At 58.7% G+C, this 55,029-nt stretch carries 57 protein-coding genes, 1 tRNA gene and 1 pseudogene (1 of these 59 only partly in view); 31 read left to right on the top strand and 28 right to left on the bottom strand.

The features are described 5' to 3' along the window. A protein-coding gene (locus TG4357_RS04540; RefSeq protein WP_058261696.1) for an ABC transporter ATP-binding protein crosses the window boundary here: on the bottom strand, positions 1-545 show its 5' portion. It extends 322 nt beyond the left edge of the window; the window shows 545 of its 867 coding nt (coding positions 1-545); it begins with the start codon at positions 543-545; its stop codon lies off the left edge, out of view. A gap of 416 nt (positions 546-961) precedes the next feature. On the opposite strand from TG4357_RS04540, the gene TG4357_RS04535 reads away from it, so the two are divergent. After that, positions 962-1,618, top strand: a complete 657-nt coding sequence (locus TG4357_RS04535; protein WP_058261695.1) for a TetR/AcrR family transcriptional regulator — start codon at positions 962-964, stop codon at positions 1,616-1,618. A gap of 305 nt (positions 1,619-1,923) precedes the next feature. After that, positions 1,924-5,016, top strand: coding sequence for a valine--tRNA ligase (locus TG4357_RS04530; protein ID WP_058261694.1), 3,093 nt, complete (start codon positions 1,924-1,926; stop codon positions 5,014-5,016). 155 nt (positions 5,017-5,171) lie between these two features. On the opposite strand, the gene TG4357_RS04525 is transcribed toward TG4357_RS04530, so the two are convergent. Then, complete coding sequence (locus TG4357_RS04525) at positions 5,172-5,960, bottom strand: crotonase/enoyl-CoA hydratase family protein (protein ID WP_058261693.1); 789 nt, start codon at positions 5,958-5,960, stop codon at positions 5,172-5,174. A gap of 118 nt (positions 5,961-6,078) precedes the next feature. Between TG4357_RS04525 and TG4357_RS04520 the strand changes: the two genes are divergently transcribed. Continuing rightward, positions 6,079-7,194: a pyridoxal phosphate-dependent aminotransferase gene (locus TG4357_RS04520; protein ID WP_058261692.1), complete on the top strand. Its 1,116-nt coding sequence runs from the start codon at positions 6,079-6,081 to the stop codon at positions 7,192-7,194. 278 nt (positions 7,195-7,472) lie between these two features. Then, positions 7,473-8,858 (top strand): KAP family P-loop NTPase fold protein, encoded by a 1,386-nt coding sequence (locus TG4357_RS04515; RefSeq protein ID WP_058261691.1) that lies wholly within the window; start codon positions 7,473-7,475, stop codon positions 8,856-8,858. Between the two features lie 394 nt (positions 8,859-9,252). On the opposite strand, the gene TG4357_RS04510 is transcribed toward TG4357_RS04515, so the two are convergent. After that, the gene (locus TG4357_RS04510) at positions 9,253-9,825 is read right to left on the bottom strand and encodes a TetR/AcrR family transcriptional regulator (protein WP_058261690.1); all 573 of its coding nucleotides are present in this window, start codon (positions 9,823-9,825) and stop codon (positions 9,253-9,255) included. Positions 9,826-9,927: 102 nt separating this feature from the next. On the opposite strand from TG4357_RS04510, the gene TG4357_RS04505 reads away from it, so the two are divergent. Continuing rightward, on the top strand, positions 9,928-10,497 hold the full coding sequence (locus TG4357_RS04505) for a carboxymuconolactone decarboxylase family protein (RefSeq protein WP_175473942.1): 570 nt from the start codon (positions 9,928-9,930) through the stop codon (positions 10,495-10,497). 213 nt (positions 10,498-10,710) lie between these two features. Here TG4357_RS04505 and TG4357_RS04500 read toward each other — a convergent pair whose 3' ends face one another. Continuing rightward, positions 10,711-11,664, bottom strand: a complete 954-nt coding sequence (locus TG4357_RS04500; protein ID WP_074647051.1) for a hypothetical protein — start codon at positions 11,662-11,664, stop codon at positions 10,711-10,713. Between the two features lie 186 nt (positions 11,665-11,850). Here TG4357_RS04500 and TG4357_RS04495 point away from each other — a divergent pair, with 186 nt between their 5' ends. After that, complete coding sequence (locus TG4357_RS04495) at positions 11,851-12,177, top strand: hypothetical protein (protein WP_058261688.1); 327 nt, start codon at positions 11,851-11,853, stop codon at positions 12,175-12,177. 414 nt (positions 12,178-12,591) lie between these two features. Continuing rightward, positions 12,592-13,326, top strand: a complete 735-nt coding sequence (locus TG4357_RS04490) for a c-type cytochrome (RefSeq protein ID WP_139193669.1) — start codon at positions 12,592-12,594, stop codon at positions 13,324-13,326. Between the two features lie 103 nt (positions 13,327-13,429). Here TG4357_RS04490 and hppD read toward each other — a convergent pair whose 3' ends face one another. Then, positions 13,430-14,527 (bottom strand): 4-hydroxyphenylpyruvate dioxygenase, encoded by a 1,098-nt coding sequence (gene hppD, locus TG4357_RS04485; protein WP_058261686.1) that lies wholly within the window; start codon positions 14,525-14,527, stop codon positions 13,430-13,432. A gap of 140 nt (positions 14,528-14,667) precedes the next feature. On the opposite strand from hppD, the gene TG4357_RS04480 reads away from it, so the two are divergent. Both TG4357_RS04480 and TG4357_RS04475 read left to right on the top strand, forming a co-directional pair. Continuing rightward, complete coding sequence (locus tag TG4357_RS04480) at positions 14,668-15,123, top strand: Lrp/AsnC family transcriptional regulator (RefSeq protein WP_058261685.1); 456 nt, start codon at positions 14,668-14,670, stop codon at positions 15,121-15,123. Positions 15,124-15,140: 17 nt separating this feature from the next. After that, complete coding sequence (locus TG4357_RS04475) at positions 15,141-17,015, top strand: monovalent cation:proton antiporter-2 (CPA2) family protein (protein ID WP_058261684.1); 1,875 nt, start codon at positions 15,141-15,143, stop codon at positions 17,013-17,015. Positions 17,016-17,130: 115 nt separating this feature from the next. Here TG4357_RS04475 and cobT read toward each other — a convergent pair whose 3' ends face one another. Further along, positions 17,131-18,144: a nicotinate-nucleotide--dimethylbenzimidazole phosphoribosyltransferase gene (gene cobT, locus TG4357_RS04470; protein ID WP_058261683.1), complete on the bottom strand. Its 1,014-nt coding sequence runs from the start codon at positions 18,142-18,144 to the stop codon at positions 17,131-17,133. A 77-nt stretch (positions 18,145-18,221) separates the two neighbouring features. Between cobT and cobS the strand changes: the two genes are divergently transcribed. Beyond that, positions 18,222-18,983: an adenosylcobinamide-GDP ribazoletransferase gene (cobS, locus tag TG4357_RS04465; RefSeq protein WP_058261727.1), complete on the top strand. Its 762-nt coding sequence runs from the start codon at positions 18,222-18,224 to the stop codon at positions 18,981-18,983. A 171-nt stretch (positions 18,984-19,154) separates the two neighbouring features. Here the strand turns inward: cobS and TG4357_RS04460 are convergent, their stop codons facing one another. From TG4357_RS04460 to TG4357_RS04440, 5 genes are all read right to left on the bottom strand, one after another. Next, positions 19,155-19,664 carry a CarD family transcriptional regulator gene (locus TG4357_RS04460; RefSeq protein WP_058261682.1) on the bottom strand — a complete coding sequence of 170 codons (510 nt, stop codon included), beginning with the start codon at positions 19,662-19,664 and terminating at the stop codon, positions 19,155-19,157. Positions 19,665-19,955: 291 nt separating this feature from the next. Beyond that, positions 19,956-20,294, bottom strand: a complete 339-nt coding sequence (gene fdxA, locus TG4357_RS04455; RefSeq protein ID WP_058261681.1) for a ferredoxin FdxA — start codon at positions 20,292-20,294, stop codon at positions 19,956-19,958. A 52-nt stretch (positions 20,295-20,346) separates the two neighbouring features. Then, entirely contained in the window at positions 20,347-20,721 is a 375-nt protein-coding gene (locus TG4357_RS04450) for an RNA-binding S4 domain-containing protein (RefSeq protein ID WP_058261680.1), read from the bottom strand. A gap of 20 nt (positions 20,722-20,741) precedes the next feature. Further along, positions 20,742-23,642, bottom strand: a complete 2,901-nt coding sequence (locus TG4357_RS04445; protein ID WP_058261679.1) for a helicase-related protein — start codon at positions 23,640-23,642, stop codon at positions 20,742-20,744. Positions 23,643-23,659: 17 nt separating this feature from the next. Further along, complete coding sequence (locus TG4357_RS04440) at positions 23,660-24,229, bottom strand: tetratricopeptide repeat protein (RefSeq protein ID WP_058261678.1); 570 nt, start codon at positions 24,227-24,229, stop codon at positions 23,660-23,662. Positions 24,230-24,300: 71 nt separating this feature from the next. Here TG4357_RS04440 and TG4357_RS04435 point away from each other — a divergent pair, with 71 nt between their 5' ends. Then, positions 24,301-24,591, top strand: coding sequence for an SCP2 sterol-binding domain-containing protein (locus TG4357_RS04435; RefSeq protein ID WP_058261677.1), 291 nt, complete (start codon positions 24,301-24,303; stop codon positions 24,589-24,591). Between the two features lie 9 nt (positions 24,592-24,600). Continuing rightward, the gene (locus TG4357_RS04430) at positions 24,601-25,587 is read left to right on the top strand and encodes an alpha/beta fold hydrolase (protein WP_058261676.1); all 987 of its coding nucleotides are present in this window, start codon (positions 24,601-24,603) and stop codon (positions 25,585-25,587) included. Positions 25,588-25,680: 93 nt separating this feature from the next. On the opposite strand, the gene TG4357_RS04425 is transcribed toward TG4357_RS04430, so the two are convergent. Then, entirely contained in the window at positions 25,681-26,511 is an 831-nt protein-coding gene (locus tag TG4357_RS04425; protein ID WP_058261675.1) for a fumarylacetoacetate hydrolase family protein, read from the bottom strand. A gap of 122 nt (positions 26,512-26,633) precedes the next feature. Between TG4357_RS04425 and TG4357_RS04420 the strand changes: the two genes are divergently transcribed. Together TG4357_RS04420 and TG4357_RS04415 are read left to right on the top strand one after the other, a co-directional pair. Continuing rightward, positions 26,634-28,454: a M3 family oligoendopeptidase gene (locus TG4357_RS04420; protein WP_058261674.1), complete on the top strand. Its 1,821-nt coding sequence runs from the start codon at positions 26,634-26,636 to the stop codon at positions 28,452-28,454. A gap of 303 nt (positions 28,455-28,757) precedes the next feature. Beyond that, positions 28,758-28,964 (top strand): cold-shock protein, encoded by a 207-nt coding sequence (locus tag TG4357_RS04415; protein WP_058261673.1) that lies wholly within the window; start codon positions 28,758-28,760, stop codon positions 28,962-28,964. 83 nt (positions 28,965-29,047) lie between these two features. On the opposite strand, the gene TG4357_RS04410 is transcribed toward TG4357_RS04415, so the two are convergent. From TG4357_RS04410 to rpoH, 3 genes are all read right to left on the bottom strand, one after another. Then, positions 29,048-29,317 carry a DksA/TraR family C4-type zinc finger protein gene (locus tag TG4357_RS04410; protein WP_058261672.1) on the bottom strand — a complete coding sequence of 90 codons (270 nt, stop codon included), beginning with the start codon at positions 29,315-29,317 and terminating at the stop codon, positions 29,048-29,050. 238 nt (positions 29,318-29,555) lie between these two features. Beyond that, positions 29,556-29,879, bottom strand: coding sequence for a DUF4389 domain-containing protein (locus TG4357_RS04405; RefSeq protein ID WP_082644071.1), 324 nt, complete (start codon positions 29,877-29,879; stop codon positions 29,556-29,558). 107 nt (positions 29,880-29,986) lie between these two features. After that, positions 29,987-30,886 carry an RNA polymerase sigma factor RpoH gene (gene rpoH / locus TG4357_RS04400; protein ID WP_058261671.1) on the bottom strand — a complete coding sequence of 300 codons (900 nt, stop codon included), beginning with the start codon at positions 30,884-30,886 and terminating at the stop codon, positions 29,987-29,989. 328 nt (positions 30,887-31,214) lie between these two features. Here rpoH and TG4357_RS04395 point away from each other — a divergent pair, with 328 nt between their 5' ends. Then, the gene (locus TG4357_RS04395) at positions 31,215-31,889 is read left to right on the top strand and encodes a DUF4386 domain-containing protein (RefSeq protein ID WP_058261670.1); all 675 of its coding nucleotides are present in this window, start codon (positions 31,215-31,217) and stop codon (positions 31,887-31,889) included. 4 nt (positions 31,890-31,893) lie between these two features. Here TG4357_RS04395 and TG4357_RS04390 read toward each other — a convergent pair whose 3' ends face one another. Further along, positions 31,894-32,949 carry an RluA family pseudouridine synthase gene (locus TG4357_RS04390; RefSeq protein WP_058261669.1) on the bottom strand — a complete coding sequence of 352 codons (1,056 nt, stop codon included), beginning with the start codon at positions 32,947-32,949 and terminating at the stop codon, positions 31,894-31,896. Here TG4357_RS04390 and TG4357_RS04385 point away from each other — a divergent pair. Continuing rightward, entirely contained in the window at positions 32,948-33,247 is a 300-nt protein-coding gene (locus TG4357_RS04385) for a DUF6476 family protein (protein WP_058261668.1), read from the top strand. The two genes, TG4357_RS04390 and TG4357_RS04385, sit on opposite strands and share 2 nt — an antisense overlap. A 445-nt stretch (positions 33,248-33,692) precedes the next feature. Then, on the top strand, positions 33,693-34,274 hold the full coding sequence (locus TG4357_RS04380; RefSeq protein WP_058261667.1) for a hypothetical protein: 582 nt from the start codon (positions 33,693-33,695) through the stop codon (positions 34,272-34,274). On the opposite strand, the gene TG4357_RS04375 is transcribed toward TG4357_RS04380, so the two are convergent. Beyond that, positions 34,262-34,534 (bottom strand): transposase, encoded by a 273-nt coding sequence (locus TG4357_RS04375; protein WP_058261666.1) that lies wholly within the window; start codon positions 34,532-34,534, stop codon positions 34,262-34,264. The two genes, TG4357_RS04380 and TG4357_RS04375, sit on opposite strands and share 13 nt — an antisense overlap. A 78-nt stretch (positions 34,535-34,612) precedes the next feature. Between TG4357_RS04375 and TG4357_RS04370 the strand changes: the two genes are divergently transcribed. Continuing rightward, complete coding sequence (locus TG4357_RS04370) at positions 34,613-35,365, top strand: CPBP family glutamic-type intramembrane protease (protein ID WP_058261665.1); 753 nt, start codon at positions 34,613-34,615, stop codon at positions 35,363-35,365. Positions 35,366-35,456: 91 nt separating this feature from the next. Here the strand turns inward: TG4357_RS04370 and TG4357_RS04365 are convergent, their stop codons facing one another. The 5 genes from TG4357_RS04365 to TG4357_RS04340 form a co-directional block, all read right to left on the bottom strand. After that, on the bottom strand, positions 35,457-36,479 hold the full coding sequence (locus TG4357_RS04365; RefSeq protein WP_058261664.1) for a helix-turn-helix domain-containing protein: 1,023 nt from the start codon (positions 36,477-36,479) through the stop codon (positions 35,457-35,459). A 147-nt stretch (positions 36,480-36,626) separates the two neighbouring features. After that, positions 36,627-37,055 (bottom strand): GNAT family N-acetyltransferase, encoded by a 429-nt coding sequence (locus TG4357_RS04360; protein WP_058261663.1) that lies wholly within the window; start codon positions 37,053-37,055, stop codon positions 36,627-36,629. 4 nt (positions 37,056-37,059) lie between these two features. After that, entirely contained in the window at positions 37,060-38,136 is a 1,077-nt protein-coding gene (gene rsgA / locus TG4357_RS04355) for a ribosome small subunit-dependent GTPase A (RefSeq protein WP_058261662.1), read from the bottom strand. A gap of 459 nt (positions 38,137-38,595) precedes the next feature. Further along, entirely contained in the window at positions 38,596-39,054 is a 459-nt protein-coding gene (locus TG4357_RS04345) for an SRPBCC family protein (protein ID WP_058261660.1), read from the bottom strand. After that, positions 39,051-39,701: a TetR/AcrR family transcriptional regulator gene (locus TG4357_RS04340; RefSeq protein ID WP_058261659.1), complete on the bottom strand. Its 651-nt coding sequence runs from the start codon at positions 39,699-39,701 to the stop codon at positions 39,051-39,053. The genes TG4357_RS04345 and TG4357_RS04340 overlap by 4 nt, the downstream gene beginning before the upstream one ends. 87 nt (positions 39,702-39,788) lie before the next feature. Here TG4357_RS04340 and TG4357_RS04335 point away from each other — a divergent pair, with 87 nt between their 5' ends. The 3 genes from TG4357_RS04335 (at position 39,789) to TG4357_RS04325 (ending at position 41,757) form a co-directional block, all read left to right on the top strand. Next, a complete protein-coding gene (locus tag TG4357_RS04335) occupies positions 39,789-40,424 on the top strand; it encodes a hypothetical protein (protein WP_139193670.1) in 636 nt (211 codons plus the stop codon). A 122-nt stretch (positions 40,425-40,546) separates the two neighbouring features. After that, complete coding sequence (locus TG4357_RS04330) at positions 40,547-41,020, top strand: DUF4188 domain-containing protein (protein ID WP_058261657.1); 474 nt, start codon at positions 40,547-40,549, stop codon at positions 41,018-41,020. A gap of 341 nt (positions 41,021-41,361) precedes the next feature. Next, the gene (locus TG4357_RS04325) at positions 41,362-41,757 is read left to right on the top strand and encodes a DUF6858 family protein (protein ID WP_058261656.1); all 396 of its coding nucleotides are present in this window, start codon (positions 41,362-41,364) and stop codon (positions 41,755-41,757) included. Between the two features lie 32 nt (positions 41,758-41,789). Here the strand turns inward: TG4357_RS04325 and TG4357_RS04320 are convergent, their stop codons facing one another. Further along, on the bottom strand, positions 41,790-42,986 hold the full coding sequence (locus TG4357_RS04320) for a pyridoxal-phosphate-dependent aminotransferase family protein (RefSeq protein WP_058261655.1): 1,197 nt from the start codon (positions 42,984-42,986) through the stop codon (positions 41,790-41,792). Between the two features lie 130 nt (positions 42,987-43,116). Here TG4357_RS04320 and TG4357_RS19915 point away from each other — a divergent pair, with 130 nt between their 5' ends. From TG4357_RS19915 to TG4357_RS04310, 3 genes are read left to right on the top strand one after another with little or no spacing between them, the layout of a single operon-like run. Then, complete coding sequence (locus TG4357_RS19915) at positions 43,117-43,245, top strand: hypothetical protein (RefSeq protein WP_267886189.1); 129 nt, start codon at positions 43,117-43,119, stop codon at positions 43,243-43,245. 11 nt (positions 43,246-43,256) lie between these two features. Then, the gene (locus tag TG4357_RS04315) at positions 43,257-43,949 is read left to right on the top strand and encodes a fused DSP-PTPase phosphatase/NAD kinase-like protein (RefSeq protein ID WP_306345476.1); all 693 of its coding nucleotides are present in this window, start codon (positions 43,257-43,259) and stop codon (positions 43,947-43,949) included. Further along, positions 43,946-45,832 carry an ABC transporter ATP-binding protein gene (locus TG4357_RS04310; protein ID WP_058261653.1) on the top strand — a complete coding sequence of 629 codons (1,887 nt, stop codon included), beginning with the start codon at positions 43,946-43,948 and terminating at the stop codon, positions 45,830-45,832. The genes TG4357_RS04315 and TG4357_RS04310 overlap by 4 nt, the downstream gene beginning before the upstream one ends. On the opposite strand, the pseudogene TG4357_RS19010 reads toward TG4357_RS04310, so the two are convergent. Then, positions 45,768-46,382: pseudogene (locus tag TG4357_RS19010) on the bottom strand (glycosyltransferase); the annotation flags it as partial. The gene TG4357_RS04310 and the pseudogene TG4357_RS19010 sit on opposite strands and share 65 nt — an antisense overlap. Positions 46,383-46,450: 68 nt before the next feature. Here TG4357_RS19010 and ygfZ point away from each other — a divergent pair. Further along, positions 46,451-47,182: a CAF17-like 4Fe-4S cluster assembly/insertion protein YgfZ gene (ygfZ, locus tag TG4357_RS04305; protein ID WP_058261652.1), complete on the top strand. Its 732-nt coding sequence runs from the start codon at positions 46,451-46,453 to the stop codon at positions 47,180-47,182. 101 nt (positions 47,183-47,283) lie between these two features. Here ygfZ and efp read toward each other — a convergent pair whose 3' ends face one another. Next, on the bottom strand, positions 47,284-47,847 hold the full coding sequence (gene efp, locus TG4357_RS04300) for an elongation factor P (RefSeq protein ID WP_058261651.1): 564 nt from the start codon (positions 47,845-47,847) through the stop codon (positions 47,284-47,286). Positions 47,848-48,061: 214 nt separating this feature from the next. On the opposite strand from efp, the gene TG4357_RS04295 reads away from it, so the two are divergent. From TG4357_RS04295 to TG4357_RS04285, 3 genes are all read left to right on the top strand, one after another. Further along, positions 48,062-48,382, top strand: coding sequence for a DUF6280 family protein (locus TG4357_RS04295; protein WP_058261650.1), 321 nt, complete (start codon positions 48,062-48,064; stop codon positions 48,380-48,382). Between the two features lie 156 nt (positions 48,383-48,538). Beyond that, entirely contained in the window at positions 48,539-49,030 is a 492-nt protein-coding gene (locus TG4357_RS04290; RefSeq protein ID WP_058261649.1) for a cupin domain-containing protein, read from the top strand. A 74-nt stretch (positions 49,031-49,104) separates the two neighbouring features. After that, a complete protein-coding gene (locus tag TG4357_RS04285; protein ID WP_058261648.1) occupies positions 49,105-50,568 on the top strand; it encodes a cobyric acid synthase in 1,464 nt (487 codons plus the stop codon). Here TG4357_RS04285 and TG4357_RS04280 read toward each other — a convergent pair. The 3 genes from TG4357_RS04280 to TG4357_RS04270 form a co-directional block, all read right to left on the bottom strand. Continuing rightward, positions 50,553-51,335 (bottom strand): DUF2497 domain-containing protein, encoded by a 783-nt coding sequence (locus tag TG4357_RS04280; RefSeq protein ID WP_058261647.1) that lies wholly within the window; start codon positions 51,333-51,335, stop codon positions 50,553-50,555. The genes TG4357_RS04285 and TG4357_RS04280 overlap by 16 nt on opposite strands. Positions 51,336-51,404: 69 nt before the next feature. Further along, positions 51,405-52,826: a TolC family outer membrane protein gene (locus TG4357_RS04275; protein WP_082644070.1), complete on the bottom strand. Its 1,422-nt coding sequence runs from the start codon at positions 52,824-52,826 to the stop codon at positions 51,405-51,407. 63 nt (positions 52,827-52,889) lie between these two features. Then, on the bottom strand, positions 52,890-53,543 hold the full coding sequence (locus tag TG4357_RS04270; protein WP_058261645.1) for a protein-L-isoaspartate O-methyltransferase family protein: 654 nt from the start codon (positions 53,541-53,543) through the stop codon (positions 52,890-52,892). Positions 53,544-53,689: 146 nt separating this feature from the next. Here TG4357_RS04270 and TG4357_RS04265 point away from each other — a divergent pair. The 3 genes from TG4357_RS04265 to TG4357_RS04255 all read left to right on the top strand — a co-directional run. Further along, a tRNA-Cys gene (locus TG4357_RS04265) sits at positions 53,690-53,763 on the top strand. Positions 53,764-54,282: 519 nt separating this feature from the next. Continuing rightward, entirely contained in the window at positions 54,283-54,816 is a 534-nt protein-coding gene (locus TG4357_RS04260; protein ID WP_058261644.1) for a HipA family kinase, read from the top strand. A gap of 30 nt (positions 54,817-54,846) precedes the next feature. Beyond that, on the top strand, positions 54,847-55,029 hold a 183-nt coding region (locus TG4357_RS04255), incomplete at its 3' end, for a transposase (protein WP_058261643.1).

The raw sequence follows: 55,029 nt of genomic DNA, 5'->3' as shown, positions 1-55,029 counted from the left end.
AGAAGCAGCATTTCCGGGCTCGGGGCGAGCGATCGGGCCAGGGCTACGCGCTGTTGCTGGCCACCGGACAATTCCTGCGCATTACGATCTGCAAAACTGGCAAGATCGACCAGTCCAAGCACTTCTGGGACGCGCTGAGCGATTTCATCGCTGCGCCGCGAAAATCGCAGGCCAAGTGCCGCGTTCTGGGCCACCGTCATCCAAGGATAAAGCGACGGGGCCTGAAACATCATGACCCATTTCGGCGACGGGGCCCGCAAGGTGTTACCATTGATCACGACCTCGCCCTGACTGGGCAAGGTCAGCCCCGCCATCATGTGCAACAGCGTTGACTTGCCACATCCTGATCGGCCGAGAAGTGCGACAACCTCGCCTTGTTGGATTTCGAAATCCATGTCTTTCAGGACAAGCCCATCTGAACGCCGGTAAGCATGTGAAAGCGCACGAATGGCGACATGCGAGCCCCGGATGGGTTTCACGATGCGCTCTGCGGGGGCAATTGCCGCAGGATCTGCGGCCGTCTCGTTTAATCGCGTCACGATCATTTCGTCCCCTTTCACTCACGTCAATCAAGCAGCACTGAACATACCGTTCTGTCTAATTACGGCGAATCCATTTGCCCCCGTCAATCTTTCGACCTGCCAAATGGGCGACAAACTTGGTTTGAGTAATATTTTGGCGAAAATTGAGCTAGACCGCCCGTATTCGGGCGTAAAATGACTCATTTTCGCGTTTCCACCTCTCACCCGACCGAAAATTCCCGGAAGACACAAGGGAGAGTCGGTAGATTCACCAGCAGCCCGATTCCTAAAAAGGACCTTCAAGAAGAAGACCAATCTGTCTTGATTTATCGCCTTATATATGGAAAACATTTTACAAGAGGCGCCTTGTTACAGCGCAGGCTGTTAGTTTTCCGGGTGCCTTTTGAGATTTGCGTGGTGTTTCACGAAGGGCCGCCGAAATGGATGATGGACTGAACGACATTTGCCTGCGGGACACTTCCGGCTGGAGCTTTGCCGCCCTGCCAGCGACATCCGCGCGCGACAAGATCATGAGCGCGGCGTCCCACCTGTTCTGCAATCACGGCTTTGCCGCCACTGGGATCGATTCCATCCTGTCGCGGGCGGGCACTGCAAAGGCGACGCTTTATAATCACTTTCGTTCGAAAGAAGACTTGATCTCGGCTGTCCTCGAAGCTGAAGGGGAAACTTGGCGCAGTTGGTTCTTCGGCCGACTGGCCGAAATCGACGGTCCGGCGCAAACCCGCCTGTTGGCGGTGTTTGACGTGCTGGAAGAATGGTTTTCCGATCCGGGATTCTATGGCTGCCCGTTCATCAATGCCGTCGCCGAATTCGATACCGGCAATGACGCGGTCCGCCGCGCGGCCGATCTGCACAAGGAATACCTTCTTACCTGGCTCAAGGCACAAGCCATGGAAATGAAGATACCCGATGTTACTGAAACCGCGCGCAGTCTTGCCGTCCTTGTTGACGGTGCCATCGTTGCCGCCCAGCATTCGCGGGACCCCAGCTTTGCCAGAACCGCCAGACGATTGGCCGAATGCCATCTGGCTTCGGTACATGGCAAGACGGGGGACAGCAGAGATGGGCAGCGGTAGTAAAGAGGCCGGAACCGTCTTGAGGGCATATTAAGGACAATCTGTTTGCACAGGCCCCTTGGCAATGTTGGCAAACGGATTGTGTTAGCCTGCTCAAGGGCTGTTTCATCCCCTTGCCCCTGCTGCGGGCTGGCGCGCGGATGACATCTCAAGAATGACGGCAAGAAGACAATTGGCGCAGGCAAAGGCCGGAGACGAGACAAACCCGCCCACACCGCAAATGCGCCCTGTCTGATAACGGCTTTTCCTTTCCGGTCCAGTTCGGTAGACGGGAGAGAACGATATTTTACGCGAGTTCTGGGATCATGGCGATGGAAAAAACCTTCAATGCGGCCGAAGCAGAAAGCCGCCTTTACGCGGCTTGGGAAAAGGCGGGCTGCTTTAGCGCCGGGGCCAATGCAAAACCGGGGGCGTCGAGCTTCTGCATCATGATCCCGCCACCCAATGTCACCGGCGTTTTGCATATGGGGCATGCCTTCAATAACACGCTGCAGGACATTTTGATCCGATGGAAGCGGATGCAGGGGTACGATACGCTGTGGCAACCGGGTCAGGACCATGCCGGCATCGCCACCCAGATGGTTGTCGAACGCGAACTGGCCAAGGCACAACTGCCGTCGCGTGCCGAACTTGGGCGCGACGCCTTCCTCGAAAAAGTCTGGGAATGGAAAGCGCAATCGGGCGGCACAATCGTCGAGCAATTGAAGCGCCTTGGCGCGTCTTGTGATTGGTCGCGCAACGCTTTCACCATGTCCGGTGCCGAAGGCGCACCGGCAGGGGAAGATGGCAATTTCCACGACGCCGTGATCAAGGTCTTCGTCGAAATGTACCGCAAGGGGTTGATCTATCGCGGCAAGCGTCTGGTCAACTGGGACCCGCATTTCGAAACCGCGATTTCCGATCTGGAAGTCGAAAATGTCGAAGTGAACGGCCATATGTGGCATTTCAAATACCGTCTGGCCGATGGTGAAACCTATGACTATGTCGAAAAGGACGAAGACGGCAAAGTGGTGCTGCGCGAAACCCGCGATTACATCTCGATCGCCACCACCCGGCCTGAAACCATGTTGGGCGACGGTGCCGTCGCGGTACACCCCGATGACGAACGCTATGCCCCGATCGTCGGCAAGATGGTGCATCTGCCGCTGTGTGACCGGTTGATCCCGATCATCACCGATAGCTATCCCGATCCCGATTTCGGATCCGGTGCGGTGAAGATCACCGGCGCGCATGATTTCAACGACTATCAGGTCGCCAAGCGCGGCAAGCTGCCGATGTACCGACTGATGGATACCAAGGGCGCGATGCGCGATGATGGCCTGCCCTATGAGGAAGCCGTCAAGCGAGCCCGCGAGATCGCGGCCGGGTCGGAGACCAGCGAAATCGAAGTGGATACGCTAAACCTGGTGCCGGAAAAATACCGAGGCATGGATCGCTTTGACGCCCGCAAGGCGGTGATCGAGGATATCAACGACGCGGATCTTGCCGTGACAGTGCTGGACGAGGAAGGTCAGGAAGTGCCCTTTGTCGAAAGCAAGCCGATCATGCAGCCCTTTGGCGATAGGTCCAAGGTTGTGATCGAACCAATGCTGACCGATCAGTGGTTCGTGGAGACCGACAAGATCGTCGGACCGGCGCTGGACAAGGTGCGCGATGGCAGCGTCAAGATCCTGCCCGAAAGCGGTGAAAAGACCTATTATCACTGGTTGGAAAACATCGAACCTTGGTGCATTTCGCGGCAATTGTGGTGGGGCCACCAGATCCCGGTCTGGTACGGGCTGGACCTGAGCGCGCCGGATTTCAAAGACGATGAAGGTGATGGCGATCTGGACCTGGTCGAAATGGGCCGTCTGCTGAACGCGGGGGGGATGCTGCATGCGGGCGACGTGCATCACTGCGCCGCAGATTTCGCCGGTGTGGTGGAGAAGTTCAACGACGACAATGCCGATATTCCGGCCCCGCTGAACCATGCCTCCGTGATCGAGGTCGCAGACAAGAATGCCGCCGTTCACGCGCTGGCCGAAAGCCTGGCGCAGTATGCGGTAGATCAGGACCCGACCAAGCTGGTCTATCCGGTCTGGCGCGACCCGGACGTTCTGGACACTTGGTTCAGTTCCGGCCTGTGGCCGATTGGCACGCTGGGTTGGCCGGAACAGACCGAAGCGTTGCAGCGCTATTTCCCTACCAATGTGTTGATCACCGGGCAGGACATCCTGTTTTTCTGGGTCGCCCGAATGATGATGATGCAGTTGGCGGTGGTCGATGAGATCCCGTTCGATACCGTGTATCTGCACGGGCTGGTACGCGACGCCAAGGGCAAGAAGATGTCGAAATCGACCGGCAACGTGGTCGATCCGTTGGACATCATCGATGAGTACGGTGCTGACGCGCTGCGGTTTACCAATGCCACGATGGCGTCCTTGGGCGGTGTGCTGAAGCTCGATATGCAGCGGATCGCGGGTTACCGAAATTTCGGCACTAAGATCTGGAACGCCACCCGGTTCGCAGAAATGAACGGCGTTTACGAGGCCGGCGCCCCGGTAGCAGAGGTGCCAGCCGCAACGGCCACGGTGAACAAATGGATCATCGGCGAAGTTGCCAAGGTCCGCGAAGAGGTCGATGCGGCGCTGGAGGCTTACCGTTTCAACGACGCCGCACAGGCGCTTTACGCCTTTGTCTGGGGCAAGGTCTGTGACTGGTATGTGGAATTTTCCAAACCGCTGTTGCAGGGCGAAGAAAATGCCGACAAAGCCGAAACGCAAAAGGTGATGGGCTGGGTGCTAGATCAGTGCCTGATCCTGCTGCACCCGATCATGCCCTTCATCACCGAGGAACTATGGGGCGCCACCGGGGATCGGGCTAAGATGCTGGTCCATGCTGATTGGCCGGGCTACAAATCCGCCGATCTGGTCGACGCGGCGGCCGACCGGGAAATGAACTGGGTGATTTCGCTGATCGAGGAAGTCCGATCAGCCCGGGCCCAGATGCATGTGCCAGCCGGTCTGCATGTTCCGATGCTGGTGTCGGCGCTTGACGACGCAGGCAAGGCGGCATGGGCGCGCAACGAGGTTCTGATCAAGCGGTTGGCGCGGATCGACAGCCTGACCGAAGTGGCGGAGTTCCCCAAAGGTTGCATCACCGTGGCAGTCGAAGGCGGTTCCTTTGGGCTGCCATTGGCCGACATCATCGATATCGGTGAGGAAAAGGCGCGGTTGGAAAAGACGCTGGGCAAGCTGGGCAAGGAATTGGGCGGGCTGCGCGGACGGCTGAACAACCCGAATTTTGCCGCAAGCGCACCGGAAGATGTGGTCGAAGAAACCCGCGCCAACCTGGCTGCGCGGGAAGAGGAAGAAGCCAAGCTGAAGGCGGCTTTGGCACGGCTGGCCGAACTGGGCTGATCGCAACCGACCCTCTGTCAGGTATCAGGAAGGCACGTTTAAAACGTGCCTTCTTTTTTATGTTATGAGCATCGCCAACTTGCAGGCCACAGCCCCATCCTACGATACGCCACCATTTGACCGACACGGAGCGGCTGACATCAATCCGCCTGAGGTTAGTCGAAAACCGGGGCGCGTTTTTGCATATTGGCAGCGATCACTTCCATCTGATGCGGCTTGCCAATCAGATCGGTTTGTTCGCGGCTTTCGGCCAGCAGGATTTCGGCCTCGGAGGTCCCGCTTTCGGCCACTGCGATCAACCGTTTGGCTGCGCGGATGGCAGAGGGGCTTTTGCCAGCGATCTGTTCGGCCAAAGCAAGAGCAGCGGCTTTGGGATCCGCGTTCAATTCCGTCACCAGCCCCAGCATTTGCGCTTCGGCGGCCGGGACCTGATCGTTTGTATAAGTCAGCCGACGCAGCACGTCTGAACGCATCAACTGTGGCAACAGCACCATACCGCCCATATCGGGCACCAGCCCCCATTTCATTTCCATGATCGACAACCGGGTGTCGGGATGGGCAATGCGGATATCCGCCCCCAGCGCAATCTGCATACCGCCACCGAAGGTGACGCCATGCAACGCCGCAATCACCGGCACAGGCACGTCGCGCCAGACCAGAGAAACCCGCTGATATTGATTGGCAAGCCCATGGGTGCGGGTCATCACCCGTTCTTCCACGTCGCCACCTGCAAGCGCTCCGAAGCTGGCCACATCAAGCCCGGCGCAGAACGCGGCCCCTTCGCCCGACAGCACCACAGCGCGGATGTCGTCATTGCCGATCAGTGCCTCGCCCGCGGCGATCAGCGCTTCGACCATGGCGGGATCAAGGGCATTCATCTTGTCACCACGGGTCAGGGTCACCCGGGCAATGTGGTTTTCGATTTCAACGCTGACGCGGCTCATCTGAAGGTCTCCTCTGGCTTTGTGGCCAGTATCGGGGTTCCGGCGCTGAAATCCACAAAGACGTTGGGGCACGCACGGCGTGCTTGCCCCGCCGGGATGCTTTGGTTTATCTGGCAGCATGACAAAACCATGCTACACCAAACTGACGAACAGTCTGCCCGCAACCGTTCCCTTTGTCGGCCCCGAAGCGCAGGAACGCGCGATGGGGCGGCCTTTTCTGGCACGGCTGGGGGCGAATGAAAACGTCTTTGGTCCTTCGCCCAAGGCGGTCGAGGCGATCCGATCCGCTGCGGCGGATTTGTGGATGTATGGCGATCCGGAAAGTCATGATCTGCGCGGGGCGTTGGCGGCGGGGCGTGGGATTGGGGTGGAAAACATCGTCGTGGGTGAAGGCATCGATGGGTTGCTGGGGTATCTGGCGCGGATGCTGGTGGAGGTCGGCGACACGGTGGTGACGTCGGACGGTGCCTATCCGACCTTCAATTACCATGTCGCGGGCTTTGGCGGGGTGCTGCACAAGGTGGCTTACAAAGGCGACAACGAAGACCCCGACGCCCTGTTTGCCAAGGCGGCGGAGGTCGGGGCCAAGATCGTTTACCTGGCCAATCCCGACAACCCGATGGGCAGCTGGCACAAAGGCGCGGACATCGTCAAGGCGATGGACAAATTGCCCGCAGGGTGCCTGTTGGTGCTGGACGAGGCCTATGTCGAATTCGCCCCCGAAGGCACCGCTGTCGAGCTGGATATAGAAGACCCGCGCCTGATCAGGATGCGCACCTTTTCAAAGGCTTACGGGCTGGCCGGGGCGCGTGTCGGCTATGCTTTGGGGGCGGCGGACCTGATCACCAGCTTCAACAAGATCCGCAATCATTTCGGGATGAATCGCAGCGCCCAGATCGGCGCTTTGGCGGCGTTGAACGACCCCGATTGGTTGGCGCAGACCTGTGCCAACGTGGCGGCCGGACGGACGGAAATCGCCCGGATCGCGGCGCAAAACGGATTGGTTGCGCTGTCTTCGGCGACCAATTTCGTGGCGGTGGATTGCGGCGCTGACGGGGCGTTTGCCAAGGCGGTGCTGGACGGGCTGGTGACGCGGGGGGTGTTCGTGCGGATGCCGTTCGTGGCCCCGCAAAACCGCTGTATCCGGGTCAGCGCCGGACGTCCCGAAGACCTGAAACGGTTCGCCGCCGCGCTGCCCGAGGCGCTGACAGAGGCCCGATCCCAACCGGCCTGACGCATAGAAGTTTGAGGGCATTTGTACAATTTGCAGCGGGAAAGAGTACAGATTGCCCCGTTGGGGGAGAACGGGGACTTGGGGACTTAAAGCTGCTGCTTATAGGGCAAGCCGCGAATGACTGCTGTCAGCCCCAAACTAGCCATTCAATGCGAACTATCATCGAGGTAACAGCAGACCTTCAGCTAATTGATGGCTTGCTTCTCTTCCACTAGTCACCCTTTCATGATTCTCTCGTAGTTGCTACTGTGCTTGACGGATTATTGAGGGGTCTTGTTTTGAAGGACACATCTGCGGAAGACGCTTGGGAAAACGACCGACTAGGTTATGAAGAGATAGGCCATGCCTTCACGAATCTCGTTCAGTCGATTGACACGGAAAAGGTGATTTCGATCGAAGCCGGGTTCGGTCGTGGCAAGACCTTCTTCCGCAAAGCTTGGGCAAAACAGCTCAAGAGCGCGGGCGAAGTTGTCGTTGAAGTCGACGTGCAGCAGTCTGATCACTCCGGCGACCCTGTCATTACGCTGCTCGGCGCGCTCGTGGACGCGCTGCCGAAAGGCGAAAAAGGCAAGGGTAAGAAAGCGCTGGAATCCGCTAGGAAAGTTGGAGCCATCGGCGCACGGGCACTCACCCGCGCCATGCTTAAGTCTGGCGCAGACGAAGTCTTTGAAGCGATAACCGACAGCGCCATCGACCAGCTAGAAGATTTTGACGCGCTAGATGGTGTCATCAAGGACGTTGGCAGCGAGATGTCGAAAGTAGCGGGGCAACTCATCGCTTCGCAGATGGCCGCTGAAAGAGTTCGAAAAACTGAACTTCCCGAACAGCTTGAAGTTCTACGGGCAGCGCTCGTCGAAGGCGCCGAGAATGAGCGCGTTGTGGTGATCATCGACGAGCTTGATCGCTGCCACCCTGAATATGCGATTTCCTTCTTGGAAGCGACGAAACTCATCTTCGGCCAGTCCGGCTTCGTCTTCTGCTTGATGGTGAATGCGGACTACTTGGAGAGCCTTGCGAGGCACCGGTTCGGGGTTGCGAAGGAAGACGAAAAATACCTCGACAAGTTCGTCGACATCCGACTGAAACTTGATCCAGAACCTGAGGCGTTCAAGACGGCTGTTTACGAGTTGGCCTGTGATTTACCCTTGAAGATTCCGTACGGCGAGAATGAAGCGTTTTCGGTGGATCGTGCCGCGGAATTGGCGAGCATACTCGCGGTCGAGTGTGGCTTATCTATGCGCAAGACGAAGCGAATACTGCTGAAGGTCGAGGTCGCTCTGCGCTGCTACGCGGACCGCCCGCTGGATGCGCCTTTGCTCGTATTCATGGCATTCAAAGATGAAAGCCCCTCAAAAGTAAAACAAGCCCACCTGCCACGCAGTTTTCTCACGCCAGAGGAAGGTGAAGCGCAATCAGGGCAGAAGGAAAATGACATTTCCCGCTTTGAAGATGAGAGACTAGCCGACGGCCGCAAGAACTCGGTGGTGCGGGAGAAGGCGCCTGAGCTATTGGATCTGCCCGCGGATCGCTACTTCAACCCTGAAGGCAACAACTACAAACCTTGGGCTTTGGCCTTCATTGCCTTGGCGCCCCACTACATCCCCTCCCATCGGAGCGTTCTAGACGGAGTAGCTTCTGTGCTTGTTTCGGAAGACTTGAGCTGACCCCGGCGAGTGATCCAGATTAGATGCCAATGCGGGGTCGGATTTGATCTACCGAAATGAATGTCTCCGGCGCTTGTCCTGCTGGCGGTTCCGCGGATACTAGATTAGGTTTCGGTAGCTCGGGCCTCGAGTGCCACCGGGCTTAGATAGCCCAGCTTCGAATGTCGACGCTTCGGGATATAGAAGCGTTCGATGCAGTCGAAGACATCGGAATGAACGACCGCTTTCGGTAGATGACACGACTTTGCAAAGTTCACTCCCTGCGCAAAGCCGCCGTCAGAACAGACCACCGCCAATGTCCAGATCGCGCCACCATGATCTGAACCGCGCCAGGGCACGTATGGGCGGCAGCGCCCCGGTCCTCCCCTGCCCGGTCGCCCGAGCGCATGGGGGGTCAAAGTCTGGTCAAACCCTCCGCGAGCTCTGCGGCGATTGCCATTGCGTCGACGCCTTCGCGTTCCGCAGAGACGCGCAGCCCCAAAAGGTCGGATTGATACCGGCGGGCAAGCCGCTTGGGGTCGTGGGCGCTGTCAATGTCGCCGCTGGATTGCGCCTGTTCAAACAAGTCTGCAAAACGGCTTTCCATTTTCAGAAGATGCAGGTTTGCTTTTTGCGCCAACGGGTGGTTGTGCGCCTGAAGTTCGAGCAGGGTCTTGGAGAGCATGCACGCCTTGGCCGGGGCGTCTTCGTTTTCGATCGCCATCCGGGGAAAGCGTTGCAGCGCCTTGATCGGGCCATGGTCGCGCGCCAGTTTGCCGAGCCGTTCAAGGCCATCGATGGCATATTTTTCCATCGCGAGTTCGAACAAGGCATCCTTTGATCCAAAGGCCGCGTAGAAGCTGCCCGGTTTCATCTGCAAAACGGATTCGAGGTCTTTCAAAGACGTACCCGCCCAACCCTGCCGCCAAAACAGGTCGCGCGAGCGGTCAATCAATTCATTACGGTCATAGTTCGGCTTGCGGGACATTGGGTCACCATCTTTCTTGAGTGATTGCTCAACTATATACTTGAGTGATCGCTCAAGAAAGCCTAAAGAGTGAATATACGCAGTTTATGAAAGACACCCAAAATGCTGAACTTCCCCTCACACGATCTGGACACATCCCCGGAAGCGTCGAAACCCCTGTTGGAAAAATCACAAAAGGCCTTTGGCCGCCTTCCCGGCCTGCACAAAGTTCTGGCCGAAAGCCCGCAGGCATATGAGGGCTACCAAACCCTTCACAAGCTGTTCACGGAAACGGATTTTGATGCGGAGGAGCTGACCGTTGTCTGGCAGGCGATCAATGTGGAACACGGCTGCCATTACTGCGTTCCGGCCCATACCGGCATCGCAAAAATGATGAAAGTCTCTGACGCGCTGACCGAGGCGCTGCGCAACGAAGCGCCGCTGCCCACTGCTAAGCTTGAAGCGCTGCGGACATTCACCGTTCAGATGGTGCGCGAACGCGGCAATGTTTCAGAGGCCCAGATGCAGGCGTTCTTTGATGCCGGCTATGGCCACCGGGCCGTGCTTGATGTGATCTTGGGGCTGGCTCAGAAAACCATGTCGAACTACATCAATCATGTTGCGGAAACACCGGTTGATGCCGTGTTCAAACCCCTTGAATGGCAGCGGAGCGACACCCCTTTGAAGGTCTGATCGCGAATTTGCCTACCCGAAAGACAAAGCCCCGCCGAAGCGGGGCTTTGTTCGTTTCAGGGACCATCTATGCGATGGTTTCGAGGCTGGTTTTTTCGATCTGTTCGGGTTTGTTGGGGGTGCACACGGCCTTCCGTTTTCGTCTGCGGATATCGGGCACGAGATTGGCGATCCCCCGCCCCGCCCGTCGCCGTCATTCGTAGGCGTTAAACCCTAACTGACATCTGTGGCGATTTTGGCTGTGCCTTGTGTCTCTCGCGCCATTGCGCGGGGGGCGGCATTGTCAACAAAGGACCGGACCGCGTCTTTGAAGGCATAGGACAGGATGGAAAGCTTTTCAGCCTGCCAAAGCAGATAAGATTTGCAAAGCGGCGCCGAGAGCCAGCAATCTCCGCGCCGACCGGCGTGGGACCAGCCGATTGCGCCAAGTTCACTGGCGCGACTCAGCATCCTTGCGACATGCGCTGGAGAAACCTGATAGCGTTGCGCCAAACCTGCGGCCGAAACCGTGCCGACCCAGACCCTGTCATCGACATCGACACGGAGCGCCTGCGTCGCAAGCACCAGATCATGCAAAATGCTGCTGCCTGAGGTGCTATTGGTAAAGCATCGGATGGTTTCCGGCGGATCATACCATGCTGCGGATCGGCATATGCGTTTGGCGAATTCCGGCTGCACGAAGAACAGAAACGAAGGGTTTCGCTGTAAGAAGGCCCTGCGATCCGCCCCGTCAATCGTATCAAGCGCGTGCAGGTGGATGTCGATATAGACCTGCATCAACTTTTCGCTTTTCTCAGATACCTTTGGCGCGCGTTGCCGGATGGTCTTGGGCGCTACGGAATCAACAAGCTGTACACGTGTCAATTCGCGCAAAAACGCCTGCACGGTGTTGCGGCTTGCGACGCCGGTACCGTCAAGCGCGGCAAACAGGGATTTGGGTGTCAGCTGTGGGCATGTCGGGTCGCGCCGGTGTTCGAGATGTAGTCCAATTGCCACCTGGATCATCATCCAACGGCGAATATCAGCGAGGTAATGCACCTCGGCTGGAATCGTGGAATGCACCGTCAAAAGGTCTTGGGTCTGCTTTGACAGAGCCCGCCAAAACAACGGGTCCGCAACCAAACGGGCAGCATCATGGCTTGGCGGGACGTCTCGGTGATGCGACACGGCTATTGTCTTTCGAATCAGTATTTTACCAGCATTTAGCGCTGTCGTTTCGCCGTCGTCATCTCATTTTTGGGCTTAACTTCTATTTCCTCTATGCAAATCCATGATCGCCTGTAATTTGCCGGCATGCAGCCATTTTGACTGGCGTCTTTGGGGCGTCGGCGGGCTCCAGGAGAGAAGACGCTTATGAAGACCAAACTTATCGCAGCTATCGCACTTGTCGTTGCGCAAATGGGCGCGACATCGAGCCAAGCCGCCAACCGCAAAGTCACCATTGTCAACAATTCCGGGTATACGATCGTTGAATTCCAGGGGTCGAATGTAGGCGCCAATTCCTGGGAAGAAGATATTCTTGGCAACGACGTTCTGGAACATGGCCAGAAGGTCGACATCAACTTTGATGACGGCACCGGTTACTGCAAATTCGATTTCCTTGTGACCTTCGACGATGGGGATCAGCTTACGGAAAAGAACTTTGATGTATGTAGCATTGGAACGTTCACCATCGATTGAAACGGGGCATTCAGCCACTTCGACAAGCTTGGGCGCGATGGGCGCCCAAGCATTCTGCTATCAAAGCCTTGGCGGTTGTTTTTCGCGGCGGTTGTCGCCGGTATAGAGCTTGAGCGCGCTTCATGATGGCGCACAGGCCGAGATGAACTGCAGCCGCAGCACTGCGCCTATGTCATTTGGGAACGCGAGGGAGCGTTCTTGCCGCTGTTACGGTGCCTGCGCTGGCGTCAATACCCCGCACGCCCCCAACCCGCTGATAGATTATTTCCCTTGATCGGTTCCAACTGTGCTACGCTTTTCGAACTAAACCGCGCGAACATTCCTATGCAGCTTTTTTGGGAGGAAAAGATGACGCATTCACGGAATGGAAATCTATTTTTTTTAATCGGCTTGGTAGTAAGTCTTTCTGCCTCGATGGTATTCGCTGACGACGAAGATCGTGATTATTCTCATGGTGAGGATGCTCAGGAATTTGTCCATGGGTCGCCTGAAACGATCTCGGAACCTTGGTTGCTGGCTGCGGGTGGCCGGATTTATGACAACTGGGCCGATGCTCTGGATCGCGAACTGCCCGAAAGCACCCATCCGGCCTATCCCGCCAGTTCCAAACAATCGGGCAGCACCACATGGCGCTGCAAGGAATGCCACGGCTGGGACTATCGCGGCGCCGCTGGCATCTACCGCGATGGCAGCCATTTCACCGGGATCAAGGGCATCGAAGGGGCCATCGGCATGCCCGAACCGGCCATTGCCGCGCTGCTGCGGTCGTCCGTGCATGGCTACACCCCGGACATGATCAGCGACGACGAGATGCCACGGATCACCGCGTTTGTGACCCGTGGACAGGTCGACGTGTCAAAGTATATCGACCTGTCGAACCGGGCTGTGATTGCAGGTGACGCGACGGTCGGACGTGGTGTATTTCAGACGGTTTGTGCGGCGTGCCACGGGTTTGACGGCAAACGGCTTGACTGGGGCGAAGGGGACGACCACGCCTATGTCGGAACCGAAGCCGCAGCAGCCCCCGACGAAGTGCTTCACAAGATACTGAGCGCACACCCGGGTGTCGAGATGGCGAACCTGCGGGCCTTCGGCGGCGATATAGCGGCGGATGTGCTCGCCTATCTGATCACGTTGCCAGAGAAGTAGGGCATCGGAAACCAGCAAGAAATGAACGGTCGGGCACGGCACACCTTAGCCCGACCGCGAAAAAGCCCTGCCGAAGCAGGGCTTTGCACGATCCGGCAACCGATTATTCGGCGGCTTCGATTTCGCCGTTTTCGATCTGTTCGCGTTCGATGGATTCGAACAAGGCCTTGAAATTACCTTCGCCGAAGCCGTCATCGCCCTTGCGTTGAATGAATTCAAAGAAGATCGGCCCGATCACGGTTTTCGAGAAGATCTGCAATAGGATCCGGGTTTCGCCGCCATCAACCACGCCTTCGCCGTCGATCAGGATGCCGTGTTTCATCATCCGGTCGATCGGTTCGTCATGATCGACGACACGGGTTTTCGACAATTCGTAATAGGCTTCGTTCGGGCCGGGCATGAATTGGACGCCATTTGCGGCAATCGCATCGGTCGATCCATAGATATCGTTGGACCCGACTGCGATATGTTGAATGCCTTCGCCCTTGTATTTCTTCAGATAGCTGACGATCTGGCCGGTTTCGCCGCGATCTTCGTTGATCGGGATGCGGATACGGCCGCAGGGCGAGGTCAGGGCGCGGGAAAACAACCCGGTGAATTTGCCTTCGATATCGAAAAAGCGGATTTCGTGGAAATTGAACAGTTTACCGTAGAATTGGAACCACTTGTCCATGTTGCCCTTGAACACGTTATGGGTCAGGTGATCGAGGTAGTAGAACCCGACGCCTTCGGGTTTCGACGGGCACAGCCAGTCGAATTCTTCGTTATAGGGCGAGGTATCGTGATATTGGTCGGTGAAATAGATCAGCGACCCGCCGATACCCTTGATCGCGGGCCAGTCCAGCGTTTTATCGTCGCCATCATAAGGTTCCGCACCCTGCGCCACGGCATGATCATAGGCGTGCTGCGCATCGACCACGCGCCATCCCATCGCAGGGGCGCAGGGGCCATGTTCCGTGACGAAGTTGCTGGCAAAGCTGTTCGGTTCGTCGTTCAGGATATAGGTGATATCACCCTGCTGCCATAGTTCGACATTCTTTGTCTTGTGCTTGGCGACGCGCGCATAGCCCATGCGGGTGAACAGCGCGCGCAGTTCTTCGGGGTCGGGATGGGCAAATTCGACGAATTCGAACCCGTCGGTACCGGCGGGGTTTTCGGGGCTGATCTTGGCCTGTGGGGCGTCATGCGGGAAGGGTCCCATGCGCGTTTCTCCTGTTCGCTGCGTTTCTGTGCTATAAATACAGGCAATTACACCGGAAATTTGCGCATTTTTTGTAGCAATCAACGGTTGTCATGCGGGTTTGTCGCATTACATTTAGAAAAAATGACGAAATTACGCATATGCTGGATGACATCGATAAGCGGCTGCTGGCCGTGCTGCAAAAAAATGCCCATTTGACCGCACAGGAATTGTCGGAACTGCTGAACCTGTCGCCAAGCCAGGCCGGGCGGCGGCGGCAACGGTTGGAAGCCGAGGGCTATATCGTGAATTATGCCGCCCGGCTTGATCCGAAACGGTTGGGGCTGAGCGTGCAGGCCTTCGTGCAGGTGCAATTGGGCACCCACGGACCGGATCAGGCCCGCGGCTTTGCCCGGCTGATCGGGTTGCGCCCCGAGATCATCAGCGCCTGGACCCTGACCGGTGATGCCGATTACCTGCTTCGGGTGTATTGTACCGACCTGACCGCGCTCAATGCCCTGATCCACGACATATTGCTGCCCCACCCCGCCGTGTCCCGCGTTCAAAGCCAGATCGTGATGGACCAATTTAAACAAGACGCCCCATTGCCAACCTGAAAGGCCGATCCAAGATCATGCACGAGTTTCTGTTTGCCGCCACAATCTATCTTCTCGCCGCGGTGATCGCGGTGCCGCTGGCCGCGCGGCTTGGGCTGGGATCCGTTCTTGGATATCTGACCGCCGGGATCGTGATCGGTCCCGTGTTTGGGCTGGTCGGTGCAGAAACTCAGGATTTGCAGCATTTTGCCGAATTCGGCGTGGTGATGATGCTGTTCCTGATCGGGCTGGAATTGACCCCGCGCACGCTGTGGGACATGCGCCACAAGCTGATCGGGTTGGGCGGTTTGCAGGTCGGGCTGAGCACGGCGGCGATGATGGCATTGTCGATGGCTTTGGGGTTGGAATGGCGCCCGGCGCTGGCGGTGGGGATGATTTTCGCGCTGTCTTCCACCGCGATCGTTTTGCAGACCCTGTCGGAAAAGGGGCTGATGCAGACCGGCGGCGGACGGTCGGCGTTTTCGGTGCTGCTGACGCAGGATATCGCGGTGATCCCGATGCTGGCTCTGTTGCCGTTGCTGGCGCTGATGCCCACCGCCAGCCTGAAAGACGACGGATCGATCAGCCGCGCCAGCGATCACGGCGAAGCGGTGCATAGCACGATGTCGCTGGTCGAGGGATTGCCGGGCTGGGGGGTGACATTGGTCACTTTGGCGGCGGTGGCGGTGATCATCCTGGCGGGAATTTTTCTGACCCGGCCGCTGTTTGCCTTCATCCATCACGCAAGGCTGCGCGAGATGTATACCGCGCTGGCGCTGCTGATCGTGCTGGGCATCGCGCTGTTGATGACGCTGGTCGGGCTGTCGCCCGCGCTTGGCACCTTTCTGGCCGGCGTGGTTCTGGCCAACAGTGAATTCCGCCACGAGCTTGAAAGCGATATCGAACCGTTCAAGGGGCTGCTGCTGGGATTGTTTTTCATCACCGTCGGCGCCGGTATCGATTTCGATGTTTTCCTGCGCGAACCGCTGGACCTGATCGGGCTGACCTTGACGGTGTTGCTGATCAAGGGGGTGATCCTGTATCTGCTGGCGGTGCTGTTCGGGTTGAAGGGGCGCGGCAAGTGGCTGTTCACGCTGTCGTTGGCCCAGGCGGGGGAATTCGGATTTGTGCTGTTGTCATTTTCGCGGCAACAGAATGTGTTGCCCGCAGGGCTGGCCGACCGTCTGTCACTGGTGGTGGCCCTGTCGATGCTGGCCACGCCCTTGTTGTTCATCCTGTATGACCTGCTGTCGCGCAAGATGGGCGAAAGCGACCCCCACGAACCCGATATGATTGACGAACAAGGCCCGGTGATCATCGCCGGGATCGGCCGGTTCGGGCAGATCGTCAACCGGTTGGTACAGTCGAGCGGGTTCAAGACCGTGGTGTTGGATCACGATATGGAAACCATCCGGCTGATGCGGCAATTCGGGTTCAAGGGGTTTTTCGGTGATCCGACCCGGCCCGAACTGTTGCATGCGGCGGGGTTGAAGGACGCGCGCGTTCTGGTGGTGGCGTTGGACGATCCAAGCGCGGCGGCGCGGCTGGTCGCCTTTGCCCGGCGCGAACGGCCCGACCTGCATATCATTGCGCGCGCCCGTGACCGGACCGATGTGTTCAAGCTGTATCAGGCCGGAGCCAATGACATCGTGCGCGAAACCTTCGACAGTTCCCTGCGCGCCGGGCGCTATGTGCTGGAAAATATCGGGCTGACCAATTTCGAAGCGGCGGAGGCCGAGAAGGTGTTTTATCACCACGACCGCGAAGCGATCCGCGAATTGGCGCAGGTCTGGGATCCGAATGTGCCTTCGGCGCAGAACCCGGCCTATGTGAAACGGGCGCGCGAGTTGGAAAAGGATCTGGAAACCGCGTTGCTGGCTCAGTTGGAGAAACGCCAGTCGGAAGATGACTGAGGCGGGACCAGTGCGAACAGGACCAGGCGCGGATTGGGGGCGCTGCCCCCGCCGTTGAAACCCTTGCGGGTTTGCACCGACTCCCCCGGAGTATTTTCACCAAGATGAAAGCCGGTCAGCCATCCGCGACCCCGGCTTCGGCAAAGGTTGACATGCCGGAATGGCAGGCGATGGCTGCTTGCAGCACACCGATGGCGAGCGCCGCGCCCGATCCTTCCCCAAGGCGCAGGCCGAGCGAGAGCAGAGGTGTCTTGTCCAGCTTGGCCAGCAAGGCGTCATGACCCGCTTCGGCGCTGACATGACCGGCGACGCAATGATCCAATGCGCCCGGCACGGTGGCGTCGAGACAAGCGGCAGCGGCGCAACAGATGAACCCGTCGAGGATCACCGGGATGCGCAAAGCCCGCGCCCGCGCGATGGCCCCGGCCATCGCCGCCAATTCGCGCCCGCCCAGACGGCGCAGCGCCGCGAGCCCATCGCCCTGAGCGCCATGCAGCGCGACAGCTTCGGCCACCACGCGGGTTTTATTGGCGAGCCCCGCATCGTCGACGCCGGTACCGCGCCCGGTCCAGTCGGCAGCGGCACCACCATAGAGCGCATGGGCAATCGCGGCGGCAGAGGTGGTGTTGCCGATTCCCATTTCGCCGGTGACCAACAGGTCCGTATCGGCATTCACCTCGTTCCAGCCGGTTTGCAACGCCTCCAGCAGGTCTGCTTCGGTCATCGCGGCTCTTTGGGTGAAATCGGCGGTGGGCCGGTCCAGTGATAGCGCATGGACGGTCATCGTAGCACCAAAGGTTTTCGACAATTGGTTGATCGCGGCCCCACCGGTGCGGAAATTCAGCACCATCTGTTCGGTGACTTCGGCCGGAAAGGCCGAAACGCCCTGTGCGGTGATCCCGTGATTGCCGGCAAAGATCACCACCTGCGGCGCAGTGATTGCGGGACGGTCAGTGCCGCGCCAGCCAGCATACCAGATCGCCAGATCTTCCAGCCGTCCCAATGCGCCCGGCGGCTTGGTCAACTGGCCGTTGCGGGCCTCGGCCTGTGCGCGGGCGCTGCTATCGGGGCTTGGGGCCTGCGCCAACAGGGTGCGAAAATCATCCAGAGTATGGAAAGGCTGCGACATGGCCGGGGTCCTTTTTTGCTTTGTCGCCTGTTTACCCCAATGTTATCGGGGGGCAAGCAACAGAATGGGCCGGGGCGATGCGCGAAAACGACACTTTCGGAATGCAATGGCGCGATGTCGCGGTGGCGGTCGGATTGCTGACCCGGTTGCCGGTATCGTTGCCGGACGCGGCCTATGAGCGCGGGGCGCGGGCGGCTTGGGCTTATCCGCTGGCGGGGGCCGTGGTTGCGGTGCTGGGGGCGATTTTGGCGGCGCTGTCGCAATGGGTCGGGTTGGGGCCGCAGGCGGTGGCTTTGCTGGTGCTGCTGGCGTTGGTGATGCTGACCGGTGCGATGCACGAAGACGGCTTGGCCGACAGTGCCGACGGGCTGTGGGGCGGTTGGAACCGGGCCCGGCGGTTGGACATCATGAAAGACAGCCATATCGGCAGTTACGGCGTGATCGCCTTGGTGCTGAGCCTCGCCGCGCGTTGGGGGGGCTTGTCGGTGCTGCTGGGGCAGGACGGCGGGCTGTGGGCGCTGGTGGCGGTGGCGGCGCTGTCACGGTCGGGGATGCCGGTGCTGATGGCTTGGCTGCCCAATGCGCGCGACGGTGGGTTGTCGCGGGCGCAAGGGCGGCCGGACTGGCGCGTGGCCGGGATCGGGGTCGCAGTGGCCTTGGGGCTGGCGCTGCTTTGTCTGGGAATGGCGGCGTTTGGGCTGACGCTGTTGGCGCTGATCGTAGCGGCGGCCGTGGGATTGATGGCGCGGGCCAAGATCGGCGGTCAGACCGGCGACATTCTGGGCGCGTCGCAGCAGATGTGCGAAATCGTGCTGCTGCTGGCGTTGAGTGCTGCGTGAAGGGAAGTGCGTGCCGGGGAGGGTGCCGGGGAGGTGCCGGGCTGAAGCCCGGCCTACGGACTGCGCAAACACGGCCACGAAGCATACCCGGAGCGCCGCGATTTCGCGGCCGCCAAAGAAAAACCGCGCCCCCGAAGGAACGCGGTCTTTATTGTCTCCGATGTCTGGCGCTTAGGCGGCGCGCGACACCAGCACTTCGTCCACCTTCTTGGCGGCGGCGACTTCGTCGCCCCCGGCAACGGCGGCAACTTCGCGGGTCAGCCGTTCCAGCGCCGCTTCATAAAGCTGACGTTCGGAATAGCTTTGTTCGCGCTGATCGTCGGTGCGGTGCAGGTCACGCACCACTTCGGCGATGGCGATCAGATCGCCCGAGTTGATTTTCTGTTCGTATTCCTGCGCCCGGCGCGACCACATGGCACGTTTCACCTTCGCCTTGCCGCGCAGCGTTTTCATCGCCTGGCTGACCACGTCGGGGGTGGATAGCGACCGCATCCCGATTTCGGTGGCCTTGTTGGTTGGCACCCGCAGGGTCATCTTGTCCTTTTCAAAGGAGATCACGAAGAGCTCCATCGAAATGCCGGCGATTTCCTGTTCCTCGATCGATACGATCTGACCGACGCCATGCGCCGGGTAAACCACGTATTCGTTCGGGCTGAATTCAGACTTCTTCGTTTTGCTCATGCAATCCTTCCTCGCAAGGACCCCTGAACCAGAGCGACAAAAATTTTGGCGAGGTATCAACATACGCTCGTCAAATGGAAAATTGGCGCAAAGTAATCCACCCGCTGGCGACAGCGCAGTGCGATGGAGATCAGGCAGTCTTCGTCATGTAAATTTCATATACCACAAAAATGGGCATTTCGGAAGCGTCTGACAGACTGCCAAACGGGAATCTCGACCAGATTCGGCCAAGATTCGACGTTTTTTACCAAATGGACGCAAATTTGCGGCGAATCGGGCGAATCACCCTGATCAGCTGCCCTCGCCCGGGTTTTCCGAGAAATATTTGGTCACCTTGTCAGTTTCGCCATCGCGGTCTTCATAGCCCGGCAGCGGGTCTTTCTTTTCGATGATGACCGGCCAGAGTTCGGAATATTTGCGATTGAATTCGACCCATTTTTCCATTTCCGGTTCGGTATCGGGGCGGATCGCGTCGGCGGGACATTCGGGTTCGCATACGCCGCAATCGATACATTCATCCGGGTGGATCACCAGCATGTTTTCGCCTTCATAGAAGCAGTCCACCGGACATACCTCGACGCAGTCGGTATATTTGCAGGCAATGCAGTTATCGATCACGACATAAGTCATATCAGTCTCTCATCTTAATAACTTGGTGCCTTAGCTAAATCAGCGCCCGGCATCATTCAAGCTCTCGTGCGCGATCCAGGTCGAACATTCGCCGATCGCGCTTGCTGGGGCGCCCTTTGCCTTCAAAGCGCGGCGCGGGCGGGATGTTATCCTCTGGCGGGGTCAAATCGGTGTATAGCATTTGCGCCTCGGGCGCCGGGCCGCGACGTTCGCCCAGCGCTTCGACCTGCACCACGCGAATCTGGCGGCCTTGTGGGAAGGTCAGCACATCCCCTGCCCCGACGCTTTGGGCTGGCTTCGAAACCTTGGTGCTGTTGACCCGGACATGACCGGCCGAAACCGTTTTGGCCGCCAGCCCGCGCGTTTTGAAAAAACGCGCGTGCCACAACCATTTATCCAGTCTCAGCTTTGGCTTTGGTGCGCTCACTCAGCCCCCTTGCCGGTGATTCAGTCTTTGGTTTTCAGCCCCATCAGCGCGGCGGCGAAGGGGTTGTCGGGATCGATCGGCTTTTCCTTTTTCGGCGGTCGTGCCTGGTAGGATTTGCCGCCTTTCGGGCCGCCACCGGGTTTGCCGTCGCGCGATTTGGCATCCCGCGGCTTGCCCTTGCCGCGCGGTTTGCCGCCGCCCTTGGCCTGATCGCGGTCCTGCTGCGGGCGTCCACGGCCACCACGGGCCCGGTTGCCCTGCGACCGTCGGCCCCAGGTGAAGGTATAGAAAACTTCGGTCTCGGGGGTGGCATCGGAAGGCGAATCGGCAGCTTCGTCGGCCGGGGCCTGAGCGGCGGTGTCCGGTGCGACCACTTCCGCCGCTTGCGCGTCGGCTTCGGAGGCAGGTTCCGGCTGCGGGTCCGACCCGGTTGCCTCGGCGGCAGGATCAGCCGGTTCTGCCGCTGATTCTGCGGCTGCATCCGCAGTTTCTGACACGCCCTCATCGGGGGTCGGGGTTGCCGGGGTTTCGACCGCCACCGGTTTCACCTTGGCCCGTTCACCCTTTTCGGCGTTATAGCCAAGCCCCTGCATCAGGTCGGCGAATTGTTCCAGCGTCATGCCGGTAATCGACAGCATGTCGGGTTTGGCTTCGAAGCCACCACGGCTGTCTTCGGCGCGCAGCATATCGGCGAGACGTTCCAGCATGTCGATGCGGATCGAACGGGTGCCCGCAGCGCGGTAACCCGCCATCGAATCGTAACCTTCGGGGGATTGCGGATCGGTCGGCACGGTGACAAGGCCCGGTGGTGGTGCTTCGGGGAAGATATCCAACCCCTTGGCCAGCGACCACAGCACCAGACGCAACCGGGTCGGTGCCGGTTTCAGCAACACCGGCATGAAAATAGTGAACTGTCCAAAGCGAATCCCGTGTTTGCGCAGGGCAGACCGGGCATCCTGATCCAACGCCTTGACGTCGTCCGCGATCTGAGCGCGCGGAATAACCCCAATATTTTCAACCATCTGGAAGGCAAAGCCGCGGGCCAGCCCGGTCAGGGTTTCATCCCGGCCCAGCGCCAGCAGCGGTTCGAACAAGGCGGCGATTTTTCGGTCGATGAAGTGTTGCAGGCGGCGCTGCACCTTCTGGGTCACGTCGGCCCCCGCTTCGTCATCGACGAAAGCGTCGATCTGCGGTTTCAGCGGATCGGCCCCGGCGGTCAGTTTGCCCACCGCTTCGGTGCCCCACATCAACCCGCCCTGTTCGGTGAAGTCGATTTCGGTATCAGGGGCGTTGTAGAACCGGTCGGCGCGCAGATTGAAATGCGGCACCAGCGCCTGAACGCTGGCCTGACGCAATGTCTTGGCCTCTTGCCCTGACGCGTCCTTGTCCTGACGGAAACGGAACCCTTCCAGACGACCGACGAATTCGCCTTCGACGGTCACTTCACCTTGATCATTCACTTCGGCCAAAAGGGCCTCCTTCTGTTTGAGCCGGCGCAGCAACACGGATGTGCGCCGGTCCACAAATCTCTGAGTCAGACGTTCATGAAGAGCATCCGACAATCTGTCTTCTACAGCGCGGGTTTCGCCGCGCCAATGGCTTTCGTCATCCACCCAGCCCGATCTTTGCGCGACATATGTCCACGTCCTAATAAATGCGAGACGTTTCGATAATGTGTCAATGTCCCCATCGGTTCTATCGATCCGCTGTATCCTTTGTGCCAGCCAATCGTTCGGAACCCGCCCGTTTTGGTGCAAGAAGACAAAGATGTCTTCCAGCAGGGTGGCATGTTCGGCATGGCTGATGCCACGAAAATCGGGAATGCGGCACACATCCCAAAGCAATTTGACCGACGGGCCGTCAGAGGCGCGGGCGCTGATTTCGGCCACCTGGGCCAGCGCCTTGAGCGCCATCAGGTCATCGGCATCGCGCGATTTCATCAACAACGGATCGTCGGGGGATTTTTCCAACGACCGGATCAGCGCGTCGGTGGTGCCGAATTGCAGCGCCGCGTTGCGCCAGTTCAATTTGCGCACCGGGGCAAAGCGGTGGTCCATGATCGCGCGGGCGACTTCGTCATCCAGCGGCGCGGCTTCGCCGGTGACGCCGAAAGTACCGTCTTCCATACCGCGCCCGGCCCGTCCGGCGATCTGGGCCAGTTCGTTCGGCATCAAGAACCGCATCCGGCGGCCATCGAATTTGGCCAGCGAAGAAAAGGCGACATGGGAAATATCAAGGTTCAGCCCCATGCCGATGGCATCGGTCGCCACCAGGTAATCGACATCGCCGTTTTGATAGAGCGCCACTTGCGCATTGCGGGTGCGCGGGGAAAGCGCCCCCATCACCACCGCCGCGCCGCCCTTTTGCCGCCGCAACAGTTCGGCGATGGCATAGACGTCTTCGACCGAAAACCCGACGATGGCGCTGCGTGGTTTCATCCGGCTGATTTTTTTCGACCCGGTATAGGTCAGTTGTGACATCCGGTCCCGGCGGATGAAATCGACGCCGGGCACCAGCTGTGCGATGGGGCTGCGCATCGAATCCGACCCCAGAAACAAGGTTTCGTGCAGGCCCCGCGCCCGCAGCAACCTGTCGGTGAAGACATGGCCGCGATCGGGATCGGCGCAAAGCTGAATTTCATCGATGGCCAGGAAATCACAGCCCATGCCATCGGGCATCGCTTCGACCGTGCAGACCCAGTATTGCGCCCGTTTGGGCACGATACGTTCTTCGCCGGTGATCAGCGCCACCACCGACGGACCGCGCAGTTCGACGATCTTGTCATAGACTTCGCGCGCCAATAGCCGCAGCGGCAGGCCGATCACCCCGGTGCGGTGGGCCAGCATACGTTCGATCGCGTAGGTGGTTTTTCCGGTATTGGTCGGTCCGAGAACCGCCGCGATCCGGGCGTACTGGGCCATTGGCCGTGTTTCCTGACTTAGAGTGTCTGCCCCTGCACCCGGGTTTCGAGGCGTTTCAACGCTGTCTCGGCTTCCACGTAATGCGGGTATATCTGCTGTACAAGCGTATAGGCGCGATAAGCCAGTTCGGGCCGGTCCAGTTGTTCGAGAATCACCGCCATGCCGAACAGTGCTTCGTAATGATTCGGGTTCAGCGTCAGAACCTGTTCCAGATCCGACAGTGCCAGCCCGTAGCGGCCAAGCCGGAACCAGGCGCTGGCGCGCTGGTGCCAGCCTTCGGCGAATCCGGGCGCGTGATCGGTCAACGCCGTCAGGTGATCCGCGGCAATTTGCAAATCGCCCCGTTCCATCGCTTCGCGGCCCCGTTTGAGCAGCAGATCCATCGCCGCAGACCCGGATTTGTCCCATTCCAGCTTGATTTCGCGGTCGATCCGCTTGGCATCGGTCGGATCGGCCTGTTCAAGTTGTTGCAGCAGGTCCGATACGGGGCTGGAGGGGGTTTCCTGCGCCCGCAGAGGTAAGGAAAACGTGACTATGGCGGCAATTGCCGCGACGATAAGCTTCGGATTTGTTGAAACAGCGCTCATAATGAGACTCAGTTTAGTCCATCACCGGGGAAAGAACAGTCCCCGCAGATCACAACTTGGAAAGGTCTATCATGAGCGACAAGATTGCAGCAGCCGTGGATGCGTTGAACGCAAAACTGGACGGCGCGGATTTCGACGGTTCGGCAAAATTCGTGATCGAAGGCGAAGGCGCGATCGTGGTCGATGCCAATGGTGCCCGCGCGAGCGACGAAGAAACCGAAGTGACCCTGACCGCCGATGTCGAAACCTTCGAAGCGATGATGAGCGGCGATCTGAACCCGACCTCGGCCTTCATGAGCGGCAAGCTGGCGCTGGACGGGGACATGGGAATGGCGATGAAGCTCGGTTCGGTCATTAGCTGAGACCACGTGATGCAAACCGCGCCTTTCTTTTCCGATTGTATCCAGAATGCCTTGCCCGGTCGGGCCTGTTGGCTGACCACGGCGGACACGGTGCGTATTCGCATCGGGGTCTGGAATGAAAGCGGTGAGAAGGGCACGGTTCTGCTGTTCCCGGGCCGCACCGAATATATCGAAAAATACGCCCATACCGCGCAGGACATGGCCGAGGCGGGCTTTGCCACCTTGGCGATCGACTGGCGCGGTCAGGGATTGGCCGACCGGCTGATCGACGACCCGATGATCGGACATGTCGGCGATTTTGCCGATTATCAGCTGGACGTTCAGGCGGCGGTCGCTGCGGCCGAAGAATTGCAGCTGCCGAAACCTTGGTTTTTGCTGGCCCATTCGATGGGCGGCTGTATCGGGTTGCGGGCCTTGGTGAACGATCTGCCGGTGGCGGCATCGGTGTTTACCGGCCCGATGTGGGGCATCAAGATGGAGCCCCGTGCGCGACCCGCGGCCTGGGCGTTGAGTTGGACCAGCCGGCGGCTGGGTCTGGCCGACAAGCTGTCGCCGGGCACCCGCAATGACGCCTATGTCAGTGTTGAACCATTCGCGGACAATACGCTGACCAAAGATCCGGGCATGTATAAATTGATGCAAGATCAACTGACCGCGCATCCGGAATTATCGCTGGGTGGTCCCAGCCTGAATTGGCTGTATTCGGCGCTGCGCGAAACCTTGGCGCTGTCGCGGCTGCCAGCCCCGGCACTGCCCTGCCTGACCTATTTGGGCGGCGATGAACGGATCGTCGACGCGCAGCGAATCCGGAACCGGATGGCGACCTGGCCCGGTGGCCGGTTGCAGGTGGTTCCGCGGGCCGAACATGAAGTGCTGATGGAAGTGCCCGAAACCCGGTTGCAGGTAACGCAGGACATCATCGCGTTCTGCACTGCTGTCGCCGAAGGCAAATCACCGTTTGGCGGGGATGGCGACGGGATGTTGCTGTCGGCCTGACCGGCAGGCCGGAAAGCGGGGCGTTTTGCCCCGCGCGGTCCGTATCTGGACACGCGGGGCAAACACGTCTTTTCATTACAAACCCGACCCGGATCAGGGATCGCGGCGCACCTCTTGCCGTTGCCGACCCAATCCGGCGATTTCCAGCTCCATCACATCGCCTTCGTTCAGGTAAACCGGCGGTTTTTGCCCCATGCCGACACCGGGCGGGGTGCCAGTGGCGATGATGTCGCCGGGATGCAATGTCATCATTTCACTGAGATGCGAAATGATCTGTGCCACGGTGAAAATCATCGACGCGGTATTGCCGACCTGTTTGCGGTCGCCATTCACATCCAGCGTCAATGCCAGGTTCTGCGGATCGCCGGCTTCGTCCGGGGTGACAAGCCACGGGCCGACCGGGCCGAATGTGTCGCAGCTTTTGCCCTTGGTCCACTGGCCGACGCGTTCGATCTGATATTCGCGTTCCGACACGTCATTGACCACGCAATAGCCCGCCACGTAATCCAGCGCGTCGGCTTCGGAGACGTATTTCGCGGGTTTTCCGATCACCACACCCAGTTCGACTTCCCAATCCGACTTCACCGATCCGCGCGGCAAGGACACCGGGTCGTTGGGACCGCTGAGGGCGCTGGTGGCCTTCAGGAACAGGATCGGCATTGCCGGTTCGTCCATCCCCGCTTCGGCGGCATGATCGGAATAGTTCAACCCGATGCACAGGAACTTGCCGATCCCGTCCACCGGCACACCCAGACGCGGATCGCCCGCAACCAGCGGCAAGGTTTCGGGGTCGAGTTGCGGCAAAGCGCCAAGGGTTGCCCCCGACAGGTCATCCACCACGCCGGACAGGTCGCGGATGCGGCCCTCGCGATCCAGCACCCCGGGCTTTTCCGCCCCGACTTCGCCATAGCGAACAAAACGCATTGATATTCCTCCTGAATTGTCGGCGCCACTTTAGCGTGCTGCGGCGCAGGGACAAGCGCCCCTTGAGGCGCGGGCCTGTGCGGCATATGTGTTGAGACAACATGATCAAGAGGTGCCCCGATATGTTCCAGCTTCCCTTCCCCCTTCGCGATATCAATGCCGGGTCCGGCACCAAGGATCTGGGCGATCTGCCCGAATGGGATCTGAGCGATCTTTATACGTCGCAAGAAGCGCCCGAATTGCAGGCCGATCTGAATTGGCTGGAAGCCGAATGCGCCGCCTTTGCCGCCGATTACGAAGGCAAGCTGGCCGGTTTGAATGCCGACGGATTGTTGAAATGCGTGCAGCGCAACGAGGCGATTTCGACCAAGGCCGGTCGGGTGATGTCCTATGCCGGGCTGCGCTATTACCAGCTGACCATCGATGCTGACCGGGCCAAGTTCATGTCCGATTGTCAGGAAAAGATCACCAATTACACCACACCCCTGGTGTTTTTCACGCTGGAACTGAACCGGATCGAGGATGACAAGCTGATCGCGATGCTGGCGGAAAACGCCGATCTGGCACGCTACCAGGCCGTGTTCGACCGTATCCGCGCGATGAAGCCTTATCAGCTCAGCGATGAGTTGGAAAAGTTCCTGCACGATCTGGGGGTTGTCGGCGATGCGTGGGAAAAGCTGTTCGATGAAACCATCGCCGGGCTGGAATTCGAGGTCGATGGCGAAGACTTGACCATCGAGGGCACGTTGAACCTGCTGACCGAACAGGACCGTGGGAAGCGCGAAGCGGCGGCGCATGAATTGGCGCGGGTATTCAGCGATAACATCAAGACCTTCGCCCGCGTCCACAACACGCAAGCCAAGGAAAAGGAAATCGTCGATCGCTGGCGCAAGATGCCGACGGCACAGACCGGGCGGCACTTGTCGAACGACGTCGAACCCGAAGTGGTCGAGGCGCTGCGCAACGCGGTGGTCGACGCCTATCCCAAGCTGTCGCACCGTTATTACGAATTGAAACGCAAATGGCTGGGGCTGGACCGGATGCAGGTCTGGGACCGGAATGCGCCATTGCCGATGGAATCGACCAAGACGGTCGGTTGGGACGCCGCCCGCGATATCGTGATGGAGGCCTATAGCGCCTTCGATCCGCGCATGGGCGACATCGCGCAGCCGTTTTTCGACAAGGGTTGGATCGATGCCGGCGTGAAACCGGGCAAGGCGCCGGGGGCCTTTGCCCATCCCACCGTGACCGAGGTGCATCCTTATGTGATGCTGAATTATCTGGGCAAACCGCGCGACGTGATGACCTTGGCACATGAATTGGGCCATGGCGTACATCAGGTTCTGGCTGCGGATCAGGGTGAAATGCTGTCATCGACGCCGCTGACGCTGGCCGAAACTGCCAGCGTTTTCGGTGAAATGCTGACCTTCCGCAAGATGCTGGAAAAGGCCGCCACGCAGGAAGAACGCAAGGTGCTTCTGGCGGGCAAGGTCGAGGACATGATCAACACCGTGGTGCGCCAGATCGCGTTTTACGATTTCGAATGCAAACTGCACGCGGCGCGGCGTGACGGCGAATTGACCCCGGACGATATCAACGCACTGTGGATGTCGGTACAAGCCGAATCGCTGGGCGAAGCGTTCGACTTCATGGACGGCTATGAATGTTTCTGGGCCTATATCCCGCATTTCGTGCATTCGCCGTTCTACGTCTATGCCTATGCCTTCGGCGACGGCTTGGTGAATGCGCTTTATGCCGTTTACGAAGAAAACCCCGACGGGTTCCAGGAAAAGTATTTCGACATGCTGAAGGCAGGCGGATCGAAGCACCATAAGGAATTGTTGGCACCGTTCGGATTGGATGCCAGCGATCCCAAGTTCTGGGACAAGGGTTTGAGCATGATTTCCGGCATGATCGACGAATTGGAAGCGATGGAAGGCTAAACCTTTCAAACCTTGGGGAGATCCGCGTTCGGGCCGCCCTTCGCCATTGAGAAATCCCCCCCGGCACAAGGCCCGTTACCGGCTTGGGGGTATTTCCCCCCGGCCCCGAAAATTTCCGATCAAGTTTTATCGATTGCGCATTATTTACTTGTAATATTCGGCGCATGTGCCCATATGGGTCCGGCATACGTTTTTCTTGTCGACCAACTGTCTCCCGTCCAACGGCGTTCAGTCTTTTCGATCCAGACAACTACGCCGGGCGATCGCACTTACGCGGATCGCATTTAATAGGAGACTACGGATATGGCTACTGGCACCGTAAAATGGTTCAACACTACTAAAGGTTTTGGTTTCATTGCACCCGATGGCGGCAGCAAAGATGTGTTCGTGCACATCTCGGCCGTTGAACGCTCGGGTCTGACCGGCCTGGCCGATGACCAGAAAGTGACTTTCGACGTCGAAGCAGGCCGTGACGGTCGTGAATCGGCAGTGAATATCGCGCTGGCCTAAGGCTTTCGCATATCGCGATTTGAAACGCGGTCCCTTCGGGGGCCGCGTTTTGCGTTTCGGCCCCGTTTTGCAATTGGCCGGTTCTATTTCAACTGACTGTCTTTCGATCCCCGGCGATTGACCCCGCCGCGCGGTTTGAAGGCCTGATCGCGGTCCTGCTGACAGTCGATGCACAGCTTCACACCCGGGATCGCTTCGCGCCGGGCTTGGGGAATTTCTTCTTCGCAATCGGCGCAATGGGTCAGGCTGTCACCGACCGGTTTCTGCCGCGCCTGCATCCGTTTCAATTCATCGCTGATCGAGGCTTCGATCTGTTCGCTTACCGCGCCGTCGCGCGCCCATCCTCCGGCCATGACGTGCCTCCTTTGATCAGATAAATTTAGCGCCGCCGCGACAAAGCGCAATCCCCCCATGTCACCCTTGGGTGAAGCCCCCGGTTCCGCTTCGCCTGCGGAAAAATGGGAGGGTGTATCATGCTGCTAAAGCTGAGCGCGGGTGCGAAGACAGGCGACAGTTGACGAGACGCAAACAGGGCGGAATCCGTTGTGGATTTCGCCCTGTTCCCGTTGTGTTAAATCAATCCGCGCGGGGTCAGGTTTCCGACCACGGGAAAGGTTTATCTTCGGTCACGGCGGTCTGGAACCGGGCCACGTCACGCATCCAGTCGGACAGGGTGGCACCGAATTCGGCAATCTTTTCGTTCCGTTTGCGGGTGAACAGCAAGAACCCGAATTGCAAGATTGCGCCCAAAGCCAGGATGGTTTCGCTGACGCCGAACAGCACCGCGAAAATGATCATGTAAAGCAGTCGCATCCAGATCGCGTTCTTGTCGTGCTCGGCGGCATCCGCGCCGGTTCCCGGTTCATCCAGCGTGACCGGGCCGTCATCTTCGGGGAGGGTTGGATCATTGGTCATGGTAATCTCTTTGAGTTGAAATGAAGCATGTCTGCGCTGCCCTCGAACCAAATACGGTTCGGGGACAGCGCCTAATCATTGATAAAGTCAGAGGCGACGGACGGCGATCAGGCGGCGGCGGGTGCCATGCCTTTTTCGGCGGCCAGATCGCGCATCCGTTTTTGCAGCTTTTCAAAGGCCCGCACTTCGATCTGGCGGATCCGTTCGCGGCTGACATCGTATTGACCGCTGAGATCTTCCAACGTCACGGTTTCGTCGCTCAGGCGGCGTTGCACCAGAATGTCGCGTTCGCGGTCATTCAGCACATCCATCGCTTCGGCCAGCATTTCGCGGCGGGCTTCCAGTTCGTCACGTTCGGCATAATCCCCGGCTTGATCGGCGCTTTCGTCTTCCAGCCAATCCTGCCATTGCATCGTGCCTTCGCCTTCGCTGCCGACGGTGGCGTTCAGCGATGCATCCCCGCCCGACAAACGGCGGTTCATGCTGATCACCTCGGTTTCGGTCACGCCAAGGTCATGGGCGATGCGGGCCACGTTTTCGGGTCGCATATCGCCATCTTCCAGTGCGCCGATACGGGCCTTGGCCTTGCGCAGATTGAAGAACAGCTTCTTTTGCGCCGAGGTGGTGCCAAGCTTTACCAAGCTCCAAGAGCGCAGGATATATTCCTGAATCGAGGCACGAATCCACCACATCGCATAGGTCGCCAAGCGAAAGCCCTTTTCGGGGTCAAATCGTTTGACCGCCTGCATCAGGCCGACATTGGCTTCGGAAATTACTTCCGCCTGCGGCAAACCATAGCCGCGATAGCCCATGGCAATCTTGGCGGCCAGACGCAGATGCGATGTCACCATCTTGTGGGCGGATTCAGTATCCTGTTCTTCGACCCAGCGTTTCGCCAGCATATATTCTTCTTCTGGTTCCAGCATCGGAAATTTGCGGATTTCCTGCATGTAACGGTTCAGGCCACCTTCTGGCGTCGGGGCCGGCAGATTTGCGTAGTTACCCATTTTCCCTGTTCCAACTCTTAATGTTTACAAGCTTAACATCCACATAGGCAGGCGTAAAAGCTCTTTCAAGGGGTCGTTCATGTTATGATACGCTATATCGGAGTGTTTCTGTCGCGAATGAATGTTTGTGTCAGTCGTTTCACGGCGTTGTGCGGTTTGTGACAGGCGGGTTTGTGACAGGCGGGTTTGTGACAGGGCGGTTTGTAGCGCACAAGCCGGAAGTTCATTCATATTTGTATAAGTGTAAGCCAATTTTCGTCGATTTCATACATTTTGCCGGGGATCTAAATCCGGGACAAATCGTATTTCATGCCAAGGATGTTCCGCTATGAGCGTTCAATTCGACAACAATTTCCGGTCCTATGCCCGTCCGGCGGGGCTGAGTTATCTTATCATCATCCTGTTTGGCATCAGCGCCGAACTGCTGTTGCGCGGCCCGTTGATCGACTGGAGCAGTGCGGAGACGACGGCGCGGGCACTGCGCGAACATGCCAGTCTGTTCCGGCTGTCGCTTGGCGCAGACATGATCATGGCGCTGTGTGATGTGGTTCTGGCGGTGCTGCTGTATCGCATACTGCGCCCGGTGAATGAGGCTCTGGCGTTGTTGGCGATGGTGTTGCGGCTGGTGCAGATGGCCATTGTCATGGGCAGCATGCTGTACCTAGTCGAGGCCGAACTGGCCGTGGCAACGGGGGGCGATGTTTTGGATCCGCTGCGCCTGCATGCGGCGGGGTATGATCTGGGGCTGTTGTTTTTCGGGGCGAATACGCTGATCACTGCGGTTTTGCTGTGCCGGTCGGACCGCGCACCGGTCTGGTTGGCGGCGGCGCTTGGCGCGGCGGGCGTGGTGTATCTGACTGGTAGCCTGAGCCGCTTTGTTGCGCCCGATTTCAACGCGTCGATGCAAATCGCGTATCTGCTGCCGTTGATTGCCGAAACCGGGTTCTGCCTTTGGTTGCTTTTCGCGGCACGTCCCCCCGAAGCGCAGGTTCAGCAGGCCTAGGGCCTCAGGATTCGGGGTCGGGCGACGCCTTGGGCTGGGATGACAGCGCCGCGATCAGGGTCTGCATGTCGTCGGGCATCGGGGCTTCGAAACGCATCACCTCGCCGCTTACGGGATGGGTGAAGCCAAGCACCGCCGCATGCAATGCCTGACGTGGGAAGGCGCGTGCGGCGGTAGCGCCTGCCACGCCGACCGCTTTTTCCGACAATTTGCGCCGCCCACCATAGGTTTGATCACCGATCAGCGAATGACCGGCATGGGCCATGTGAACGCGGATCTGGTGGGTGCGTCCGGTTTCCAACCAGCATTCGACCAAGGCGGCGACACCGGGATTGCCGAAGGCTTCGACGATGCGCACCCTTGTGACCGCGTGGCGGCCGCCTTGGAACAGGACCGCCTGACGTTGGCGATCATGTTTGTGCCGGGCCAGTTGCGTGGTGATTTTCATGATATTGCCGGTTTCGAAATTGATCCCGCGCACGCCGCGCAGCCGGGGATCATAGGCATCCGGCACGCCATAGCAAACCGCCATGTAGTAGCGTTCGACGTCATGTTTTTCGAATTGCGCCGCCAGCCCGTGATGGGCACGGTCGGATTTCGCCACCACCAGCAAACCGCTGGTATCCTTGTCGATCCGGTGCACGATGCCGGGGCGTTTGGCACCGCCCACCCCCGACAGGGTATCGCCACAATGATGCAAAAGCGCGTTGACCAGCGTGCCGCCCGGCGTGCCGGGGGCGGGGTGCACCACCATGCCCACCGGTTTGTTGACCACGATCAGGTCGTCGTCTTCATAGATCACGTCAAGCGCGATGTCCTCGGGGCCGATATGGCTGTCTTGGGCCACGGGCACGGTGATGTCGATCACGTCACCTTCGGCCACCTTGGCCTTGGGATCGGTCAGCACGGTGCCATCGCGGCTGACCTGACCATTGGAAATCAGCCGGGACAGCCGGGTGCGTGACAGCGAGGCTTCTTCTGGCACATCGCGCGAAAGCGCCTTATCAAGACGGGCGGGCGGATCGGCCTGAATTGTGACAGTGAGGCGCGTGGTGGACATGGATGAAACCCCTGAACCGGAATTGCCGGCAAATCTGAAATTCCTGCGCCTGCTGGTGACGGTGCTGACCGGAACGATGATTGTGGGCCTTCTAGTGATCATCACGCTGATTGTCATCCGCTTCCGCGATAAAAGCACAGATTTTCCCGATGCGATCACCCTGCCCGACGGCACGCAGGCGCAGGCCTTTACCCAGACCAAGCGGTGGTATGCGGTGGTGACGGGGGAAGATCATATTCTGGTGTTCAGCCGCGAGACCGGCAAGCTGGTGCAGGATATCGAGATCACGGCGGAGTGAGGATTAGCCCCTCCGCCAAGGGCAAATTGCGAAACGCCCGATGCCTGGGCAATGACCGCGACGTCTGAATTGAGCCCGATTGTGACAAATGCTGCATTAGGCATGAAGGGCAGCAAAGCGCAGGAAGCACCATTTGCAAAGTCGCGGTACGCGATCCCGCCTTGATCGCGCTTCCGGCCCATTACGGACATTGGTCAATTGACCTGACGCTGCGGCGCAGCTTTCACATCGCTGCCTTTGGTGCGCCCGCGCAGAAAATTCACTGGCTGGAATGCCGCAGTGTGGAACAAAGCGGAAAGCGATGATTGTATGAATATGTCCGAAATCGCGATTCCGAACGTTCTGGATCGCGTATTCGGGCTATTTGCTCGGCGCCATCCTTCATGTGCAAGGCGTTGCTGCCACGTGCGCAACTCAACCAGCCATGCACCAAGGAACACCAGACATGTCGATCCACCATACTTTCACTCTTCTTCTGACCGCCCCGGTCGCGCTGCTTCTCACATCGCTCGGAGCGAGCGCCCAAGAGGCAGATCAGCAAACCCGCTGGCCCGTGAGCGCTGCTGTCCAGTCGGAGGCGGGGCAACAAATACCCGCCGGGGCCTATGGGGTTGCCTACATTGATGCCCCTCGCGTGGCGACGCTGCTACAGCTGCGGGGGGTCACGGGACGCGGCACCGCAGTCTTGAAGAGCGATGACAGCCACGATTGCCTGACCGTCCCCATACGTTTCGTGGCGGGCGATTTCGGAGGCGAAGGCATCTCCACCAACGAAACACATCCAATTCGTCTGATCCTCCAATCCGCGCGGGTCGCCAGAGCGCTGGCCGCAGGCGATGACGTGGTCAGCGATATGTACCGCATCAGCGCCCAGCTGGATGACTCTGAGGCGGACATCATCATTCAGACAGGATTGAGTGAAAGTCATGGGTTCGTTCTCAATCCGGGAAGCTCCATCGTAGCCGACATCTTCGGCGCAACGACAGGCCGGACCGCGTGTTCTGAGCTTCGGGCTCAGGGCTCATGACCAGAAGATGACAGCCCCGGCGATGCACATGTGCTTATGAAAGCGTGTGTGCATCGGTCGAAGCTGGTGGCGATACATCGCCAGTCCTTGAGGCGGTCGAACATGCGCTCGACCTTTTTGCGCGGCTTGTGCCATTTCGTCCCGTCCTCGACTGGTATGTTGCGGTCTTTGCGCCCGCCGATCGAGGCTTTGATGCCGAGACCGTTCAGTGCTTCGCGGAACGCGGGGCGAACATGACCTCGGTCCGCGATCATCATCATGCTGCTTTCCGGCTTCGTCGCTGAACCGCCCTTGGGCGAGGAAGGGATGATCGTTTAACGAAGTGAAAAGGACCCACTATGTGCGCTCAATCTGCCCGCTTCTTTGTCCCATTTTTCGTTTGGTTGTGTCTTGGAAGTCTCGGCCTGATAGCGCTCGCCTTCAACCAAGACGTCAACGCGTTGCGGGCACTGGGTGTTCTTCCAGACATGCCGGACAACGTGGTGCGGCTGCTGATCGTGGTGCAACCATTTATCCTCCTGGTCGCCGGGATCGGAGCCGGGGTGGCCTTTGGCGACCGTGTTGAGCTTCGATCGTGGGTAACCGCGCGTTTGCGGGGCGACCCGCCGCCTTTGATGCAATTGTCGGGACTGGCCCTCGCAGCGCTTGTCGGCTTCGGCACAGGTGCGGTTGTCGTCGTGCTCGACAGAGTGTTTGCGCCCTGGATCGGGCTGCCCTCGGTCGCAAGCCTTCCGGACATAGGCACGGCACTCATGGCGATCAGCTATGGCGGGATCACCGAAGAACTCATGCTTCGATATGGCCTGATGACGTTGCTCGTCTGGGTCGGTGCAAGAGTATGGACGACGCTCCCGCCGGGGCTCTACTTCGGCGCCTTGCTCGTTTCTGCGGTCCTTTTCGGAGCGGGTCATCTGCCAGCGATGGCGGCGCTCATCCCACTGACACCGGTTGTGATTTTGCGCACTGTCGGGCTCAATGCCCTGCTTGGCTTGGCTTTTGGCTGGCTGTTCTGGCGGCGTGGCCTCGAACACGCGATGGTTGCCCATATTGCCACCCACGTTGCATTTTGGGCGCTTGCCTTCGCACTGTAGGCTCGCCACGACCATTTCCATCGTTGCGCCCGATTCTTCCGCAACAAGCCTGCAGATAAGGTGCGCGGTCCCGGGATTCTGAAAGTTGCCGTCAGGTCGTCGCCGTTTCGGCGCGAAATTGTGAAGGAGTCTTCCCAGTCACCCGGCGAAATTCCGTGTTGAAACTCGATTTGCTGACAAAGCCCGCTTCAAACATCACCTCGGTGACGGACAACTCGGTCTTGCGCAGGGCCTCTTGGGCGTGGCGGATGCGAAAGCCGTTGATATAGCGAGAGAAATTCTCACCAGTCGTTCTGTTTATGGCGTTGGAGACATCCCGCACAGGTATGGATAACCGCCGTGCGACCCGCGCCAGTGTCAGATTGCTGTCCGTGTAGAGGTGTGTGTCGTTCATAAGCGCATCAAGCGCAGCCCGTGTCGCGTGATCGTTTTCAGTCGGCCCTTCGACTTTGGTTGCTTCGCCCTTTGTGACCTGAAGCAACATCGGTGCACCGATGAGAGCGACGACAAAGACGAATGCCGTGAAAAGGCCTGACACCCCGGTCAAAAATGTCAGGATATAGGCATCGCCTGCGAACAGGCTGGCGGCCACAATCGAAAGATCCGTCGCAACCATCATGCCAAGAAGGACAACGGTAGCTTTGATCGCGGAGCGCACGATTATCAAGGCGTGCGGCGCGACATGGACGAAGTCATCTGGTTGGCGGCGCAGAAGGCGGGCAATCAAAACTAGGTAGATGCTGTTGATCCCAAGGACAAACACATCTGCCGAGACCGGGACGTTTGCCAGTATTGCCAATTGCGCGACGGCGACCGGCGCCCATCTCAAAAGGAGCGTCCTGCGCCAGTTCAACCCCAGGTCCTGGGTCAGAGCCGAGAAGCCGAGATAGGCCGAAGGTGCGACCATCACGGCCACCAACGGCTGGAGCCAAGCGGCCCAGGGCACGTCAAACGAAAGCCGGAACCCGAGCAGCAGGCCGATGCTCGCCAAGGTCAGAAGAAAAATGCACAGGAAAAGGCGCGCTTGAAAGGGCATGCGGGTATCTTGCGCCAATGCAAACGCTGCGATTGTCGTCAGAACACTTACGAGCCAAACGAGGGGCAGAGTGATCATTGGTCTTCCTTCTGGCCAAACAATAACATGGTCGTCGCTATACCGCGGCTTTTTCGACTAATCACGTCGGGTCAACAACAGTTCAGGTCTCCTTGCGGCGAGCACCGATGACGGGAGGCACTGATGATCAGCGCCTCCCAGTAATTCTTACGAAGCGGGCATAGCCATCTTGAAGGTTTCGTCGCCGCTGGCGTCAAACACGCCTTCGCCAATTATAACAAAGCCATATCGCTCGTAGAACGGCAAACCAATCTTGTTGTCTTTGAAAACCTCGACTGTCAGCGGTCCTTTGATAGCAACGATATGGTCTACCATTTTGCGCCCCATGCCTTTGCCTTGTTCAGAGGGGGCAAGGAACAAGCCTCCAATTTCCGTGCCGATCATGGCGATAAATCCCACCGGCGCGCCCTCGTTTTCCAAGACCCATGTTTCGGCATTTGGCAGATAGATATTGGCTGTATCTCTGCGCACCTGATTTCTGACGTCATCGGACAAGAAGGGGTGCGCAAGCGGTTCTGCGTTATCCCAGATTGCGATCAACGCATCCGTATCTTCAGTTTTATATTCACGTATCATCGTCTTATTTCCTGTTTTTCTGCTGGATCGCATTGATCATTTTATGAAGCGCTTTATCGGCGGTTTTGCGTTCGGCCAACGAAGACGCGTTAAAGCGTTCCTCCGCGGTCAGTTTGTTCCATCGCGCAAGGCGGTCAGGATCAATCTCGTCGCGCTCCAACGCACCTTGAATGGCGCAACCGGGTTCGCTGTCATGTCTGCAATCTCTGAAACGACATTGGCGCGCCAAGGCAACGATGTCGGCGAACACATCTGCAATGCCGGCCTCAACATCCGTAAGTTGAAGCTCTCGCATGCCGGGCGTGTCCAGCACCGCGCAGCCCTCGGCCGTAAAGTGCAATTGCCGCCGCGTCGTGGTGTGGCGCCCCTTGCTGTCATCTTCGCGAATGGCAGCCGTATCAACGATACCCTCTCGAAAGAGAGCATTGACCAGTGTGGACTTTCCGACACCAGACGACCCCAGAAAGGCAATTGTTTGGCCCGGCTTGCACCATGGAGCCAACCGGGCATTTGGCTCTTCACTCAAGGCATTGAGCGCTTCGACCAGAACGCGGTTTGAAATGGTGTTTGCCGCTTTTACGTAGGCTTCTGGATTGTCGCAAAGGTCTGCCTTGGTGAGTACGATCACAGGCGTAACCTGTGCCTCGAACGCCAACGCGACATAGCGCTCAAGCCGCGCGATGTTGAAGTCCTTGTTGCAGGACGACACGATAAAGACCGTGTCCACGTTGGCCGCAATCAGTTGCCGTTTGCGGTCTGAGCCCGGCGCACGACGCGCAAAGACGCTCCTGCGTTCCAAGACCTGACTATTGGATGGCTTTTGCGGATCATAGAGCAACCAGTCACCGACTGTCGCATTTGGCACCGGTGGGATGAGGGTATCAAGACTTTCGCCCAGCACCCGCAGGCCGGTTCTGTGAACTTCAACCACACGAACAGGCGGTGCATCAGCGGCCGCGTCAACGTCGATTTGTTGGCTAAAGAAGGGCTTCCAGCCAAACTTTTCTAAAGACGAAGGCTCGCGTTTAGGGATCTTGCGCGAACCCGAAGGTGGCAAGAATTTGGAATAGTCCCGTATCATTTTTGGGATCTTTCATGTTCGGAGTACGGGCCAAGCCCGCCCCACAAAAATTAAAAATTGACCAGACAAAACAAAAATAATCGCTCGCAGCAATTACGCGACGGCGTTGGATTTTGTTTAGCTTTGCATCGGGAGGGCGCTCTGCCTCCCCGCATTATCGGGTCATAAAATCTCCATGAATGTGCTAGTGGCGTAAATCAGTGCGCTGATTTTTGCAAGACTTTGAGTTTTACAGATTGCGACAGGCGAACAATCGTGCGCGATGCAGTGTAAAGGAACAAGGGCTTGGTCTGCTCTGTGTCGGTGCAGAGAAAATCGAGCTTTGATGGTCGCCTGAATGTTAGCTTCACCTGATCGCTCCATGAGATTTCGCTCTTGTGGAGAATGACCGCAAACCGCCCATGTGAAGGGTGACGCTTGGCGTTGATAGAGGCCCTCAACGGGCTCTGCACTTTGAGCCTAGTCATTTGGAGGCGCCGCATGGGATCGATCGTCAAGGGTCTCGCACCAAGCCTTCAAGCTTCTGTTTTCAAGAGCGATTGCCCTGCCGACAATGACTTTGAGAAGGGGCCACAAAGCGAATGCGGCGAAGCCTGACACATGGATAGTCATGATGCTGTCGCTGCCAAGTGGCGTCTCAATAATCTCGTGGCCAGCAACCATTGGAATGCCATAGGTTTTCGCCTTCCAAGTGAATGCATGACCGTCATTGAAGCTGGTAACCCGCCAAGTGGTTTCGAGCTGCGCAGGCTGTTTCAGGTTCACAGCGCTTCCCGCGCCAAAGGGGCCTGTGTCAAGTCGAACGGCTTTCGTTACCGTTGGCGTCCATTTGGGCCAATCCTCGACTTCAATGATCACCTGCCATACGAGGTCGGACGATCTGGCAATTGCAGTTGTGTTTTTTGCCAACAGTCTCATGATCTTTCTTCCTTCACTGGGTCTGACGGTGGGTTGCTTTGGTCACCGTGAGCATCCGGTCCGTGGGGCAGCGAACCTTCGCACTGCAGGTGATGATCGACGCATTCACCCAGCAACGCGACCACCCTGTCCGGAGCCATGTTGGCCACGGACTCGATCTGTAAAATGTATCGGCAATAGGCAAAGCCAAGCATTTGGCTGGCAATCAGCCCGGCACGCTCGGGGTCCACCGGCCGTCCGGCCAGATGTTCGATCAGGCGCCGTATCTGCGTCTCGAACAACATGCGAAGCTTTTCCGCGGCCAACGTAGAGGAGGACGCCGTCCTCAGCAGAATTGGCAGTGCCGCATTTGCCTCCTCGCCTTCCCAAAGCCTTAGGAAGTGCCTGACGCCGCGCTGGCCTGGGGTGCGATCCCGAGACAAGGGGGCGGCGACATTGCCCATCTCGAAATCAACGGTCAGCGCAAAAAGAGCATCTTTGCTGCCGAAATACCGGATCACCATCGACGGATCGATGCCGGCCATCTCGGCGATGCCCCTGACCGTGGTGGCTTCGTACCCAAGCTGCGCGAACAGCGTTCGAGACGCGTCAAGGATTCTGGTTTTTGTGCGATCGGATTTGCGGGTCTTCATCTGTGTATTTGCCATTCCGTCATTTTGCCAACACCCGTTGATATTTACAAGGCGCAAAAGTAAAAGTCAACACGCGTTGGCAATATGATGGAGAATCAAATCATGCAAACCTTCGGTAAAACCCTCACCCGCACCCAGATGTGGCTTGCCCTGGCGGTAACCGCAGTGATGGCGCTGACTTTCACCTTAGTCGGCGGGCTCCCCCTGATCGTCACCTTCGATGTTGGCCTGCTTGGCGTCGCGACAATCGTCGTACTGAACCATTCCAGCGGGACTGCATTTCCCGAGGCTCAAGCCTACTACCCGATCTATTTCGCCACGCTCGCCTGGCAGTTCATTCACTTCATCGAGGAATTCATGACAGGGTTTCGCGAGCAGTTTCCTGCGCTCTACGGTGCTGATGCCTACGGCGCTAACCTCTTTGTCGCGATCAACATGCTCTCGTATGCGGGGTTCACGCTCGCGTGTATTGCGTTTCTGACCAAGGGCATCCGGTTCCTTATTGCGCCGATGCTGTTCTTTGTTGTCTACGGCGCATTGGGCAATGCAATCGCACATACCTGGTGGGTAATTTGGTTGGGCGAATACTTCCCCGGCTTCTATACCGCACAGGTCTACTGGATTCTTGGACCACTGGCGCTGTCAGGGCTTGTCGGATCGCTGAAGCGCGCAATCGTTTTAACGGTCGGTTTTGGCTTGATACTGATCCCGGTCATGACAGTCTTCATGGTCAGTTAACAATCTGGGCGAACCTATCTACGAGCCCGAACTAAATCGGCGCCCAAAGAATCTTGGTGGTATTGTTGTGCGCTTTGAGTTCACTGCCGCCAGACTTGTAGCAAAACAGCTGGAGCCCAGTAATGTCTGAAGTGAACGAAAAAAGAATGACCGCCCATATAGAGGGGGACTTTGTTGTCTTTCTAATTGGCCTGAGAATGAACAAGCCGCTAAAGCCCCACAAGTGGTTTCCGGCTGTCATGGCTATGCCAAAGATGTTGAAGGAACTGAACGCATTGCCCTCCGAAGAGACTGGGTTTCTGGGCGCGACGAGTATCGGCTTTGGCGCAATCGTCCAGTATTGGAGGAGTTTCGAACATCTTGAGCGATATGCCCGCTCAAAAGATCATGCGCATTTTCCGGCATGGGTGGCATTCAATAAGCGCATGAAAACCAACCGAGCGGAAGTTGGAATTTGGCATGAAACTTATCTGGTGGAAGCTGGGCAATACGAAACTGTCTATTCAGGGATGCCGCCTTTCGGCTTGGGCAAAGCTTCTGAGTTGCTTCCCGCAACGGGAAACCGGAGTGGGGCACGTACCCGGTTGGAAATCTGATTTGACCTCAAAGTGTCACTTGTAGCTTTGTACCGCATAGCGGCCCCCTGACCTTCGTCGGAGCAACCGAGGGCGCACCAAAGACACACCGGGAATCTTACGTCAGGTGGGGAACACTAGAAATGTGCCTTGGTCCTCTTGCTACTGCAACGAAGGTCAAGTTTCGGCCCGACTACTCAGCTATTCGCGATCGCAGCGAACTTCCGCTTCCCTCACCCCCCTCCCCCCTCTCGGGGTGAGGCAAGCTGCCACATCACATAATCTCGCATCATGGATACATGTTATCTCGGTACGCTGGCCCCTTTGGTCCGGTTCCCGATAGATGATAAGGATATCCCCCGATGAAACAGTCTCTTTTAATGGAAAAATACCCGATCTTCGAACTCCAGATCGCGAAATCCGAAACCAGTTGCGCCAGCGTCGATGACATTATCGCGGTGCTGAAGACCAAGATCGACGCCCATCCCAAGGTCGCCGATATCGCGGTGTTCGATCATTATGCCCACACCCAATCGATCGACGGCACGATTGCCGACAGCGTCAAGGCGGCCAAGAACATCGTGTTCTGTTTCGGCGTAGCGCTGCCCAACCCGCATGTGCTGGCGGTCAGGCCGCGCTCGATCGGGGTGGCCGATATGGGCGATCATTTCCATGTCGGGTTCATGGAACCGCCGATGGAAGTGGCGACCACGGAAATGGAAAGCTGGTGCAAGGCGCTGGCCGACAAGCCGGGCTGATCCCGCGGGATGGGTCGCGATGCGCCCGGGACCTAGTCCTGGGCCATCACGGTTGCGGCGGCGTCGAGCGCGCCGCGACCATGCGGCACGTTCAGCGCCTTGAACGCGGTGTCGATGCTGCCCAGCATGCCCAGCACCATATGGGCATTCAGATGCCCCATATGACCGATGCGGAAGAAGCCGCGCCCCTGCGGATCGCCGTCTTCTGACATGCCAAGCCCGATGCCGAGGGTGACACCGGCATTGGTTTCGACCCAGTCGCGCAGCTGGGCACCATAGGGCAGCCCCAGCCGCAGCGAGGTGACCGAACGGGCGCGGTGATCGGGATCGGCGACGTTCAGGCGAAGCGGTCCGTCGCTGGCCCAGGTATCGGCGGCGGCCCAGATCGCGCGGGCCAGCACGTCATGGCGGCGCCAGACATGGTCGATCCCTTCGGCATGGATCATGTCCAAAGCCGCGCGCAGGCCGAACAGGTGATGGGTCGGCGCGGTGCCACCGAAATACTGGTAGAACATTTCGGGGTTGGCGCGCGGGGTCCAGTCCCAGTAGCGGCTGACCCGGTCCAATCCGGCGCGGGCTTCGGCGGCGCGGGGCCCGAAGAAGACGAAGCCGAGCCCCGGCGGGGTCATCAGGCCTTTCTGGCTGGCCGCGACCGTCACATCGACGCCCCAGGCATCCATTTCGAACCGGTCACAGGCCAGCGAGGCGATGCAATCGGCCATCAGCAGCGCCGGGTGACCGATTTGATCGAGCAGTTTGCGCAGCCCGGCGATATCGTTGCGCACACCGCTGGACGTATCGACATGGCTGGCCAGAACCGCCTTGATCCGGTGGTCCTTGTCGGCGCGCAGGGCCTCTTCGATCCGGTTCAGGTCGAACGGGCGGTTGCGGCCGAAATCGATCAGTTGCGTATCGGCACCCAACCCGTCGGCCATTTCGGCCCAGCCATGACCGAACCGGCCGGTCGCGGGCACCAGAATCCGGTCGCCCGGCGCCAGCACGTTCGACAGCGCCGCTTCCCATGCGCCATGACCGTTGCTGATATAGATCGCGGCGTCATGGACGGTTCCCGCCACCCGCTTGAGGTCGGGCATCATCCCCGCGACCATGTCAATCAGCGCACCTTCATAGATATTGGGCGACGCGCGGTGCATCGCGCGCAACACTTCGTCGGGCATGACGGATGGGCCGGGGATGGCGAGATAGGGACGACCGTAGGACAGGTTCATAGGCGGCTCCGGTAGGTTACTGCTGGCACCCGGGAGGCACCATCACTTCAGGCAGTTGGAAAAATGTCGCGGGGTGTCAAAGCAATGAATTGACGCGGCGAGGTTAATCAAAGCCGGACCGGCGTCAATCGTGATTAGGATCAATTTTGGTGATGTCGGATATTCCTCCCCGTGCGCTGCATTGCAATTCAGCGCATGGGCGGCGGAAACCATCATCCTTGCCTATGTGATGCGGGATGCCTACAAGATGCGCGACTGAAAAGATGCGGAATGCCTATGACTTTGGTGCAGAAATACCGGGATTGGGAAAAGGGCAGAACCCTGCCCGCCAATATCGACCTGACGAATCCCGACCACCGCCGCATGGCGATGACCCATTACAATTGGGCCGATCACGCCATCCTGCGCCGCCGCTGGACCAATTTTTTTGAAATTGCGCCGGGCGTGTACCGGTCGAACCAGCCCACCCATGACCGGTTCGAACGCTATGCGGCGATGGGGATCAAGACGGTGATCAACCTGCGTGGCACCTCGCCCAGCAAACCGCATTACCTGCTGGAACGCGAAAGCTGTGCCGCGCTGGGGATCAGGATGATCGATATCGGGCTGCATGCCCGCGCCGCGCCGCCGCGCGACAACATGCTGAAACTGATCGAGATTTTTCGCGACATCGAACGCCCGTTCATGATGCATTGCAAATCGGGCGCGGATCGTGCCGGATTGGCCAGCGCGGTTTACAAGCTGGTCATCGAAGGTGCCCCCTTGGCCGAGGCCAAGACCATGTTGTCGTTCAAATACCTGCATATCAAGGCGCATACGACCGGGATTTTGGATTATTTCCTGGACGTTTACGAGGCCCGATTGAAGCAGGGTCCGATTGTTTTCGAAGACTGGTTGCGCGACGAATATGACGAAGCGGCACTAACCGCCGGGTTCCGCAACGGCCGGAAAATCCCGCAATGACCGCCGCCGCCGGGGTCAAAAGCCGTCAGTTGCTGGCTTGGCTGTGGCGGAAATACCTGCACAAGCATCTGTGGCTGCTGCTGGCCGCGCTTGTGTTCATGGCGCTGGAAGGATCGACGCTTGGCGCGCTCAGCTGGATGATGAGGCCGATGTTCGATCAGGTCTTCATCGCCGGGGACCACGCCGCCCTGTGGTGGGTCGGCGCGGCGATCATGGCGATTTTCGTGACCCGCGCGGTCGCCAGCGTTGGCCAAAAGGCGCTGTTGGCGCTGATTTCGCAACGGTCGGCTGCGGATATGCGGATTGAAATGCTGGATCACCTGATGCGGCTGGATGGCGGTTTTCATCAAAGCCATCCGCCGGGGTTCCTGATCCAGCGGGTACAGGCCGATGTCGAAGCGGTGGGTCAGGTGTGGAATGCCGTCATCACCGGGGCCGGGCGCGATTTGATCGCGCTGATCATCCTGATGGGGGTGGCGATTTCGGTCGATTGGCAATGGACATTGGTGGCCTGTATCGGCACCCCGATTCTGGTGCTGCCGGCGCAATTCGTGCAAGGGTTCGTGCGCAGTCGCGCCCGCGAAGCCCGCGATCTGGGTGCAAAACTGGCAATCCGTCTGGATGAGGTGTTTCATGGCATCGTGCCGGTGAAACTGAACCGGTTGGAAAGCTATCAATCGAACCGCTATCGCGCCTTGACCGAAGAATTGGTGCGGGCCGATGTGAAGGCGAAGCTGGGCGCGGCCGCGATCCCCGGATTGATCGACGTGATGGCCGGGCTGGGATTTCTGGGGGTTCTGGTGTTCGGCGGCGCGGAAATCATTTCCGGCGACAAGACCATCGGACAGTTCATGAGCTTTTTCACCGCCATCGGCTTTGCCTTTGAACCGCTGCGCCGGTTGGGCGCGGTGACCGGGATCTGGCAAAACGCCGCTGCCGCAATCGAGCGGATCAAGGAATTGCTGGATGAGAAACCCAAGCTGACCTCGCCCGCCCGTCCGGTGCCCGCACCGGCGGGAATGCCCGAAATCCGGCTGACCGGGGTCGAGCTGAGCTATGGCGACACCAAGGTTCTGAACGGGGCGACGCTGACCGCACCTGCGGGCAAGACCACCGCGTTGGTCGGGGCGTCGGGGGCGGGGAAATCGACTATTTTCAACATCCTGACCCGGTTGGTCGACCCGCAGGGTGGTACCGTGGAAATCGGTGGCGTTGCGGCCAATGCGATGTCATTGGCCGATCTGCGCGGGCTGTATTCGGTGGTATCGCAGGATGCCGCGCTGTTTGACGAAACCTTGAAGGAAAATATCCTGCTGGGCCGGGGCGATGTCAGCGACGACCAGTTGAATACCGTGTTGCAGGCCGCCCATGTGTCGGATTTCCTGCCCAAGCTGGCCGACGGGTTGCAAAGCCCTGCCGGGCCGCGCGGATCGAACCTGTCGGGGGGGCAGCGCCAGCGCATCGCGATTGCCCGCGCGTTGCTGCGCGATACGCCAGTTTTATTGCTGGACGAAGCCACCAGCGCGCTGGACGCGCAATCGGAAAAGGTGGTGCAGGACGCGCTGGACAAGCTGTCGAAGGGGCGCACCACATTGGTAATCGCGCACCGGCTGTCGACCGTGCGCAATGCCGACAAGATCGTGGTGATGGACAAAGGCCGGGTGGTCGACGAAGGCAGCCATGACGAATTGTTAGCCCGTGGCGGGATTTATGCCGATCTGTACCGGCTGCAATTCAAGACCGAGGGTCCGACCGCCGATATGATTGCGCAAGGTCATGCGGGTCAGCGCCGGAAAGATAGCGCAAAAGGGTCCAAAGGTTCCGCGCCCCGCGACGACACCAGCCTTCTTTCACGTATTTCGCGGCGCTGGTTCGGGCGGTAAGCGGGATTTCCCGCAATTGCCCCTGCAACAGGCGGCAGATCGCGACATCCTCCATCAGCGGCTGATCGGCAAAGCCGCCGATATCGTCGTATAATACCCGCGAGAGCAGCAATCCCTGATCGCCATACGGCAAGCCGAACAGGCGCGACCGGAAATTGGCCCAACCGGCGACGAACCGGGCGGCAAAGCCGCCACGGTCAAAGCCAAGCCGGAAATATCCCGCCTGATCGATGCGGAAATTGATGTGATCCTGGACGCAATCGGACCAGCCAGACGGCAAGACAGTGTCGGCATGCAGCGCCAGAACCCAATCGCCGCCCGAAGCCAGCACCCCGCGCCGCAACTGACCACCGCGCGATGGTGCGCCGTTGACCACGACGGCTCCGGCATCATCGGCGATCCGCAAGGTGGCGTCGGTCGAGCCGCCGTCGCTGATCACCAATTCGCGCACCAGCCCCGCTTCGAGCCCTTCGATCAGCGCCGACAGGCAGGCCGGAAGCTGTTGTTCCGCATTCAAGGTTGGAATAATCACCGAGAGTGCCGCGCGCATGTCTGTCCCCTGTTGCCGTCCCTGCCCCGCGCTATATTACAGCCAAAGACCGAAAGGGAGAGTTGAAAATGAACCGACATGTTTTTCGTATCACCGGGGAAGAGGCCCGCCATTTCCTGCAAAACCTGGTGACGAATGATGTCGATCGGTTGGATCATGGTTTGGTTTATACCGCGCTGTTGACGCCGCAGGGCAAATACATGGCCGATTTTTTCCTGGTGCCCGAGGGGGATGCCATTCTTGTCGATGCTGATGACAGCCTGGCGCCGATGCTGTTGCAACGGCTGACCATGTATAAATTGCGCGCCAAGGTGAGTATCGAAGAAACCGGGGTGCAGGTGCGCCGCGGCACCGGGCCGATGCCCGAAGGGGCGTTTGCCGATCCGCGCGACGCCGCACTTGGCTGGCGGCTATACGGGGCGGAAAACGGTGATGACGGCAGCGATTGGGACGCGATCCGGGTGGCCCATTGCATCCCCGAAACCGGGATTGAGTTGACCCCCGACAGTTATATTCTGGAAGCCGGGTTCGACCGGCTGAACGGTGTCGATTTTCGCAAAGGCTGCTATGTCGGGCAGGAAGTGACCGCGCGGATGAAACACAAGACCGAGCTGCGCAAAGGGTTGCGGGTGGTCGAAATTGACGGCAGCGCCGCTGTGGGCACCCCGATCATGGCCGGCGAAAAAGAGGCGGGCACACTGTTCACCAGCGCGGGCAGCCGGGCGATAGCCTATTTGCGGTTCGATCGCGCGGGCGGCGAAATGACCGCCGGATCGGCGCGGTTGCGTCTGCTGGAGTGATCAAGAAACCGGATCGGACCAGCGCCGGAGGGACTTCGGGCCCAAAATGAAACAGCCGGGCAACAAACCCGGCTGTGACGTCACGTAAATAAACGCTGCGATCAGGCGCGTTCGGCGTATTCCATGGTTTCGGTATTCACCACGATGTCTTCGTCCTGACCGACAAAGGGCGGCACCATGACCCGGACACCATTATCAAGAAGGGCGGGTTTGAACGAATTTGCTGCCGTTTGACCTTTGACCACCGGTTCGGTTTCCACGATCTTGCAGACCACTTTCTGCGGCACCGTCACGTTCAACGCTTCGGTGTCGTAATATTCGATCACCACGGTCATGCCGTCTTGCAGGAACGGGCGGCGGTCGCCCAGAAGATCGGCCGGAAGTTCGACCTGATCGAAGGTTTCGGTGTCCATGAACACCAGCATCCCATCGTTTTCATAGAGAAATTGCTGATCTTTCTGTTCCAGCCGCACCCGTTCCACCTTATCGGCAGAGCGGAAGCGTTCGTTCAGTTTGGACCCGTTGCGCAGGTTCTTCATTTCGACCTGAGCAAAGGCGCCGCCCTTTCCGGGCTTGACGTGATCTACTTTCACGGCGACCCACAGACCGCCGTCATGTTCCAGGGTATTTCCCGGACGAATTTCGTTACCGTTGATTTTCGACATATGACAAAACCTTGGCAAAAGGTTGATGGAAGTTTGAACGCACCTATATATGGGGTTCGGACCCATGGCAAGGAAACCAGATATCGAAAGACAGCTGGATGAGCCATGCACACAGCGCATGATAGCCATGCAATACAAGGCTATCCGAATCACCAACAATAGGTCATAAGCGGCGCTACGCCAGAAAGACAAGAGCAATAACAAAGGACGAAACATGAAAGATTTCGTTGACGGCACGGCCTTCAATAACGAGCAAGGCAACCGGGCCCGCAAACTGTTCGCAGCCGTTGTGTTGGCTGCACTCGATGATGCCATCGCCGATGACAAGAAATATGGCAACGGTCCCGAGCAGATCGCCCGTTGGGCAAGGTCGCGCGACGGTCGTGAAGTATTGTCCTGCGCCGGTATTGACCCCAACGAACGGGTGGTCAATGGGCTGATGGAATTCGTCGGCAAAGGCGTTCGGACTTCGGTCGCCCTGTCGCGCGAAGAAAGCGAACGTCGCAACGCGGCGCAGCAGGCCGAAGCGGCCTGATCCAGACTTAAAGTCTGCCAAATGAAAAAACGCGTCTTCCGGGGGAAGACGCGTTTTTCTTTTCTTCACATGTCGTCACATGACAATTCACAAAACAGAACTTTCGCAGACAAGGCCCGAATACTACTCTGACCATCGAACCAAACGGAGGTTTCGATGCGCAAGAAAATAGATATCGCCGCCCTGCCCGCCAAGGTTGGGACCTTGTACCCGCCCCCCTTTCACCAAAAGACCAAGGCACGGGAAAAACGTGCATTGGGGGATGCCGCGGGATTGACCCAATTCGGGGTCAATCAGACCCGGCTGCCGCCGGGGTGTTGGTCGGCGCTGCCGCATTGGCACGAAAAGGAAGACGAATTCGTCTATATCATCGCGGGCACACCGACGCTTGTCTATGGTGACAGCGAAGAACAACTGACCCCGGGCGATTGTGTCGGCTTCAAAGCGGGCGAAGAAATCGGCCATTGCCTGCAAAACCGGACCGACGCGGATGTGATCGTGCTGGAATTCGGATCGCGGATGCCGGGCGAACACGCCTATTATCCCGGGCTGGACCTGATGGTCGATACCGGGTCGCCGAATTTCTATCACTATCTGGACGGCACCCCCTATCCCGATATTCGCCGCCGCGGACCGCAAGACGATTGAAAATCGTCGCCTTGCGGCTTTTGCCCCGATCGCTTTGCGATTAGACCCGGACCCAAAGCAGTAAGGGGCGGCAGATGGCCAAGGCGATCATGATCCAGGGCGCGGGATCGAACGTGGGTAAATCCATGGTGGTGGCCGGGATTGCGCGGGCTTTGGCCAATCGCGGTCTTTCGGTCCGTCCCTTCAAGCCGCAGAACATGTCGAACAACGCCGCCGTCACCGAAGATGGCGGCGAAATCGGGCGGGCACAGGCATTGCAGGCGCTGGCGGCGCGGGTGGCGCCGCATACCGACATGAATCCGGTGCTGTTGAAACCCGAAACCGATACCGGCGCGCAGGTGATCGTTCAAGGCAAGCTCTTTGCCACGTTGCGCGCCCGCGATTATTCCAAATCAAAACCCGACCTGATGCGCCCCACCTTGGAAAGCTTTCAGCGCCTATGTGATGGCGCGGATATCGTCGTGGTCGAAGGGGCCGGCAGCCCGGCCGAAGTCAACCTGCGCCGTGGCGACATTGCCAATATGGGGTTTGCCGAAGCTGCGGGCGTGCCGGTGATCCTGCTGGGCGATATTGATCGAGGCGGGGTGATTGCCCAGATCGTCGGCACCCAAACGATCCTGCCCGAAGCCGACGCGGCGCGGATCAAGGGCTTTGCCATCAACAAGTTTCGCGGTGATGTGCGTTTGTTCGACGACGGGATGACGGTGATCACACAACGCACCGGCTGGCCATCCTTGGGGGTGTTGCCGTGGTTCGCCGATGCCTGGCGATTGCCCGCCGAAGACGTGATGGATATCGCATCGTCCAAGGGCGACGGGTTCAAGATCGCGGTGCCGCGTCTGGGGCGGATCGCCAATTTTGATGACCTCGACCCGCTGGCCGCCGAACCCGGTGTCAGTGTCGACATCATTGAGCCGGGCCGGGCGCTGCCGGGCGATGCCGATATGGTGCTGATCCCGGGGTCGAAATCCACCATCGCCGATCTGGCCGATTTCCGTGCGCAAGGCTGGGATATCGACCTGAAGGCGCATATCCGCCGCGGCGGTCATGTGTTGGGCATCTGTGGCGGCTATCAAATGCTGGGCCGGGAAATTTCCGATCCCGATGGCATCGAAGGGGGGCCGGAAACGGTTCCCGGTCTGGGATTGCTGGACGTGGTGACGGTGATGACCCCGCAAAAGCGGCTGGCGCTGAGCCGGGCGACTTACCTGCCCAGCGGTGCCCCGGTGGAGGGCTATGAAATTCATCTGGGGGAAACCACCGGCCCCGATTGCGCCCGCGCCTGGCTGGACCTGTCGGGCCGCGCCGAGGGGGCCAGCAGCCGCAACGGTCAGGTGCGCGGCTGTTATCTGCATGGGCTGTTCGGGTCGGATGCGTTCCGCGCCGCCTATCTGTCACAACTGGGGGCGCAGGTTCAGGTCGCCTATTCGGATGAATTGGATGCGGTTCTGGACAGGCTGGCCGTGCATATCGAGACGCATTTCGATCTCGACCTGCTGCTGCGGTTGGCGCAGCGACCGCGCTATTGCAATTCGTGACTGGTCAGGGCGCGGTGGATTTCGCGGCGCACCAGTTTGCGCACGTTGCGGGTGATCCGTTCGCCCAGAGCGCCCTGCAATTCCTGCCGTACAATTTCGGCGACCAGTTCGCGCAGGGTTTCTTCATCGAGAATGGCTTCGTCTTCGGCTGACACGGCTGCCAGATCATCCAGATCATCTTCTTCATCGGCATAGGCGTCATAGTCCGGGGTGGCGTCTTCGACCTTGGATTCGGTGGTATAGACGGGGGCTTCGACCGCCTCCAGCGCTGGCTGCTCTTCTGTGGTGTCGTCATCCACGGCGTCATATTCGGCGTCTTCGATATCGTCCCACGGAACCGTTTTGGCCTGTTGGGCGGGTTGAACCGTGTCCCAGTCCCCTGCCCCGTTATCCTCTTCGGTTTGTACCGTTTCGGCGTCTTCGACATCCCCAACATGGCGGAATTCGGCGATGACGTCTTCGGCATCGACCACGTCGGCAAAGCAGGCTTCCAGTTCGGCGCTTTCGACCCGAAGCGGTTCTTCGGTATCTTCGGTATAAAGATCATCTTCGGAGCTGGAAAACGGCGCTTCTGGCAGGTGGTCCTGCCCGCTTTCGGGCGTGCCGCGATCGGTCACATTTGGTTCGGCAACCCGCAAGGCCGGTGTCAGGACAAGCTTGCCCGGGGGTTCGGGGGCCATGGTTTCAGCACGTGATTCTTCGGAGACCAGCCGCTTGATAGAGGCCAGTACATCCTCGATTTCTACATTGGTGACCGGATCCGACATTTATTATCCTACTCTTGCCTCGGGGTCAGTGTAACCCCGGTGCAAGATTCTAACAACCGATCCTAAAGATCACTCTTTGCCGATGCCGCGCAGCACCCGGTCCAGTTTCTGACCTTGGGCGCTTAACAGGGCCGGTGCGTTTTTCACCTGATTGTAATAGGCGGCCGGATCGTAGCGGGTCACGTTCAGGTTCAAATGGTCCGCAGTCAGCAATCCAAGGTTTGCCAGCAGGGAATAAGAAGCCAGATATTCATTGGCCCGCGATGTGATCAGGTTGGCATTGGCATTCAGCAGTTCCTGTTCGGCATTGAGCACGTCAAGCGTGGTGCGTGCACCCAAAGTCGCTTCTTCGCGCACACCGCGGAAGGCGACGGTTGCGAACCGGACCTGCCGTTCGCTGGACACCCGGGCCGCCCGCGCCACCTGAAGATTGGCAAAGGCGGTTGCAGCGTTCTGGGCCACGGAAATGCTGCTGAGCCGTAGCGCGGCGCGGGCGGAATCCCGGCGCGCGATCGCCTGACGATTTGCCGCTGACAGCCGACCACCATAGTAAATCGGCTGAGACATTTCGATCCCGACCGATCCGCCCTTGGAAAAGGCGGTGCTGTCGAAGGTTTCTTCGATCCCGTAGCTTCCCGTCAGCGACACTTGCGGCCCCATCGAGGCGCGCGTCACGACAACCGCCAGATCGGCAGCGGCGACCTGATGCTGGGCTTGCAGGATGTCGGGATGGTTCTTGACCGCCAGCGCCTTGGCGCCTTCGATCGACGTTGCCGTGGCGGGGGCCGGTGGCGATGCCTGCATTGCGCCCGGATTGCGGCCAACCGCGGCGATGAAATATTCCCGCGCGCCTTGGTAATCGCCCTGAGCCTGCGCCAGCGCCGCCTGTGCCTCTGCCAGCCGGGCTTCGGCCTGGGCCACGTCGGTACGGGTGACTTCGCCGACATCGAAACGATCCTTGGCGGCGCGCAGCTCTTCGGAGATCACCCGAACGTTGTTTTGCCGCAGCGCGACGGTTTCGGATTGGGTGCGCAGGCTGGTATAGGCATCGACCGCCTGCAACAGCACGTTCTGTTCGACTCCGACCAGCGCCTGCCGGGTTGCCAGCACGGTTTCCTTCGCCGCTTCGATCTGGCCCTTGCTGGCACCGCCATCAAACAGCAGCAGACTCGCCGACAACCCCACCGACACCGTCGTCGATGCGCTGTCACGCGGGGTGAAGAAAGTCGAAGAAGTCGCGTAACGCGAAGAACTGCGGCTCAGGTCGGCGGCCCAGGACACGATCGGCCGCAATGCGGCCACCGCCACCGCCACGTCTTCATCCGCGGCGCGCAACAAGGCGCGGTTCTGTTCCAACAAACCGCTGTTCTTGTAAGCATCGGCCAACACATTGGCCAAGTTATCGGCCTGCGCCGCAACCGGCCCAGATACCGCCAACATCACCGTGGTGATGCCTGTCATCACTTTCCGTCTGAAACCTGTACCGCTCATTTTGCGCTCCGTAATCTTTGCCTGCTACGATGACAACGCGCCCGGCAGGGCGTGCTGAAAGATTTACAGCGTGAAAGCCCGATGCCGTTCGAAACCGGGCAAAACCGGCGCACCGGCATTGAAAGCATAGCGCCAAGTGACCTCGCCGTCGATCTTATAGCCGACTTCCGCAACACCCAGCGCCCCGCGCGCTTTCAGGCAACCGATCCGGCCACCTTCTTTCAACTGGTCCAGCAGGGCCGCCGGCACGTTTTCGACCGCCCCTTCCAGCATGATGACATCATAAGGCCCATGCAGCGCTGCACCATCGGCCAAAGGGCCCACATGCAGCGCGACATTGTCGGCCCCGACCCTTGCCAGCGCCGCCTGCGCATCTTCGGCCAGGGCTTCGTTTTCTTCCACCGCCACAACCGCTTCGGCCATCCGCGCGATCACCGCGGCAGAATAGCCCAGACCGACGCCCAGATCGAGCACCAGTTCATCATCCTGAATATCCAGCGCATCCAGCATCTTGGCCAAGCTGCGCGGTTCCAGAACCACCCGGCCACCGCCCAGATCAAGGTTTTCGCCAACATAGGCGGCTTCGATTTTATCGTCCGGTACGAATTCTTCGCGCGGAACAGTCAGCATCGCTTCGATGATGGGAAACTTGGTCACGTCCGAAGGACGGATCTGAGTATCGACCATCATGGTGCGGCGTGCGGCAAAGTCTGTCATCTGCTAAACTCTTTCGTTCAGATTCCTATCTTATGTTTTGTCACATCCTGAAACCAGCGGCAACGCCTCAGAAACACCAAATCGCCGCGTGTTGGGGACTTGCAGCAGGTTGAAATATCCTTTAAGCGACGTTCACCCACTTTGGCGGCGAGTTGGCGGAGTGGTGACGCAGCGGATTGCAAATCCGTGAACACCGGTTCGATTCCGGTACTCGCCTCCAACATGACCTATAATAGTTTGATTTTGCATACAAAATTGCATGCAGTCGACCACACCCCACCATCCTACCCGCCAACAGTTCTGCGATTGTTTCAGACTAATTGAGACAAGATTTGTATAATATCTTGGATGGCGCCTCACTCACACCGAAGAAGAAACAAGATGTCCATTCCGGGCATTCCATGTCCAGATTTCCTTCTGGGCTTGAGGACCACAGAAAATTTGCTCCCTCCCACGGCCTCGAAATGCAGTCACCTGCCTGCATTTCCACCTACGGCACGGTGTGATCGGTACGTGGAACCTTTCCCTCCTTTTGACACGATCTCGACCGCGCTTCGCCTTCGGCTCATGACCGCCGCCGCAATGCGGTAGCAGGCATGCGCCATTCTTCGCGGGGCGAGGTCCTGTCAACACCTTCTCTCTCCTCTAAAGGTGGTTGATCCAACCCGCTTTTCAGCCTATCCAAGTACGGATTTGAATGCTGCCACTTTGGATGCAGTGACAAATGGAGCCTTAGAAATTGAATCCGGTAGTTGGAACTCTAATTGGTGAGCCGCTCCCCTTTAGCGCTGTTAAGAGCAAAAACACTCTTTACCGAGGTCAAGTTGAATTGGCTGATGGGTCCGTTAAGTCATGTCTGCTAAAGAACATTGACCGCATTGAAATCGTAAATGAGCTTGTTGCAAACCTGATAGGTCAAAAACTGGGTTTACCAATTCCAGCGGCGATCCTTACTTTTGTGCCCGATACCTTCAATGACAAAAATCAGTTCGATAAAGGGCACAAAATTTCTGGTGGGATTCTTGTGTTCGCCAGCGTCGACGCTCAGACACCAAACCTCCTTCAGCGACTTCAAACAAGCCACCCTTTGGGACGGCAGATTATTGAACAGTATTTGAAGGCCTGGAGTAAGAAGAGTTGCCTCTATGGCTTCGACACTTGGGTGGCGAACGTGGACAGAAACCTCCAGAATCTTCTATTCGGGAGTAAAAATGAAATCTGGCTGATCGATCATGGAAAGTGGACCTGTCGCGGTTTGATGCCGCTCCTTTGATAGCATTTACTGCAACAAAGGAGACGAACTATGGGCACAGGAAGAACGGATGAATTCCGCAAAGACGCGGTGCGAATTGCGCTGACCAGCGGGCTGACACGGCGACAAGTTGCGGATGATCTGGGCGTTGGGCTTTCGACGCTGAACAAGTGGGTGAACGCGCACCGTGGCACGGATGTGGTATCTCCCGAGGATCGCGAGCTTGCGCTGGAG

The organism is Thalassovita gelatinovora (assembly GCF_001458355.1).
GTDB lineage: Bacteria > Pseudomonadota > Alphaproteobacteria > Rhodobacterales > Rhodobacteraceae > Thalassobius > Thalassobius gelatinovorus.
The sequence above is the reverse complement of the archived record's forward strand: the minus strand, read 5'-3'. Positions and strand labels throughout refer to the sequence as shown.

What these genes read in the sequence shown, in the direction of transcription:
- TG4357_RS04445 (WP_058261679.1), bottom strand. Translation starts at nt 23,642, where the DNA reads ATGGCCCAGTACGCCCGGATCGCGGCGGTTCTCGGACCGACCAATACC.
- TG4357_RS04435 (WP_058261677.1), top strand. Translation starts at nt 24,301, where the DNA reads ATGAGCGACAAGATTGCAGCAGCCGTGGATGCGTTGAACGCAAAACTG.
- TG4357_RS04370 (WP_058261665.1), top strand. Translation starts at nt 34,613, where the DNA reads ATGTGCGCTCAATCTGCCCGCTTCTTTGTCCCATTTTTCGTTTGGTTG.
- TG4357_RS04320 (WP_058261655.1), bottom strand. Translation starts at nt 42,986, where the DNA reads ATGAACCTGTCCTACGGTCGTCCCTATCTCGCCATCCCCGGCCCATCC.
- TG4357_RS04395 (WP_058261670.1), top strand. Translation starts at nt 31,215, where the DNA reads ATGAGCGTTCAATTCGACAACAATTTCCGGTCCTATGCCCGTCCGGCG.
- TG4357_RS04505 (WP_175473942.1), top strand. Translation starts at nt 9,928, where the DNA reads ATGCTGAACTTCCCCTCACACGATCTGGACACATCCCCGGAAGCGTCG.
- TG4357_RS04365 (WP_058261664.1), bottom strand. Translation starts at nt 36,479, where the DNA reads ATGATCACTCTGCCCCTCGTTTGGCTCGTAAGTGTTCTGACGACAATC.
- TG4357_RS04315 (WP_306345476.1), top strand. Translation starts at nt 43,257, where the DNA reads ATGCCTATGACTTTGGTGCAGAAATACCGGGATTGGGAAAAGGGCAGA.
- TG4357_RS04525 (WP_058261693.1), bottom strand. Translation starts at nt 5,960, where the DNA reads ATGAGCCGCGTCAGCGTTGAAATCGAAAACCACATTGCCCGGGTGACC.
- TG4357_RS04345 (WP_058261660.1), bottom strand. Translation starts at nt 39,054, where the DNA reads ATGAGACTGTTGGCAAAAAACACAACTGCAATTGCCAGATCGTCCGAC.
- rpoH (WP_058261671.1), bottom strand. Translation starts at nt 30,886, where the DNA reads ATGGGTAACTACGCAAATCTGCCGGCCCCGACGCCAGAAGGTGGCCTG.
- TG4357_RS04275 (WP_082644070.1), bottom strand. Translation starts at nt 52,826, where the DNA reads ATGAGCGGTACAGGTTTCAGACGGAAAGTGATGACAGGCATCACCACG.
- TG4357_RS04420 (WP_058261674.1), top strand. Translation starts at nt 26,634, where the DNA reads ATGTTCCAGCTTCCCTTCCCCCTTCGCGATATCAATGCCGGGTCCGGC.
- TG4357_RS04530 (WP_058261694.1), top strand. Translation starts at nt 1,924, where the DNA reads ATGGCGATGGAAAAAACCTTCAATGCGGCCGAAGCAGAAAGCCGCCTT.
- TG4357_RS04480 (WP_058261685.1), top strand. Translation starts at nt 14,668, where the DNA reads ATGCTGGATGACATCGATAAGCGGCTGCTGGCCGTGCTGCAAAAAAAT.
- TG4357_RS04325 (WP_058261656.1), top strand. Translation starts at nt 41,362, where the DNA reads ATGAAACAGTCTCTTTTAATGGAAAAATACCCGATCTTCGAACTCCAG.
- TG4357_RS04285 (WP_058261648.1), top strand. Translation starts at nt 49,105, where the DNA reads ATGGCCAAGGCGATCATGATCCAGGGCGCGGGATCGAACGTGGGTAAA.
- TG4357_RS04495 (WP_058261688.1), top strand. Translation starts at nt 11,851, where the DNA reads ATGAAGACCAAACTTATCGCAGCTATCGCACTTGTCGTTGCGCAAATG.
- hppD (WP_058261686.1), bottom strand. Translation starts at nt 14,527, where the DNA reads ATGGGACCCTTCCCGCATGACGCCCCACAGGCCAAGATCAGCCCCGAA.
- ygfZ (WP_058261652.1), top strand. Translation starts at nt 46,451, where the DNA reads ATGAACCGACATGTTTTTCGTATCACCGGGGAAGAGGCCCGCCATTTC.
- fdxA (WP_058261681.1), bottom strand. Translation starts at nt 20,294, where the DNA reads ATGACTTATGTCGTGATCGATAACTGCATTGCCTGCAAATATACCGAC.
- TG4357_RS04335 (WP_139193670.1), top strand. Translation starts at nt 39,789, where the DNA reads ATGCAAACCTTCGGTAAAACCCTCACCCGCACCCAGATGTGGCTTGCC.
- TG4357_RS04390 (WP_058261669.1), bottom strand. Translation starts at nt 32,949, where the DNA reads ATGTCCACCACGCGCCTCACTGTCACAATTCAGGCCGATCCGCCCGCC.
- TG4357_RS04535 (WP_058261695.1), top strand. Translation starts at nt 962, where the DNA reads ATGGATGATGGACTGAACGACATTTGCCTGCGGGACACTTCCGGCTGG.
- TG4357_RS04475 (WP_058261684.1), top strand. Translation starts at nt 15,141, where the DNA reads ATGCACGAGTTTCTGTTTGCCGCCACAATCTATCTTCTCGCCGCGGTG.
- cobT (WP_058261683.1), bottom strand. Translation starts at nt 18,144, where the DNA reads ATGTCGCAGCCTTTCCATACTCTGGATGATTTTCGCACCCTGTTGGCG.
- TG4357_RS04405 (WP_082644071.1), bottom strand. Translation starts at nt 29,879, where the DNA reads ATGACCAATGATCCAACCCTCCCCGAAGATGACGGCCCGGTCACGCTG.
- cobS (WP_058261727.1), top strand. Translation starts at nt 18,222, where the DNA reads ATGCGCGAAAACGACACTTTCGGAATGCAATGGCGCGATGTCGCGGTG.
- TG4357_RS04375 (WP_058261666.1), bottom strand. Translation starts at nt 34,534, where the DNA reads ATGATGATGATCGCGGACCGAGGTCATGTTCGCCCCGCGTTCCGCGAA.
- efp (WP_058261651.1), bottom strand. Translation starts at nt 47,847, where the DNA reads ATGTCGAAAATCAACGGTAACGAAATTCGTCCGGGAAATACCCTGGAA.
- TG4357_RS04380 (WP_058261667.1), top strand. Translation starts at nt 33,693, where the DNA reads ATGTCGATCCACCATACTTTCACTCTTCTTCTGACCGCCCCGGTCGCG.
- TG4357_RS04415 (WP_058261673.1), top strand. Translation starts at nt 28,758, where the DNA reads ATGGCTACTGGCACCGTAAAATGGTTCAACACTACTAAAGGTTTTGGT.
- TG4357_RS04430 (WP_058261676.1), top strand. Translation starts at nt 24,601, where the DNA reads ATGCAAACCGCGCCTTTCTTTTCCGATTGTATCCAGAATGCCTTGCCC.
- TG4357_RS04360 (WP_058261663.1), bottom strand. Translation starts at nt 37,055, where the DNA reads ATGATACGTGAATATAAAACTGAAGATACGGATGCGTTGATCGCAATC.
- TG4357_RS04440 (WP_058261678.1), bottom strand. Translation starts at nt 24,229, where the DNA reads ATGAGCGCTGTTTCAACAAATCCGAAGCTTATCGTCGCGGCAATTGCC.
- TG4357_RS04425 (WP_058261675.1), bottom strand. Translation starts at nt 26,511, where the DNA reads ATGCGTTTTGTTCGCTATGGCGAAGTCGGGGCGGAAAAGCCCGGGGTG.
- TG4357_RS04330 (WP_058261657.1), top strand. Translation starts at nt 40,547, where the DNA reads ATGTCTGAAGTGAACGAAAAAAGAATGACCGCCCATATAGAGGGGGAC.
- TG4357_RS04310 (WP_058261653.1), top strand. Translation starts at nt 43,946, where the DNA reads ATGACCGCCGCCGCCGGGGTCAAAAGCCGTCAGTTGCTGGCTTGGCTG.
- TG4357_RS04270 (WP_058261645.1), bottom strand. Translation starts at nt 53,543, where the DNA reads ATGACAGACTTTGCCGCACGCCGCACCATGATGGTCGATACTCAGATC.
- TG4357_RS04340 (WP_058261659.1), bottom strand. Translation starts at nt 39,701, where the DNA reads ATGGCAAATACACAGATGAAGACCCGCAAATCCGATCGCACAAAAACC.
- TG4357_RS04410 (WP_058261672.1), bottom strand. Translation starts at nt 29,317, where the DNA reads ATGGCCGGAGGATGGGCGCGCGACGGCGCGGTAAGCGAACAGATCGAA.
- TG4357_RS04295 (WP_058261650.1), top strand. Translation starts at nt 48,062, where the DNA reads ATGAAAGATTTCGTTGACGGCACGGCCTTCAATAACGAGCAAGGCAAC.
- TG4357_RS04290 (WP_058261649.1), top strand. Translation starts at nt 48,539, where the DNA reads ATGCGCAAGAAAATAGATATCGCCGCCCTGCCCGCCAAGGTTGGGACC.
- rsgA (WP_058261662.1), bottom strand. Translation starts at nt 38,136, where the DNA reads ATGATACGGGACTATTCCAAATTCTTGCCACCTTCGGGTTCGCGCAAG.
- TG4357_RS04385 (WP_058261668.1), top strand. Translation starts at nt 32,948, where the DNA reads ATGGATGAAACCCCTGAACCGGAATTGCCGGCAAATCTGAAATTCCTG.
- TG4357_RS04520 (WP_058261692.1), top strand. Translation starts at nt 6,079, where the DNA reads ATGACAAAACCATGCTACACCAAACTGACGAACAGTCTGCCCGCAACC.
- TG4357_RS04460 (WP_058261682.1), bottom strand. Translation starts at nt 19,664, where the DNA reads ATGAGCAAAACGAAGAAGTCTGAATTCAGCCCGAACGAATACGTGGTT.
- TG4357_RS04490 (WP_139193669.1), top strand. Translation starts at nt 12,592, where the DNA reads ATGGTATTCGCTGACGACGAAGATCGTGATTATTCTCATGGTGAGGAT.
- TG4357_RS04510 (WP_058261690.1), bottom strand. Translation starts at nt 9,825, where the DNA reads ATGTCCCGCAAGCCGAACTATGACCGTAATGAATTGATTGACCGCTCG.
- TG4357_RS04280 (WP_058261647.1), bottom strand. Translation starts at nt 51,335, where the DNA reads ATGTCGGATCCGGTCACCAATGTAGAAATCGAGGATGTACTGGCCTCT.